A 43,425-nucleotide genomic window follows, 5' to 3' on the forward strand; every position below is an offset into this window, starting at 1 on the left:
CTCTTATCAAGAGATGAATTTCAAGGAGATACTGCATAAATTCCGTACCGAATCATTCACGGAGCGAGAGAAAGGTACAAAATTCGAGCGTCTGATGCGCTCATGGCTGCTGACAGACCCGCGCTACAACGAGCTTGAAAAGGTGTGGCTGTGGGAGGAATTCCCCGGACGCAAGGACTTCGGAGGCACGGACACGGGCATCGACCTCGTGGCCAAGACCGAAATGGGCGATTATTGGGCTATCCAATGCAAGTGCTACGCCGAGGACACCACCATCGACAAGCCTGCCGTCGATTCTTTCCTTGCCACGTCGAGCCGCACGTTCACCGATGAAGTGACGTTCCAGACCGCACGTTTTTCCAATCGCGTGTGGATTTCCACCACGGGGCATTGGGGAAGCAACGCCGAGGAAGCCATCCGCAACCAGGAGCCGCCCGTCACGCGCATCGGACTGACCGACCTCAATTCATCGCCCGTGGACTGGCAGAAGCTGATGGATGGACTGACGGGAAACTCCGCCCTCATGGAGGGCAAGAAGCCGCGCAACCACCAGCTTACTGCCATATCCAAGGCATACGCCCATTATATCACTGGCGGCAACGACCGGGGCAAGCTCATCATGGCCTGCGGCACGGGCAAGACCTACACCTCGCTGCTCATCGCCGAACAGTTGCTGGACGGTAAAGGACTGGTGCTGTTCATGGTTCCGTCCATCGCCCTGCTGGGGCAGTCGCTCAACGCATGGTCGGCAGACGCGAAGAAGTCCATAAAGGCCGTCTGCATCTGTTCGGATTCCAAAGCCTCACGGAAGATTCACAACAAGTACGATGACATGGACGACAGCGTGGTTGACCTTGCCGTGCCTGCGTCCACCAGTCCGCAGTCCATAGCTTCGCAGTTGAAGAAATACCGCAGTCACGACGGGTTGGTAGTCGTGTTTTCCACCTACCAGTCCATTGATGCCGTTTCAGCGGCACAACAGGAGATACTTTCCGAAACAGACGGCGAGTATGGCGTGTTCGACTTCATCATATGTGACGAAGCCCACCGCACCACGGGCGTGAAGTTGTCGGACAAGGACGAGAGCAATTTCACCAAGATACACTCCAACGATAATGTGCAAGGCCGTAAACGGCTTTACATGACCGCCACGCCACGGCTGTATGGGGAATCGGCCAAGATAAAGGCATCGGAAAAGGACTGCATCCTCTGTTCGATGGACGACAAGGCTTTGTACGGGGATGAGTTCTATCGCGTGAATTTCTCCTACGCCGTACAGAACGGACTGCTGACCGACTACAAGGTGCTTGTCCTTACCGTCGGCGAGGATGATGTACCGGAAAACATCAAGCGCGATGTCACCGACACGACCACGGAACTGAACTTTGACGACACGTCCAAGCTCATCGGCGTAATCAACGGACTGTCCAAGATGATACAGGGCGACGACCACCGTACATGGGATGCCGACCCGCACATGATGCGCCGTGCCGTGGCGTTCTGTTCATCCATTGACAGGAGCGCAAGCAGAGTGGGCATCGCTTCCAAATATGTAGCTTCCGTGCTGCCGAAAATATCGGAAAAGTACGACGAGAATCTGGATGCGGAAAGCCTTTCGCATACCGTTTCGATAGCCGCAAGACACATAGACGGTTCGATGAACTCACAGGAGCGCAACGGAATCCTGCAATGGCTGGCGGACGAGCCAGCCAATGACCGGGAGTGCCGTGTGGTGACTAACGTGCGCTGTCTGTCCGAGGGTGTGGACGTGCCGTCGCTCGATGCCGTGCTGTTCCTTTCCGCCCGTAACTCGCAGGTGGACGTGGTGCAGTCGGTAGGCCGCGTGATGCGCACTTTCCACAAGGGACTGCCCGACGAGAAGAAGTACGGGTACATCATCATCCCTATTGTCGTGCCGTCAGATGTTTCGGCGGAGGAAGCACTCGACAACAGCAAGACTTTTGATGTGGTCTGGGAAATCCTGAACGCGCTGCGCTCCCACGACGACCGTTTCAATGCAATGGTAAACAAGATTGCGCTCAACAGGCAGAAACCCAACAAGCAGTCCTATACGCCGTCCGTCACCATCGGCAGGCCGGGGTTGGGCTTTCAGGAGGGAGAGGAAGAAGCGCGGCAGATGGAGAACGCGGAAATCGCCCGACAGTTGGAACTTCGTTTCGGCGAATTGCAGGACGGCATGTATGCCAAGCTCGTGGAGAAGTGCGGCGACCGCCTCTATTGGGAGAACTGGGCCAAGGAAATCGGACTGATTGCGCACAAGTTCATTGAACGCATCTCCCGGCTCATCCAGTCCGGCGTACACAAAAAGGCGTTCAACGAATACCTCAAGGGATTGCAACGTGACCTAAACCCGTCCGTGGATGCAGCACAGGCCATTGAAATGCTGGCACAGCACATCATCACCCGTCCGGTGTTCGATGCGTTGTTTGCCGATTACCAGTTCGTGAACAACAACGCCGTGAGCCGTTCCATGCAGCGCATGATAGACCTCTTGCAAGAGCAGGCTTTCGAGAAAGATACCGAGGTGTTGGACAAGTTCTATCAGTCGGTGAGGACGAATGTGGGCGGCATAGACAATCTGGAGGGCAAGCAGACCATCATCAAGAACCTTTACGAAAAATTCTTCAAAGGCGCGTTTCCGCTCACCGTGGAGAAATTAGGCATCGTCTATACGCCCGTGGAGTGCGTGGACTTCATCATCCATTCTGTAAACGACATACTCAAGGCAGAGTTCAACACTTCACTGACCGAACAGAATGTGCATATCCTCGACCCGTTTGTGGGCACGGGTACATTCATCACGCGGCTGTTGCAGTCCGGCCTTATCCGACCGGAGGACATGGAGCGCAAGTACCTGAATGAAATCCATTGCAATGAAATCGTGCTGCTGGCCTATTATATCGCCGATGTGAACATTGAATCGGTATTCCATGACATTACCCGCCGGAAAACCTACTTGCCGTACAGCGGTATCTGCCTGACGGACACTTTCCAACTGGCGGAGAAGAAGCACAACGAGCTTTTCACGGAGTTCTTCCAAGACAATTCCAAACGGGTGAAGAAGCAGATGGCCACCCATGTAAGGGTGATTGTGGGGAATCCGCCATATTCCATCGGACAAAAATCGGCACATGATGATGCGCAAAATCTTCAATATCCTAATCTTGATAAAAGAATAGCAGATACGTATGTGAAATTTACCGAGGCATCATTGAAAAAATCATTGTATGACAGTTATATTAAGGCTTTCCGCTGGGCTTCTGACCGTATTCCACAGGATGAAGGAGGTGTCGTAGCATTTATTAGTAATGGGGCATGGCTTGATAGCAGTGCAGGTTCTGGTATTCGCCGTTGCTTTGAGGAAGAATTTACTTCCATTTATGTACTGAATCTACGTGGCAATCAGCGCACATCAGGAGAGTTGTCACGCAAGGAAGGTGGAAAAATTTTTGGTAGTGGTTCTCGCACTCCCATAGCAATCACTTTTCTTGTCAAGAATCCTGCAAAGAAAGGCCAAAAAGCAGTTATCCATTACCACGACATAGGTGATTACTTAACACGTGAACAAAAGCTCAGAATGGTAAAGGATTTTCGCTCCATTTCTTCGCTGAAGTTGGATTGGCAGATTATTACGCCTAATGAAAAGGCAGACTGGATTAACCAACGCGATGGCGTTTTCGATAGTTTGATACCTTTGGCTCCAGAAAAGAAAAGAACATGAATGCTCTTTCCCTCTTTTCAAATTACTCAACAGGTGTCATAACTAATCGAGAGTCATGGGTGTATAATTCAAATTTTCAGGCGTTAACAAATAATTGTTTAAGACTTATATCTTTTTATAATTCGGAAACAATCCGTTTTATAAGCGCATTAGGACAGAACAGTAGTCTTGTTGCATCGCATTTTGTAGATAAAGACGAAACTAAAATAAAGTGGGATGAAGCGTTGTTTAAGTATGCACAAAAGGGTAAGGAACTGCAATTTGAACCAAAAACAATAGTTGATGCAATATACCGCCCCTATTTTAAGCAACATCTTTACTTCAATAAAGAACTTAACTGGAGTAGATATTTGATGCCTTCATTTTTCCCAAATGGTTATGATAATATTGCAATATGTGTAAATGGAAGTGCTGGACAAAAAGAGTTTTCTGTCTCGATTACTTCTCACATTGTGGATAGAAGTTCTATTGGTGCTGGTCAATGTTTCCCTCTGTTTTGGTATGAGGAAAACAAGAATTCCCAAAGTTCACTTTTCGATGATGCAGAAACTAACCGTTATATCCGTCGTGACGGAATTACCGACTGGATATTGAAAGAAGTCCGCAATCGCTTCGGAGGTTCACGTGCTATCACCAAAGAACACATCTTCTACTATGTGTATGGACTGCTTCATTCCAAGCAATACCGCGAGCGGTTTGCCGATGACCTTAAAAAGTCATTGCCACGCATCCCCATTGTAGATAACGTGCAGGACTTCATGGCCTTCTATAAAGCCGGAAAAGAACTTGCCGACATACAGTTGAATTACGAACAGGGCATCAACGTGCAAACAACAGGACATGACAGTAATTATACTTTCTTCGCAGAAATGCCAATGTTGGCTCATCGTTTCTTTGGCGTAAAAGTTATTGGCGACATCGACATCTGGCAAAACGAATGGACGGATGAAACCTACCAATACTTCGCCGTGGAGAAAATGAAGTTCGCTAAAGTCCGCGACGAGAATGGCAAACTCGTACCCGACAAGAGCAAAATCATCTACAACGGTCACATCACCATTGAGAACATTCCGCTCAAAGCCTACGAGTACATAGTCAATGGTAAGTCCGCCATAGAGTGGGTCATGGAACGCTATGCCGTCACCATCGACAAGGCATCCCAAATCAAAAACGACCCCAACGACTGGTCAAGAGAACACGAACAACCCCGTTATATTCTCGACCTCCTGCTGTCGGTCATTATCCTCTCTTGTCAGACGGTGGATATAGTAAATTCATTACCTTTGTTGAAGAATGTATATTAAGAAACTTATTTTGAACTTACAATGGAAATAGTAAGAATAGAACCAACTGAAAAAGTAAAACCTTTTTTGAAAGGATTACGCTTACCATCGCAATTTAATGGTAAAATCAATAAAATCGAATTTATTCAATATTGTACTCAAAACGATGCTTGTGTTGGAGCAGAAACATGCAAGCGGTTTCAAGATGTTTATAATACTATTGCAGGAGCACGACTATCTGTCGCTTTAGCTCAAATCAAAGAATTTCCAGAATTTATACAGCAAAACGAATGGGGGTATAATTGGATGCGAAGTCGATATGCAACAGATGCAATTTTGTTATACGAGGCTTCTTTTGACCTGATTTTACAAATACCGTGGATATTCTTTCAAATTTATAAACTAAATGATAGCAGTCTTGATTTGAGAAAAAATTTAGCTTCCATATTAAAAGCTTGTCGTTTGCGGAATCGAGTTGATTCCCAAACTGGAAAAATTGTGGCTTTTGGTTTGGAAGATAATATCAACTCCGAGCTATATTCTCTTCTTAAAGAATTTAACAATAAAAATAATCACATTATTTCCCAATTAGCCAATTACATTAAACACAAACAGTGCATTTCTTTCAAAGAGCTAAAGTTGCAAAATAGTTTTGTCGTATTAGGGAGGAATTATAATTCTGAATCTTCTTTAGTAGAACATTCTTTGGATGAGATAATTGTAATCTTGAAAGGTCATCATATGAAATTGATAAAGTTATGTGAAGACGTACAAAGTTTTTTCCCTTTTTAGAATTAAGGCACTACGCATATTTTTCGAATATCTGATGTGGTGTTGCATAAAAATGCTATGCACACATTAGATGTTACAAAGCATATAATCTATTTGGCAAAGCCAAAATTGAACCAAGTACATTTAACGGAAAAATATTCTGTATTTTGTATAGAAGTCCTGATTTTATTTATTACCTTTGCATCAGTTGATTGACTTATTGGGAATGAGCAGAATGGTGAAGTTCGGTGGTTTCTAAACCATTACCTATTCTCTTTTTGACTGATGATAACTCGCTGATTTACAGTTACATTTTATTTAGTGCAACATTTGTGAACGAGGAGAAGAGAAACATATCCCTTACAAGGTACAGGGACGGGTTATGAAGCGGCGTGCCCATAATCCGGTGCAGTTCCTCGTCCGTGAGATATTTTTGCTCCGGTTTCGGATGCTCCGGTTCGTAGCCGAAGAAGGGGTAGGCGGTGATGATGCCGTCGGCGATGGCTTCGCCGACCACGGTTTTCAGCCGTACTGTGAGGTTAATCACGGTTCCCGGAGCCAGATGGCATTCGGTACGGAGATGCAGGTCATATTTTTCAATGAAGGAAAGATCCAATGCCGTGAACGGAATATCCGATACCTTGTATTGGGACCGGATGAACCTCTCCACATGGTTGTAAGCGTTCCTGTATCCTCCGAGAGTTTTGGCAGTGCGGTTTATCCCGACCCGTTTCTCAAAGTTGCCTATGAACTTCGTGAAATAGCCCAACAAGGTTTCCTGCCCGGAGGCCATGCCGAGCAACCGGTGCTTCACTTCCTCTGCGCTGACCCCGTCACGCACGGCAGACAGCTCCGCATAGATACCAAGTGCCCTTGCCCGTATCTCATCCAGACGGTTGTTTATTTCCTTTGCCGCCACGCTCTTGCCCGCAGCCCGGCCTGCCGCCCACATCTTTTGCGGCACCCTCAGCTTCATGCTGAAAGCCGCTTCCGAGTATTTCCCGATGTTCAGCCTCGCCATCACAGGGCAATACCCGTCGGCATCAGACTCGCTCTTTTTAAGGTAGAACGACACCTTTACATTCTTCTGATTCATAACCTTTTCCTTTCTTTGCAAAATTACCGGATAAAGGTCAAATGAAAGGCATGACGAATATGGCAGAATATGGAAACAAGTCCCATGCGCGAAAGAACCGTCCCGTATTTTTTCTGCTTTGCGAAAAAATGGCTATCTTCGCTAATGCAAAATATACAGGGACAGCGTTCTTTACGGTGATATGGCAGGAGGTTCTGAAGCCCGTTTTGCGTGGATTTTCCTCCCCGAAAAAGGCAACGGATAGGTAGCAATTCATTTTCCTAACCCATCAAAAAACGGCTGATGCACCCCAATGTTGGATATGGAATACAACCGCACATCACCTTTCATTTCCAACTGCTTGCATTATTCTTCCGAATTTCATCCGTATGTGGGCGAGTTTATTTATCTTTGCCCTATGAACGCCTCTCCGGAATACACCTCGCGGGACTACACCGTCTCGCTGCCCGCCGATGAATACATCGCCGTCTATCGCGATGCCCGGCGATTTGCGGCCTGCTGCCGCGCCTGCCCCAACTACGGCCGCAGCTGGGCCTGTCCGCCCTTCGAATTCAACGTCGAAGAGTACCTCTCGGGATACCGCACGGCACTGATCATCGCCACGAAGGTCACGCCGCTACAGAGCGGAATGCTCCTCTCGGAGACCGAACGGCTGCTGCGTCCCGAGCGGGTGCGCCACGAACGGATGCTGCTTGATCTGGAGCAACGCTTCGGCGGCCGTGCCTTTGCCTACGCCGGGCGGTGTCTCTACTGTCCGGAGGGGAGCTGCACGCGGCCGGAAGGCCGGCCGTGCCGCCATCCGGAGTGGGTGAGGCCCTCGCTCGAGGCGTGCGGGTTCGACCTCGGGCGCACGACAGAGGAGCTGATGGGCATTCCGCTGCGGTGGGGCGAAGGCGACCGGATGCCCGAATATCTGACGCTGGTGAGCGGATTCTTCCACAACGCCGGGCAGATCGATCTGACGAAATATCAGCAGGAGCGATGAGCGGAAGAGGAGTGGCAGGGTGGATGCTGATCGTCGCGGCACTCGCGGCCACGACCTGCACGACGCACAGGGAAAAGGCAGAGTGGCAGGTCGACAACTTTCTGGCGGTCGAACACCCCGACAGTGCACGGCGGCTTCTCCGGCAGATCGATCCCGAACGGCTCAGCCGCGACGACCGAGCCCGATGGACGCTGCTCTCGGGACTGGCGGAGGTTGCATCGGGCGATACACTGGCGGGGCAGCAGCATCTCATGCGGGGAATCGGCTATTTCGACCGTCACGGTTCGGCGTGCGAGCGTGCCGTGGCGTGGTACACCTACGCCCAGGCGCACGTCACGACAGGCAACCTGGAGGAGGGAATCCGGGGCTACACGCAGGCAGCGATTCTGGCCGAGAAGGCCCTGGCTGCCGGACAGTCCGACGATTCGCTGCGGCGGGGGACCGAGACGCTGCTCGTGGCCGTCTACCACACGCTGGGACTGCTCTATTTCGAACAGGGATACGATGCCGTAAGGCCCTTCGCGAAGGCGGTCGAGGCGGCCCGTGCCAACGGCAACACGGAGCAGGAGAGCTACAGCCGCTTCATGCTGGCCTCGTCGTACAGTGCCAACGGGGATTACGAACGGGCCGTAAAGACGCTCGAGCCGCTGGTCAAGGCGGCCGATACGATCCCGTTCCGGTACTTCGCCCAGCAGATCCGCCTGCAGAACCTCATCTTCCACACCTATCTCGGCGACTGGACGCCCGAGCAGTTGCTGGAGGCCCGCAAGGGGATCGATCTCGAGGTGATCCGCCGTGCGCCGCTTTCGTACGGCTCGGCCTCGTCGGAGGATACCGGGCGGTCGTTCTACGACGTGGCCTCGGCCATCATCTTCCAGCGCGACGGCCAGCTCGATTCGGCCCGCCGCTATATCGAAGAGTCGCTGGCCGACCGGGAGACGTTCCATCAGGGAGATGTCGGGCTGTTCGACCTGGCTGCCGAAATCTACCACAACCGGGGCGACGACTCCCGGGCCTACGACTACATGAGACGGTATGTCACGGTGAAGGATTCGCTCTTCGAGGTGCAGCGCGGGGCGCAGGTGGCCGAACTCGAACGACGGTTCCGTACGGCCAACGAGGTGGCGCTGCGCGAGGCATCGCTGCGCTACCGGGTGTGGATTACGGTGCTGGCGGCAGCGTTGGTCGTCGTGGCGGCCGGAACGATCGTCGTGGCCTACCGCCGCAAATTGCGCCGCCGCGACGAGCAGCTCAGCGAGTCGCTGGCCCTCGTCGACTCCTACCGCGAGTCGCACGACAGCCTCACCTCACGGCTCGACGCCTCCAATGCCCGCGAGGCGGCCGTCAAACGGCTGCTGGAGGGGCGTATGGCCGCCGTGCGCGACATCGCCGCCACGTATTACACCTATGGTGAAGGAGAGCGCCTGATGTCCAAAATGCGCGAACTGGCGCTGAGCCCCGCCATGTTGGCCGACGTGGTCGGAATGGCCGATCTGTACAGTGATCGGGCCGTCACGCATCTGCGCGAACAGTTCCCCGGCTGGACAGAGCGGAACTACGACTTCGCGGCGCTGGTCATTGCCGGATTCACTCCGCAGGAGATCTGCGTCATGCTCGACATGTCGCTCAACGGCGTCTACACCCTCAAGTCGAAACTCAAACGCCGCATTACCGACTCTTCGGCCACAGACCGCGACCGGCTGCTCGCGTTCTTCACCTGAATGCCAATCAATGAATCACCTCCATGCGAACCTGCGTATAGCTCTCGCCCACACGCAGCCGCAGGGTGTAATAGCCGGAGTCATACGACGGCCAGTCGAGCAGTTTGAAGACCAGGTTACGGCCCTGCTTCTCGCACGTCAGGTCGTTGTTACTATCGAGTTCGACCTCGAAGTTCTCGTCGGGCAGCGGTACCGAGACCTCCTCACCAAGACCCTTCGAGGAGTAATCCAACTGGTAGGGCGTCGAGTTCCATTCGGGCAACCAGTAATTGCGGGGTTTTTCGATGACGAATTTCACTACGGCGCCCAGCGTCCCGCGCTCGGCATCCTCGATGTTGTTCATGACGTAGAATTTGAGGTAATTCACGTTGCGGTCGGGATCGAGCGGCAGGGCCACGTTGTGCGACGGGAATACGCGCCCCGTAACGCCCCGCACGGCCACATAGCCGTAACCCTTCATCACTGCCACCTCCGGCGCGGGATTCTGCAGCGTCGAGACATCTACGGCCCCGAGGCCCGAGCGGGCACCCAGCATGAAGAGTTGGCAACTCGACGGGCTGATGAAGTTCCCGGCATCGTTGATATAGATGTCCGAATCGTCCAGGATCGTCTTTCCGTTCTGCTCGTTGTACATGTTCAGTATGGCAGTTCCCTCGGGATCTCCCGGGGTTTCATCCTTCGAACACGAGGCCGCCGTCATCACAAATGCCGACACGAGGATCGGTAAAAACACGCTTCTCATCATCTGTTTTTCGTTTTTACAGGTTTTGTAGCCGAAGAGCAAAGATACGAAAAATTCCCATTGCGCCAAACCGCATGTGCAAACGGAATCCGGATCCAGCCCGGAAAACGTCATCTTTTCAGTATCGTTTGCCGAACAGGTGTTTGCAAAGGCATCTGCGCGCCGGAAACAAGGAACTATGGAGGATAAGCAAGATTTTTCAGGAAACTATCGTTGTATATCAACAAGTTGCAATCCGACAAACAAGATTTCATCTGTATCGGAAAGGTGCTTTCATGCGTAATTTTGCATTACGAAGCAACCCTTCGAAATCGCAAAGCCATGAAGAATACCTTCCTGTACACACTCCTGATTCCGGTGGCGATCCTGCTGGCATTCGCCCCCGCCGAAGCCCAAACCATCACCCCTTCCGACGGCGTGATCCGCGGTCGCCTGGTCGATGCGTCGGATGCCCCGGTCGCCGGAGCGGCCGTCGTGCTGTTCAACCTCGACTCGGTCTATCTGGATGCCGTCGCCTCGGGGGCGGACGGACGGTTCGAGCTCCGCTCCGCCGTGCGTCCCTACCGGTTGCAGATTCAGCACCTCGCCTACAAAATGCGCGCGATCGAGTCCGACCGGGCGGATCTGGGCACGATCCGACTCGAAGAGGAGACCACGAAGGTCGATGCCGTAGTGGTCCAGGGCGAGCGCCCCGTCGTGAAGGTTGAGCAGGGACGGCTCTCGTACGACCTCGGACGGCTGATCGAAGGGCAGGCCGTCAACAACGCCTACGAGGCCCTGACGCGGTTGCCGGGTGTTACGGAGCAGGAGGGTGCGCTGACCCTGGCCGGAGCCTCGTCCGTCACGGTGATCCTGAACGGACGCCCCTCGACGATGACCGCCGAGCAGCTGGCCACGCTGCTGCGTTCGACGCCGGTCGACCGGGTGGAAAAGGCCGAGGTGATGTACAGCACCCCGCCGCAGTACCACGTCCGCGGGGCGGCGATCAACGTCGTGCTGCGCCGCAGCCACGAGACGGCCTTCTCGGGCGAAGTCCACGCCAACTACACGAACCGCTGGTACGATAGCTACGATGCCGGAGGGAATTTCGTCCTCACGTCGCCCCGATGGTCGGCCGACGTCACCTATTCGGCCGCCCGGAGCAAGGAGCTGTCGAGTTTCGACCTGCGTTCGCTGCACACCTTCGAGGAGCGGCAGTACGACATCCGGCAGGATGAATGGATGACTGACGAGGGGTGGAGCCATCAGCTCCGGGCTGCCGTCGAGTACGCTCCGAAGCAGCGGGGTCGCCTGAGCGCCGCCTACACCGCCTCCTTTGCCCCAAACATCAACGGCCTCTCCCATTCGACGGGAAGCTACGTCGAGTCGCTCTCGAAGAAGTTGAGCGACCGGTCGCTGCACAACCTGGCGCTGCGCTACACCTCGGCATTCGGGCTCGACCTGGGGCTCGACTACACCCATTACAACAACCCCGAACAGTCGCGGCTCGAAAACCGCTATACCGACCGGGAGGCGACGGCCTTCGATGTCGGTTCGGGACAGCGCATCGACCGGCTGAACGTGACGGCCGACGAGCGTCATACCTTCACGTCGGGCTGGGAACTGACGGCCGGCGGGGCCTTTGCCTTTGCCCGTTCGCACGACTGGCAGCATTACACCGTTCTGGAAGGTGCGCCCGCAACCTCGGACACCGACGCACGCCTCGACGAATATACCGGAAATCTCTATGCCGGATTCGGACGGCAGTCCGGACACGTGAGCTTCTCGGCCTCGCTCGCCGGGGAGTATTACCGGCTGGGCAACTACGAGAACTGGTCGTTGTATCCGCAGGCGTCGCTGAACTGGATGCCCTCCGAACGGCATATCCTCCAGCTGAACTTCTCGTCGGACAAGGCGTATCCCTCGTATTGGGAGATGCAGGGGGCCGTCTCCTACATCGACGGCTATTCGGAGATCCACGGCACGTCGGGACTCCGCCCCTCGCGCAGCTACGAGGCGCAGGCCGTCTACATCTACCGTCAGAAATACCTCTTCGTCCTCTTCTGGAACGAGCGCCCCGACTACTTCGTGCAGGCCGCCTGGCAGGCTTCCGACCGGCTGGCGCTGATCTACCAGTCGCTCAACTGGAACTTCAACCGGCAGTGGGGCGCCAACGTCGTCCTTCCGTTCCGAATCGGACGGTGGCTCGACTCGCGGCTGACGCTCACAGGGATGCGGATGCGGCAGCGGTGCGACCGGTTCCACGACATGTCGTTCGACCGCTCGAAGTGGGTCGGCATCGCCCGTCTCGTGAACACCTTCCACCTGAGCCGCAAACCCGCCATCGACCTCGAGGTGAACGGATTCTTCCAGTCCGCAGCCATCCAGGGAACCTTCAACATCGAACCGCTCGGATCGGCCGATATCGCCCTGAAGTGGAGCTTCGACCGGGGCCGCGCAACACTCTCGGTACGCTGCAACGACCTGTTCAACAGCGGCATGCCCAACACAAAGGTCCGCTATCGCGGGCAGTGGCTCGACATGGAGGCCTTTCGCCACATGCGCACCGTGACCGTCCACTTCTCCTACCGTTTCGGCGGTTACAAGGAGCGCAGGCATCGGGAGGTCGACACCTCGCGATTCGGACATTGACCGTCGGGCGAGAACCGCGAATAATAAAAGAGGTCACGATCTCGGATCGTGACCTCTTTTCCGTCGAAGACGGCAACTTCCCGGAATCAGGATCGGCGCCAGAGAGCCGACATCTGCTCGAGGGTCTTGCCCTTGGTTTCGGGAACCCAGCGCCATACGAAGAGGGCCGACAGCAGCGACATGAAGGCATAGATGCAGTAGGTGCCGCCGACACTCCAGCCGCACAGCGAGGGGAAGGTCGCCGAAACCAGGAAATTCGAGATCCACTGTGCCGCCACGGCCACGGCTACGGCCTGCGACCGGATCGTATTGGGGAAGATCTCCGAAATGAGCACCCAGCAGATCGGGCCCCACGACATCATGAACGAGGCCGTGTAGAGGATGATGAAGACAAGGGCCGCAATACCGATCGAATCGGTGAACGACAGCGCCGCGAGGGCCGCCATGCCGATCATCATGCCCGTCGAACCGATCATCAGCAGCGGCTTGCGCCCCACACGGTCAACCGTGAAGATCGCCACCACCGTGAAGAGAATGTTGACCACCCCCATGACAACGGTCTGCAGCATCGAGGCATCGCCCGAAAAGCCCATGTTGGCGAAGATCCGCGGTGCATAGTAGAGGACGACGTTGATGCCGATGGCCTGCTGGAAGAACGACAGCAGGATGCCGATGACGATGACCGTCACGCCGTAGGAGAAGAGGCGTTCGCGCCGTTCGTGGACCGTGGATTTGATCTCGGCAAGGACCGTACGGGCCTCGGCCGTGCCGTTGATGCGTTCGAGCACCGCGAAGGCCTTCGCGTCCTTGCCCTTGAGGGCCAGGAAGCGCGGCGTCTCCGGAACGAGCAGGATCAGCAGCAGGAATGCCCCCGCAGGATAGGCCTCCGAGAGGAACATCCGCCGCCAGCCAATCTCGACCATGGCTGTCTGGATCGCTTCAGCCGTCTCGCCGAGGTTGTTACGGATCAGGTAGTTGACGAAATAGACCACCAGCATGCCGAAGATGATGGCGAACTGGTTGCACGAGACGAGCGTTCCGCGGATCCGGGCCGGTGAGATCTCGGCGATGTACATCGGGCAGAGGGCCGAAGCCAGCCCGACACCCACACCTCCGATGATGCGGTAGATGTTGAACAAGACGAGCAGCGGCAGCGAAGCCTCGCCGTAGGGCAGGATCCCGCTCTCGGGCCACCACGACCCTACGGCCGAGAGGAAGAAGAGGATGGCCGCCACGATCAGCGAACGCTTGCGGCCCAGGCGCGAAGCCAGCACGCCCGAGATCGCGCCGCCGATGACGCAGCCGATCAGGGCGCTCGAGGCCGTGAAGCCGTGCAGCCACGAGGTATAGGTGAAATCGGTTGCCGTGCGGAAGAACTGGTCAAGCGCCTGCTCGGCACCCGAGATCACCGCCGTATCGTAACCGAAAAGCAATCCTCCGATGATCGCCACCAGGACGATCGAAAAGAGGTAGGTGCGGCTGCCGTTTGATGGGGTTGATGTCATATATGGGGTTTTAGGTTGTTTTCAGGAGAGCGGCCCGGGTGACGGCCGCGGTCTTTTCGCAAACCGTCCGCAGGGATTCCGCAAAGAATCGGGACGGCCGACAAGAGATTCGTCGAGGCCCGTTTCCGGAAACGGAACTCCCTCCGCCGACTGCCGACAGGCTGCCGACGAAGGGTGCATTCCGTTCATCAAACGGGAATCCGACGGGTCGGATCCACTCGCGGAATCAGATATAAAGGTTGATGAGCGTCTCGTAGAGCTCTTGATGGCCGCTGTGCTGCACGGGTTCGTGCGTGCGGGCATACTCAGCCACCTGCTCCAGCGTGAGACGGCCCTCCTCGAAGGCCTTGCCCTCGCCCGAATCATACGAAGCGTAACGCTCCTTGAGCATCTTCTCGTAGGGCGAGTGGTCGAGGATGTCGGCCGCAATCAGCAGCGCCCGCGCGACGAGCAGGCGCGGCTGAAAGCCAAGGAGGCGGAGCAACTCAAACGCGACGCCGCCAAACTCAAAAACAAGTAGCCCTTCCCTTTCTGCCGCAAAGAGATGCCGCCGGACGGACCGCGCAAGGTCAGAACAAGTTGCCACCGGCAAACCTTGCGCAAAGTTCCTCCGGCGGCTTCGGCTTGTTGCTCCCAAACGGGAATGGAGGAATAAAAGGTAAAAGCGACACTTGAGCGATACATCTCTTTCCATTCATGAGCCAAAAAATGTCTATCGGGGCGAGTTCTTCGAGATTGTCTCATAAAAGTTTGGGAAATTTTCGTTTTTCCCCGAATTAGCACGTATCTTTGAATTCGAAAAACAAACGGCCATGAAAACCAATCGGGAGGAGATTCTGCAACATGCCCTGCAACTCTTTATGTCGAAGAATTACGAGGGAGTCAGCCTGCAAATGATCGCCCACAGCGTCGGGCTGACCAAAACCGGGATCTTCAACTATTACCCCACGAAACTCGACCTTTTCATCGCCGTGGCCGACCGCTACCTCTTCCACGTCCAGGATCCGGAAAATAAATTCGAGCCGTCGGACGGGTCGCTGCGCGACTTCATCGACAAATACGTCGAGGGTGTGGATCGCACCATGGCCGAGATCGTGCGGCTGGGCAATATTCAGCGGGAGAAGATGCCCGGACAGCTGGCCAACGCCGGGTATTTTCACCTCTTCCAGCAGGTGCTCTTCTACTATCCCGACGGCAAGCACAAGCTCCACGAATGGATGGAAAAGGAGTTCCGGCTCTGGTGCAACGTCATCGCCCGAAGTGTCGAGCAGGGCGAACTGCGGGCCGATACAGATATTGAAGAGGCTGCCGCTCTGTTCCGGCAGGTTTTTATCGGACTCTCATACCAGATGTCATTCTCCGATGGTCTCGATGTCGGGATTCTCCGAAAACGTTTCCTCTATATATATGGACTGCTGAAGCGCTGAGCGGTCTTTCAGCAACTTTTTTCACGAATTGAAGCAAAAATATGACCACGTGGTCATATTTTTACTTTTTTATGCTATCTTTGTCTCCATGAAAAACTGACCAACCGGTAACTTTTATGGAAAACAAATCTTTCGAACGCATCCAGCGGAGCTTCAACTACACACCTGCGAGCATCTTTACGAACCAATGGTCAAACCTGGCCTTTGGTGTTGGAATGATTGTCATTCCGGCCCTCTTTCCCTTCGGCCTTCGTATCCGCCATCTGCGGATTCTCTCGCCGGCAGTCTTCTCGACCATTCTGATTGTGGGCGGCGTGCTGCTGCTCTTCTTCACCTGGCGGGGCATGCGAAATGCCCGGGCGCTGAAAGCCGCAGGAGGAAAGATCACCGTCGACGGTACGCGCGTCACCTATCCCGAAGTAGAGAAGGGAAAGGTCGAATACCGCTCATTCCTCACCTCGGACATTGAGTACGTAAAGGATGACGAGGAGGAGCACCAGTGCAAGGTCAAGACGCCGGACAACTACATCATCTTCGAGACTCGCTATTTCGACTCCGAGGAGGAGTTCGAGGCCTTTCGTGCACTGCTGGGATAAATCGGATAATCCAAAAACAGAATCTCATGAATGCAATCATCACCAAATGGATCTGTGCAGCGGGCATGGCATCGTTGACTCTGACCGGCTGCGGGTCGGGCGAGACCTATCCGATGGCCTCCGCCGAGGGGCTTGCCAAAATCCGGGAGCTCGTCGCAGAGCATGTAGACACTACGAAATACAAGATTTACACGGTGGAGTGGCGCGAGGACAACCGCGACCGCCAACTGGAGAACATCCTCACGCATATCGACGTCTATTACCTCGACGCCGACAACAACGATTACTACCTTGCGTTCCAACTCACCGACGGGAAGTTCACGACCGACGGTCCGGAGCGGGACGACCGCCAGATCAACTCCTATGCATGCTCGACTCCGCTCAGCCTCGATGCCATCGATTTTGACTACCTCCAGCAGATCGGCGACCGTGCGGATGCGCTGGTGATGTCCGATGAAAAGGGCAAACACCTGACACTGAAGTCGGCCGGGATATTCCGTTTCCAGATCTGGCCGGTGTCGCTGAGCAACGTCGACCGATGGAACCGCAGCGAGGAGTACCGCGAGGAGTCGCGACAACTCGAGGTGCAGTTCGAACTGAACTACGTCGACGAGAGCGAGTCGCCCGAATACCAGGGACGCTTCACCGTGACGAACTACTACACGGTCGCCTTCACGGCCAATGCCGCCGGAGAGGTCTCCATCGACAATTAACCGCACGGAAATGGGACTGATGGGAGGCGCGCCTCCAACCTCGGGGCCGGACGCCGAACGACTCTTTGCGGCCGGAGTCACCTGCATCTGCTGCGAAGCGTGGCCACAGGCCTACGACTGCTTCGTACGCTCGGCTCGGGAAGATGCCCCGACACGCTACAACCAGGCTCTGTGCTGTTTCCATGTGGGATGGTATGAGGAGAGCTACCGGCTGCTTGCAGAGGCCGAACGGTTGCTGGACGACAAGCCGGGCAAAGGCTCCGGCCTGGGCATCCCGTCCATGCCACGACTGCAGCTACCCGAGGCCTTCCGCCGCAGGGATACCGACGGTGAATTGCCACGCAGTCCGCTGCTGCCCGAAACGCCACGAGACGATGCTTTCACGCTGATCCTCCGCCTGCGGGCCGAAACGGCCTTCCGGCTGGGCCGCTGCGAGGAGGTGCGCACGATTGCCGCCCGCCTCGGGCACCGATACAAACACCTTGAAAACCTGCTCAAAACGATTGACCGATGACACCGCTCCGGGAACTCTACGACCTTTATTACTATCCGAACCCTGCAAAGGAGGAGCGCCGGCGGCAACTCCTTACCGAGATTCCGACCGACGCACGCGACGAGGACAACTACGGCCGCACATCGCTGCATATCGCGGCGGAATTTGCCGACTGCGAGGCCATCGCTTCGCTGCTCGACCGCGGGGCCGAGGTAAACGACCGCGACACGGAGGGGCACACGCCGCTCTTCCGCCTGGCCTCGCGCCGCAGCAGGGTGGCTACACAGGAAGAACAGATTGCCACGGCGGCTCGGCTGCTGCTGGATCGCGGCGCGAACCTTCCGCGTTCGGCCCGTGGCACAACGGCGCTGATCGAGGCCGTGCAAAACCGGCACCACGCGATGGCCGCCGTGCTGATCGACTCCGGGCAACGCCTCGACTCTGCGAACAGCTACGGCGACAATGCTCTGCACATCCTCTGCGGGCGCGCCGCCGATACTGCAAGGGAGATCGCCGGCAAGGAACGTTTTATCGCCAGCTTCGGCGAAAGGTGGGTCTCGGAGAAGCAGCAGCGGGAGGCCCGCGAGGAGCTGGAGGAGCTTCAGGCGGAACAGATGCGCTGTTATGCGACGGCGGCACTGCTGCTCCACAGCGGGCAGATCGACCCCGACGAGAAGAACTCGGCCGGGCGGCGAGCGTTCGACCTCGCCATGGAGGGCGGAGCCAAATGGGTGGGCGCCCTGCTCTCGGGCGAAGATCCGTTCGATGAACTCACGATGGAGACCGGCGGGATGGACCTCTTCCAGGCACTGCGCCAAAGAGATCGGAAAGCGTTGGAAGCCCTGCTGCAGGCGGGTGCCGATCCCGATGCGGAGTGCGACAACCGCGAGATGAGCGACTGGATGGGCAAGACGCCGCTGGTCTGCGCGCTGGAGTGGGGCGAGACCGAAATCGCGGCGATGCTGCTCCGGGCCGGTGCCGACCCCGACCGGCGAACGGCAAAGGGGATGTCTCCATTTGCCGTCTGGATCGAGCAGGGATGTCGCGTATCGGACGGCATGGAGCGATTCGCACCGCTCATGGAGCTTTTCGAGCAACAGGCGTGGCACCCCAATGCTCCACAGACGGGGAAAGACGAACGGGCCCTTATGCTGGCGTGTCAACACGATGACTACGAACTGGCCATCTGGACCTTGCGGCGCCTGCTGAAACAAAAGGTCGAGGTGAATGCCCGCGATGCGCTGGGGCGCACGGCCCTGATGCATCTGCTGGGTCCGCACAGCGCCGGGCCGTATCAACCGGAGATACTGGAGCGGTTGCTGGAGGCCGGCGCCGACCCTTGTGCTGCCGACAACGTGGGGCGCACCGTGCTGCACTATGCAGCCGAGGGCTACACGCATGCGGCGGCACGGCAGGCGGCCGAACTGCTCTTCGATTTCGAGCGGCCCGATGTCTCGGCCGTCGACAACGAGGGTCGTACGCCGATAGATATCGCCATGCGCAGCAACAACGAGTCGCTTGTGAAATTTTTGCTGAAACACGTTTGAAATCAACGCCATGGATACCTTTCAGACCTTTCTGAACGCCTGCCGCAACGGGCAAAAAAACATCGTGAAGATCCTCCTCGAGCGGGGCGGCATCGACCTCAACCGGCGCGATGCCGAGGGCAACACGGCGCTCCATTATGCCTGCCGCGAAGGATACCGGGATTTGGCAGTGCTGCTGCTGGAAAAGGGAGCCGATGCCTCGTCGGCAAACAACCGGGGCGAAACGCCGCTCCACGCCGCCGCCCGAAAGGGCAATCGCGAGATCCTGGCCCGGCTCCTCGATGCCGGGGCTGATCCGGATGCCGCCGACCGGGAGGGCTGCACGCCGCTGATGCGGCTCGTGGAAAACCGCCGCACGGATGCCGCTCTGTGGCTGATCGACCGCGGGGCCGACACCGAGGCTACGGACCAGACGGGACATCGTGCGCTGGATTATGCCACGGCACACGGCCTGACGGAGGTGGTCGCACGCCTCACGCAAACCGATGCGGCAGACGGCATGGCGCGCGATGCCGAAGGCAACACGCCGCTGCACCAAGCGGTCTACAACGATCAGGCCCAGGTCGTGCGTACACTGCTCGCGGCCTCGAAAGCGCAGCTCAATGCGCCGAACGATGCGGGCGAAACGCCATTGCTGGTGGCGTGCGGACGCGGAAATCTGCACATTGCAAGGATGCTCCTCGATGCCGGGGCCGACGCAAACCGGCCGTTAACCAATGGGACAACGCCGCTGCATTGGGCGGCACAGGCGGGCAACCGCTATCTTGTGGAGGCGCTGCTCGGGGCCGGCGCGGCAATCGACGCCCGCAACGGAGTGGGTGAAACCCCGCTGCTCATGGCGGCCCGCGCCGGGAACAACGAAGTCGTGCGCCTGCTTGTGGAGCATCGTGCCGACGTCAATGCGGCGGACAACCTCCAGCACACGGCACTTTACTATGCCGGCGAACGCGGCTTCACGGAGATCGTCGAGCTGCTGCTTGCGGCCGGCGCTGAAGGATAAAATGGATCGAAAACCTTAAAACATACCGAACATGGCAAACGAGAAGATGAAACCCCAAAGCCCGGAGGAGATTGCCCGGGCGGCACAAGAGGCAGCCCTGGAGCAGATGCGCGCGATGATGGGCTCGATTCCGGGGATGCCCGACATGCCCGACATGGGCGACATGCAGGCACAGATCATGGCGCAGATGCAGGCTGCCGTGCCCGATCTGGCGGAGATTCAGGCGCAGCAGGCCGCCATGGGAACGCTCGGCGGGGTGGATGCCGCCGCCGTGGCCGAAGCCGCCCGGCAGAACCTGGCGCAGGCCGCCGCAACCATGCAGGCGATGCAGGACGGAAGTCTCGAAAAGGAGTTGCGCGAGGCAAATGCCGCGGCGCTCGACTGGCTGGGCGAGGACGACGGCTGGGAGATCAAGCACGCTGCGACGTGCCGTCTGACTGCGAAGCAGCGCCGACTGATGGCTTTTGCCGCGCCACTGCTGGTCTATAACGACGAGGCGGTGGACGCCGTCGAGAGCGAGGTCCTTCCCGAAACCTACCGCGCGCAACTGCAGAGCTGGTGGAACATTACGGACCGCGAATCGACGCTCGAAATCGTCCGGTGGCTGCTCCACGAGGGTCACCATGCGGATGCCGACGCGGCGCTGGCGCTCATGCGCGGCGACCAGCCCGAAGCGGGCGATCCCGAAGAGAAGGCCGAGGATGTGCAGTCGATCGCGGAATTTATGGTCGAAAACGGGTATTGCACAACTGAAACGCTTCCGCGGACGGTCATTGCGTGGGATCTGGTGCGCATTGCCAACCTCGGACGCTGGGCCCTCCATGCCGGCTACCTCTCCAAAGAGGAGATGTGGCAGGTGATGCAGGTGGCGGCCGATGCCGCCCGCGAACACTTCTCGTCGTGGGAGGAGTACGGACGCAGCTTCGCCATGGGTCGCGGCGTCTGGCACGGCGATGAGGAGGATTGCCAGACGGCCTGGGAGATCGTCACCACGCTGCTTGAAGAGGAGACCTCGCCTTGGCGGCAGATTGCATGGAACGAATAGCAACCCGACGACACCGAAGCAATGGAACGGGGAATTGAATTCTATGTGATGCTGGCCGCCGTGGCGGTCGGCGCCCTGACGTGGCTCTACAGGAAAGGCAGCCGGGTCTGGCGAACGGTACGCAAGCTGCGTCGATCCTTCCGGGAGATCTGCCTGAACCCGAAATCGACGCTCGATAACGAACGGTGTCGTCAGCTGGCCGTCGGGGCGATGTACGCCTCGCAGCAGGGGGCGTGGCAGAATTCACTGGAAACGGGGATTTTCGACACGCTGCCCGAGATCGTGGGCTGCTGGTGGGGCATCGATTCCACCGCAGAAGCCCGCGCACAACTGGACTACCTCTGCGAAAAGGGGTTCCGCTACTACTGGCCCACGGTGCTCGAGGCCTTTCGGCTCGACGGTCGCGAACGGCAGGACAAACTCCTCCAACAGCGGATGACCTCGCAGGAGGATTACGACAAGGTCTCGTCGCAGCTCGAAAACCTGCGGGAGACCTTTGACGAACTCCTCTCGTACGGCGTGGTCGCCTCGAAGGAAGAACTCAACGGCTGCAACGTGACAGGTTGGGATGCCGGGCGTATCGTTTTTCTGGCGCGCGCCTGCTGCGAGATGGGCTACCTCTCCGAAGAGGAGGCATGGCGTTACATCGGACGCGCCGACGCGCTGGCGCACGAGACGTGTGGATCGTGGCGCGAACTGGCGATGAGCTATATTCTCGGGCGCTCGCTCTGGGGCGGCAAACGGGCCTACAATTCGGTGATGAAGAAGACGGCCGACGTGCTGCTGAACGATCCGAAAAGCCCGTGGGTACGCTACCCGTGGTAAGAACACGACGAAGCAGCGATGAAAGCCGCGCTGAAATACCCGGTCTTCTACCTTGCCCCCGCGGAGCATATGGTTTATGTCTTCTGGCGGGAGGAGAACGTGACGACTCGCCGGCTGCTCGCCGAGGCCGACGGCTGGGCTGGGCAGGAGGTGGTCGACGCCTCCGGGCGCTGCTACACGATCCGCCGCTGTCGGGAAACCGGCCCGGTCGGACTCTACGGTCGCATCGGCCCGGCTGACCGGCGCACCGTCCGCTACGATACCGACTTCGAAGAGGAGGTTCGCGATTGTCCGCTCCCGGAGCTGCAGGAGTGGATCGCCCGCGAATATTCCCGATCGGAGTGGTTCCGGGAGGCGTGCTGGCGCAACGCCGCCGACTTCCGACAGGCGGTCTACGGCTGCCGGAGTTTCGAAGAACTGGCCCGGATGTTCCGCTGCCGACCCGAAGAGGAGCCTTCTATCCAACGCGATCTGGTACGCTTTCTCGCCGTGGCACTCGTTGTCGGACTCGTTATCTGGCTGCTGGCCCGCTACACATAAAACCCAAAATCATGAAAATCAATCATCTCATCGTATTTCTCCTTCTGCTCGCCGCCACAGGCTGCGCAAGCACTCGCAAATCCGCGGAGATCGCCCCGACGTTCGTAGCCTCCGAATCGACCTGGCTGTATCGGGATGCCGAGGTGGTAAACCGCCGTCTGAAACCCCTCGAACGTCCGCAGGTGCGCTTCGATGTCGAGCGCGCCATCCTGCACGGGGATTCGGTCTGGGTAGTGGTTCGCGCGACCATTCCCCACCGCTCGATCCGCCGCGGAGAGTGTTTCAAGGCCATAAGTGTTCTTCAAGCCTCCGAGGGCATCATGGAGCTGGGCGAACTGTCGCTCGACTCGGGCCATTTCATGCCCGACGGAGAGGGGGATGTGGATGTAGTGACCCGTCCCGGCCGGATGCAGAACCTCTATCTCTCGTGGCGCTTTGCCTGGGACGAGCGTATGCGGATGAATACCTTCATCGTGGTCTTTGCAAGCCTGACCGACGGCCGACATCTGTTCGAGTATCTGCCCCTGATGCTGCCGCTCTTCTGGATTGATGATACGGAGGATGAGTTTTACTGGCCCCGGTCGACCGGGATTCCCGAGGAGACCCTGCTCGATCGGTCGCCCTTCGAAACTGCCGTCGAGTGATATGGAAAAAGTTATTCAGTGCGGATTCGGACTGCTGCTCGCACTGACACTTCCGATCTGGAGTGTACAAGGCAAACAGGCTCCGGCGGGCGACCTTCCCGACTTCAATGTTGTACCGGAAAACGCCGCCCGGACGGTCCTGCTCCACGCCGCCACCCCGGAATGCGACACCGTGCACTGCTGCCTCTCGATCGAGGTCGGACAACCGCGGGCCCGGGGCGACTACGAGATTGTGCTCTCCAGCAACCAATACGCCGACCAAACCCCGGCCATCGTCACGGAGGAGGGGACATCGCTGACATGGCTCCGCAGTTCCTCTTCCGAATCCTGGAGCAACGGCATGACCACACGTGTCTGCCGGCACTTCTATCGCTTCTCTCCCGCCAAAAAGGGTGAGTACCGGCTTCGTTGCCGGGACCTCTCGTTCGACGGGGTGGCCTACGACGGCGTGCTGACGATCCAGGTCGGAGCACCGGAGCTAAATGCCGTTCCTACCTTCCTTTTATGGGTGGCGGGAATCGGTTGTCTGCTCCTCGTTGAAGCATTCATTCGGATTGGATGCCGCAACGAAGCCCGGGGCGATACGGCCGACTTCATACGGCGACACCGCAGGCTGCCGCTCAACGCCGAGGGGGTCTGGACCCATTACCTGCTTCCGATCATGCTCCTCTATCTTCCGCTCTTCATGGTCATCATCACTCTCACGGGTATGGTGTCTATCTCGACCAGCGCGCTTCTCTGGATCGCGGCCGTTTGCGCCCCGGTGGCTTTCGTCCTCTTCCGCCTCCAATACCGCAGGCTTTTCTTCCACTGGAGAAAAACGGAGCTGCCGCCGGAGCGGATCGACGCTTTGCTTCGGGAGCTGGTCGAGCAGTACGACTGGACGATCGACCATATGGACCGGGATTTTTTCGTCGCACACACCCATCCCGCATGGTGGAATGCCACGTGGGGTGAACAGATCTTCGTCGCGCACGACCGCGGCGGCATCTGGATCAACAGCATCAATGACCTCGGCAAGCGCAGTTCGATCGTCTCGTTCGGATATACCCGTCGGAATATCCGCCGGGTGACGGAGGCAATCGCAGCACGGGAAAAAGATACCCATTCATTCACCGATGTAAGCCCGATACCATGACACCACTGAAAATCACCCCGCTGCCCGGATGCACTCCCGGGACGGCCGAAAAGATCGATGCACTCAACCGCAAACTCGGATCGTTCATCCACGCACCGCTCAATCTCAAGGAGGTACTGCGCATGGAGCCGTTCGCTGCCGACGCGGAGGTGGTGCGGGCCGTTGCGGTCTCGCTCGACAACTACGCCATCCTCCCGACCTCGACAGAGGAGTGCGAACGCCAACGCACGACGGGTCTGCCGAAGGACTACGATATCGTGGGGTTCTGGTACTGCGTGGCGCTTCTCGCCCTTTCGGCAGAGCCGGAGGCCGTGCGTTATCTGCTCGTGCTGGCGCGCATGCTGATGGTCGAGGATCCCGCGGAGCTGTTCCTGCTGCGGCGCATCGTCCGCCTGCTGGAGGGATTTCCATTTCCCCACCTGCAGGAACTCAGAAGTCGGATTGAAGGCTTCTACGACACCGTTACGCACCGGCTGGAGGCCTTCCGATGGCTGGAGGCCGCCGGAATCCCGTGGCCCGAGTCATACGAATGGGAGGTCATCACGCAATTCTCCTCCGACGGCGAGCCCTATGCCGATCCGGCAGCACCGAAGGAGGAGCGGCGCAGGCGCGTGGTGCTGACACTCCGGCTGAACAGTCCCCGCAGCCTCTACGGCAGTTGCCGCCAGCACAACAGCTACGAGATCTCGCTCCGCAACGACGACAACACGACGCGCGGCCTATGGAACGAGGGCCACGGCGATCTCTTCATCGAAGACCGCCCCGTGATGCAGCACCGGATGTTCACGCCGCTGCAGCTCCCGGAACTGTTCGACGCGCTCGAAGGGTTCGGCATCCGGCTGGTGCGCAAACCCGTGATGGTCTACACGAGTCAGGGGATCCGGAATGCCCACGTGAAGGTGTTTCAGATGCTCGAAGATCAGCTCGGACGCAAGTCTTCGGCGTTCGGACAGGCCGAAGAAGAGGCCCAGACGAAGGCAGAGGACGATACGGGCGGCATGTCGGCAGGAAAAGCAGGGAAAGGCCAATTCCCGGAGGTCGAGCGGGCCGTGGAGGAGGCGCTGGACCTGCTCAAATACGATGGGGATGTGAACGACTCGCTGGCCGAGATGCGGAAAAAGTGGGGCGAAGAGATTTCAGTGCTGCACGACGCCCGATTCGACGAGATCGGGGTTCAATATGCCTGCCGCTCGCATGAGGAGGGTATGACCGCTCTCGGACAGGAGCTGACCGGCCACGGATACCGGCTCTATGATCTCGACGGCGACGATATCTACCTCCTCACGTTGCAGCCGGAGGCTCACGCTACGGATTTCGAAAAGAGCTGCCGGAAGGCGGGTCAATATTGTCGGCAATTGAAGCAGTCGGGGCGCGCTCCGGGCACTCCGGCCCGAACGTTCGCCCCCGAACGCACGATGCCCTGCGAAGAGGTGCCGTGGCCCGATGACGCCGACTACATGCTCGACGCGCTGGCCGGCGACTTCTGCAGCGGGAGGTGGAAAAGCCGCGATGCGGAGGCGTGGCAGGGAAATTTCGTCGCCGACCTCCGCCGGCGGCCGCTGCAACCGGTCAAGGTGCGTTGGAACCGGTTTTGCTGCCTGACCTACTCCCCGGAGATGGATTTCTATGCGGCGTTCTACTACATTCCGCCCATGCAGTGCTGGATGCTTCTCGGGGGCAAGAATCCCCTGGAAGCGAACAGCTGGAAGCGGCTGTGCGACCTGCCGAAACAGGAGTCGCCCTTTCTTTTCCTCGATCAACGCCCCCGATGGTTCGGCCGCTACCTCTGCTTCGGCGACCGGCAGAGCGCCACGATCCTCACGATGAATCCGCAGGGAGTGGAGCGCGTCCAGCGTTTTCCCCTGCCCAAGGCGCAGCACCCTTGCAGGTTCGCCTGCGACGGACTTGGACGCATCCTCCTTGCACACGGCGAAGAGACCTATTGTTTCGAAAACGGCTCGCTCTCACCGCTGGGTTTCCGCATAGCGAGCGGCGACGGATTCAACGGCTCCATCCCTGTCCCCGGAACCGGCCGACTGGTAATGTGCGGCTTCTCGGACCGGGAACTGGTCGCCCGACTATTGGAACTCGACGTCGATACGCGCCGCTGCCAGACTACCCGGATGCAGAACGTAGATCCCTGGTCGAACCTCCTCCCGTTTGGAGACGACTGGGTGCTGATCAAAGGAGCTTGCGATTCGATGCGGCTGGATTTCGCCCGGCTCTGGAACCGCACGACCGGCGAAGTGCTGCGCATCCGTCCCGGGATGTTCGGCAGCGAAAAACTCGAACACATCGGAAGGCTGAGCGATGGCCGTGTGGTGTTGACCACACTTCGCTCCCATGTGGGACAAGTCGTGCACTTTCCCGCGGATTTCTGGAATTTCCTCCGCTCGGCCAGTCGTCCGCAAACGCTGGAGCCGATGCAACCCTACGAAACACTCTATCCAGATATTCCGCTGACACTGCCCGAAAGATCATAACAAAACATGTGCATGATTGGGTAAAAGAGGTGGATTAAAACATCATTCACAGCACGTGTGGGGAAAATGTGGACAAAATGCGGACACGCAGCGCAAAATAAAAATCCCAAACAGCTATGAATTAGCCATTTGGGATTTTTTACTGGTACCCGGAGCCGGGGTCGAACCGGCACGGCCACTGCTGGCCACAGGATTTTAAGTCCGGCGTGTCTACCGATTCCACCATCCGGGCCCTCTTTTCTTATGAAAGGCGACGGCAAAATTACGAAAAGATTCCCGATTCGCCAAATCCGGACGCGTATTAACGTGTCCGTGCATCTACATATTCGATCATCGCCGCATCCTCCGTCGGGCCAAACCATCGAATCTCCGGATCGCGCCGAAACCAGGTTAACTGCCGCTTGGCATAGCGTCGCGAGTTGCGCTTGATCAGTTCGACCGCCTCGTCGTAACTCGTCCGCCCCTCGAAACAGTCAAAAAATTCCCGATAACCCACCGTCTGCAGGGCATTCAGCGCCCGATAGGGGTAGAGCCTCCGCGCCTCGGACTCCAGGCCGTCGGCCAACATGCGATCAACTCGCCGGTTGATCCGATCGTAGAGCTCCTCTCGCGGCAGATCAATCCCGATCTTGATGATCTCGAAGGGGCGCGTCTGCCGACTGCCGGTCCGCAGCTCGGAGTAGGGGCGGCCGGTCTGCAGACACACCTCCAACGCCCGGACAACCCGGGCGGGATTCTTGCGATCGACCACCTCGTAATAGGGCGGGTCGAGTCGGCGGAGCTCCTCGGCCAACGCATCAATCCCCTCCGTTGCAAGGCGTCGCCCCAGTTCATCCCGCAGGGCGGGATCCGCCTGCGGCAGGTCATCCATCCCTTCGCACAACGCCTTCACGTAGAGTCCCGAACCGCCGACCGCCACCACCCAGTCGTGGTCACCAAAGAGCCGTTCGAGGCACGCAAGGGCCTGTTCGGCGTATTGTCCGCAGCTCAACTCCTCCGTGATATCATGCGAGGCAATGAAATGATGCTCAATGGTTTGCAGTTGTTCCGGATCGGGCTGGGCCGTACCGATCGGCATGCCGCGATAGAATTGCCGGGAGTCGGTCGAGAGAATCGGGGCGCCGTAATGCAACGCCAGACGGATGCTCAGATCCGTCTTGCCCGAGCCCGTCGGCCCGACGATCACCAGCAACCGTTTAGTACTCATCGTCGTAGGAGTCGTCTCCTTCGAAATCCTTGAATTCGTCCATGATCTCGTCGAAGGCCGAACCCTCCTCGGCATGGGTCTTCGAGGGGTCGTACTGATCCGGCGCCTCGGCCAGCGCAAAGATCTCGCGCGGATAGGTCGAATCGTCATCGGCTTCGTAGACACCCGTCAACTCCAGGTAATAGGCCCGGTCGCCGAACAGGTCGAAAAGGTAGATCAGACGGTCGCGATGGTGGTGGATCAACTGACCGAGTGTCACGCGATCCATCGTTTCGGGAGCATCCTCCGAACCGGCGCCCATATCCATCAACGTGAATTCGCGCTGACGCTCCCAACGCTCGTCGGCCGTAAAGAACGAGGCCATGCAGTCCTCGTATTCAAGCGACTGCAGGATGAAACGATGAAAATCCAGCAGCGTCGTATCATACATCACTTCGTAGTCGCGCACGAAATTGTCGTTCTCGTCGCTCAACATCCGGAATCGGAAAACCATCGACATGACAGAATCTTTTTAGTAATCGAAGACAAAGATAGCATTTTTATCCATTCAGCGACGCCAGCCAGGCCAATACGTCGCGGTCGTCGGGATAGTCGGTCAACGAAGGGGACTGTGCACGGCCGAAATCAACCCGGCGGCTGTGGTCGAGGCATTCGCTGACGACGCATTGCAACTGGTCGTCGTGTGCAGCCAGCCAGTCGCGCACCTCGTCGAGCGAATCGTAACGCGCGCAATGAATCCGGCTCAGGGCGTTGGGGAACGACGGCTCCTCGACCAGCAGCGAAGCTCCCAGATCGACGAACGGCGTCCGCTGCATCTCGAGCAGCGCCTTCTGTTGGATATAATTATTTTTGTATTTGGCATTTACAGGCGGCATTTGAAGCCTTGGCTCCACACCGTGAGGCAAGAACAGCAGCGAGACGCTGCGACAGCCCAGTCCGGAATAGGCCCAGATATCGTCGGCCAGACCGCGCCACTGAGCGTCGGTTTCGCGACCCGACAGAACGGCCACCGACTGGCGGCTGCCCCGCAACAGCGAGGGAATGCCGGCATAACGGGCCCGGAAGTAGCGGTTGGCATTGTCGCTGCCCGTGGCGATCACCGCCTCGACGGGCTGGCTACCGTCATAGAGCGAGACGGCCGCCTCGGGGTCGATTTCCCGAAGCACGGCAACGACATACTCCATCAGGGTACGGTCCTTGGTCGAGGGTTTGACCAGACAGCGGTGCCCCGCAATGATCACGCACAGCAGATCGAAGAAACCCACCAGCGGGATGTTTCCGGCCATGATGACCAGAACGTTCCGCACCTCATGCGGCCGACGGAGAGCCGGATAGGCGGCCAGCCACGCCTCGAGACGATCGCGGCGCAGCATCTCCTCGCCGATCGTGCGCGCGGCCCGCACGATCTCCTCCGGAAGAAACCATCCGTTGGCGGCGTGGGCCGCCTCGACGACCTGCCGGGTCGCGGCATCCGTACCGAAACGCTGCAGGCGCGAGCCCAATTCTGCAAAAAGTTCCATGACATCTTTCATCGCCGCAAAGATACGATTTCCGGCGAAGATTTTCCCGAAATTTCGCAGGATTTCAAAAGGCGGCGACTCCAACGCCCCTCCCGGAACACAGCGAATATGCCGCAAGGCCGACCTCCGCCGGCGGCATCACGCCCAGACTTCGGCTCCGGCGAGATATCGTCTCCGCTGGTCGTCCGTCGGGCGGAAAAGATCCGGACTGCTACGGAAAGAGGGGAGAGGGGAGAGGGCTCCCGCATCCAAACGGGGACATGCGGCCATCGTTACACCGGACTGCACCTCACGGGGAGAGGTCAAAGAAGCCGCAGATCCTTGGCCAGGCGGCACGCCTCGATGGAGTTTTTCACCTGCAGTTTGCCGAGGATCTCCTGCCGGTGCCGGCTGACCGTATGGATGCTGATGCTGAGCATCGAAGCGATCTCCTTGCTCGTCAGCCCACGGTCGATCAGTCGCAGAATCTGCGTCTCACGGGGCGAGAGAATCTTCGACGTACGCGGCACCTCCAGCTCCTCCGTATGGCCGTCGATCCAATCGACGACCAGGCACGCCGAAGGCATCTCGAAAAAAAGAGGCCCGTAAAGACACATGGCCAACCGCTGCGCAGCATGCGCCGGATCCGCGATATAGAACATCCGGTGCAGGACGGGCATGTAACCGTGCGTGGCCGTCTTCATCCGCAGCCGGCTCATCAGGCAATAGTCGCCGCGTCGCCGGCGAGGCTGGTTCTTGATAAAATGAAAGAAACAAAGCTCCTGCAGATGCTTGCGCGCCAGATCGTCGGGGTGGATCAGCCGGAAGATCTCCTCCTCCCAGATCGACGAAACCTCCCGCGGCTCCCCCGGGCTCGCCAAACCCAGCGTACGCGAAAATCCACCGTACCAGATACGGCTTGTATTGGCCCGCAGATCACTCAAAACCACGATGGCATGCTCCATCCGCGCGTAATGATCCGCCATCGCGCGGCTGGCCGCCAACAGCCGGTCCGCGGACGGCTCCTGCGAAAACTCCTGCCCCGAAAACTCCCGGACCAGTTGCGTGACGGTATTCATCTTTTCCCCGTGTCTCAAAATGGTTATTTATAAGCATTGTCCGACAGGGCACAGAGCCCTACCTTTGCAAAGATACAAAAAACGATGATGATTTGGGGATCGTCCGGCACTTTTGTCCTCCAAAAAGGCCGAAAACGACGTCGCCGCCCCCAACAAAAACAATCAACAGACAAACCTGTATCAAAACAGAAAAAAATGAAAAAATTACTCCTCACCTGCGGGCTCCTGCTCGCCGCGTCACTTCCCGGTATGGCTCAATCCCTCGAAAAAATGCAATGGTTCAACGAACCCGAAATCTGGAAAATCGAAAAAAATGCCCTCATCATGGAGGTAACCCCCCAGACCGACTACTGGCGAATCTCGCACTACGGATTCACCGTCGATGACGCCCCGTTCCTCTACACGCTCCGCGGCGGCGAATTCGAAGTCAAGGTCTGCATCTCGGGCGACTACCGCACGCGATTCGACCAGTCGGGACTCATGCTGCGTCTCGACCACGAAAACTACATCAAGGCCGGTATCGAATTCGTCGACGGAAAGTACAACCTCAGCTGCGTAGTCACGCACCACACCAGCGACTGGAGCATCATCTCGCTCGACAAACCCGTGGAACACGTCTGGATCAAGGCCGTACGCCGGCTGGATGCCGTCGAGATCTTCTACTCGTTCGACGACCAGGAGTATACGCTCATGCGCAACGCCTGGCTGCAGGACAACCATCCCGTCATGGTCGGAATCATGGGTGCATGCCCCGATGGAGACGGCTTCACGGCCCGTTTCGAGCAGTTCTCGATCAAGCACCTGCCCGATCAGCGGCGTCTGCAGTGGCTCGAGAAAAATCAGGCCCCGCAGAACAGCTGATTCCGCGCACGCGCTAAACCTCAAAAGGCGCACCGATCCCCTGAATGGCCGGTGCGCCCTTTCCGTTTCTGTAGCCGTCTTATGGGAAAAAATTTCAATTCGATCGGTAAGTATCTGCGGGGAGACGCATAGCTGCCGAAACGTGTTCAGGTCTTGTCTCTCAGTGCTCCTGTCGGTCAGCAGACAAAGATATTGACGTCTACATCCGGTTGGTGAGGTCCTTGACCAGCTCACCGTCGAAGAGGTGCAGCACGCGGTGGGCAAAGGTCGAGTCGTACTGCGAGTGGGTCACCATGATGACGGTCGTTCCCTCGCGGTTCAACTCCGAAAGGAGATCCATCACCTCGCGGCCGTTTTTCGAATCGAGGTTGCCGGTGGGCTCGTCGGCCAGAATCAGCTTCGGGTTGGACACCACGGCGCGGGCAATGGCCACACGCTGCTGCTGACCTCCGGAGAGCTGCTGCGGGAAGTGTTCCGCGCGGTGGGAGATGTTCATGCGGGCAAGGAGCTCGTTCACGCGGCGCTTGCGCTCCGAGGCCTTCACGCCCAGATAGATCAGCGGCAGCTCGACATTCTCGAAGACATTCAGCTCGTCGATCAGGTTGAATGACTGGAAGACGAATCCGATGTTTCCCTTGCGGAAGCGCGTGCGCTCCTTTTCGCGCAATGTGGCCACCTCGCGGTCGAGCAACTGGTAGTTTCCCGAGGTGGGATTGTCCAGCAGTCCCAGAATGTTGAGCAGCGTCGATTTGCCGCAGCCCGAGGGGCCCATGATGGCGACAAATTCGCCCTCGTTCACGTCGAACGATACGCCATTCAGGGCGATGGTTTCGATCTCTTCTGTTCGGAAAACCTTGCGGAGGTTTTCTACTTTCAACATAGCCATAACAGGTATCTTTTAGAATTTGACAATTTCGTTTTTCGGGTCGACTTATTCGGACTTGACCGAGTCGGCCGGGTTTTCGTTGGCCGTGCGCCACGAGCAGAAGGTCACCGTGGCGGCCGTGACGAGGAGCACTGCGGCGAGCGCCGCCAGAGGGATCCACACCGTGAAGGGGGCGCGGTAGGCGAACGAGGCCATCCAGCGGTGGACGATCCAGAGGCTCAGCGGCGCGGCAATGACGAAGCAGACGACCACCATCCACAGGTAGCGGCGGTTGAAGAGGCGGAGCACCTCCGGAGTCGTGGCGCCCAGGACCTTGCGCACGGCCACCTCGCGGCGGCGGTACTGTGTCTCGAAGAGGACGATGCCGAAGACCCCCATTAGGGCAATGACGACGGCCAGCACCGTAAAGAGCCCGACGACCGTGGCCAGCCGCCGCTCCTTCGTATACTCGAAGCCCAGCTCCTCCTCGAAGGTACGGATCTGGATCTCGCCCGGCGTCAGGTGCGGGTCCGCCTCGGCGATGCACTGCCGCAGGTAGTCAGCCACTTCGTTGACGTCGGCCTCGGGTCGGTAGCGCAGGTAGAGCAGCTGTGAGGCGCGCCCGCCCGATTGTTGCGACATCTCCTCGGGAATGACATAGAAGATGAAGGGGGTGACGCCGTACTGCATCGGACGGAAGTTGAAATCGGTGCAGACACCCACGAGCGGATCGGTACCGCAGAATCCGCCGATTTCGTCGCCCAGTTCGAAACCGTATTCGCGACGGGCCGCCTCGTTGCAGATCAGCATGCCGGTCTCCTTGTGCTCGTCCGATTCGAGGAAGTCGCGGCCGTCGGTAACGGGGATCCCCATCATCCGAAGGAAGTTCCACCGTACGATATAGGCCTGCATGCTGACCCGCTGCCCCTTGTAGGTGCGGCCCCAACTCATGCGGCTTACGTTCACCAGTTGACTCTCGGCCGCCGTGACGTCGACCACGCGCGGGTCGGTCAGCAGCCGGTCGCGCAGGGCGTCGTAGTTCAGTGCGGCCTTTCCGGAGAGTGGGGCAGCCATCAGATCGCGGCGGTCGAAGCCCATCTCCTGCCGCAGCATGAAGTCGTGCTGGCGGAGGATGAATCCCGTGGCGATGATGAGCCCCATCGAGATGGTAAACTGGAATCCGAGCAGCAGCGTGCGCAGCCGCCGCCCGCCGGCCGTACCGGAGAACGATCCCTTGACCACCATGGCTGGCGGGAACGAGGTGATGTACCACGCCGGATAGAGACTGGCCACGAGGGCCATGACCACCGCCACGGCGAGCAGGATGCCGATGACCGGGAGGTTCTGCATGACGTTGAGCGGTGCGGAGATGTAGCTGGCCAGCTCGGTGCCCTGGATGGCGAAGGAGAGGTACCAGGCCAGCAGCAGGGCAATGAGGACCAGTCCCACGGCCTCGAAGACGAAGCCGAAGCGCAGCGAGGTATTCGGTGCGCCGAAGACCTTGAAGGTGTTGACCGTGCGGATGCGCACGGGCACCAGCGCGAAGAAGAAGTTGACGAAGTTGATGAATGCCAGCGCAATGACCAACAGCGCGATGCCCAGCAGCGTATAGGTCGTCACGAGCGACCCTTGGGCGCACGGCACGCGGCTGTCGCTCTCGAAGTAGAGGTCGCGGATACACGACAGGCGGAAGGGTTCCGTTTCGAGCTGCCCCTCTTCGTTGGCCTCGCCGGGGTACATCTCCGCGAAGAGCCGCTTCCACTCCTCGATGACCGTCCGGAGATCGGTCCCGGGCTGGAACCGTACGTAGTAATTGTAGCTCCATTCCGAGGGGTCGTCGATGCTCCGGTCGCCCAGATCCACGGCCATCTGGCACCTGGCCATGAGCGAGTTTGCGGGAAAATCCTCGAAGACGGCCACCACCTCGCGGGCATTCTCGGCCGAGGGCTGGTCGGTGTCGCTCCAGATCATGTCGCCGACACCGACGCCGAGCCGTTCGGCCGTCGAGCGCGAGACAATGACGCTCTGCGCGCGTTTGAGGTCATGGACATCCCCTGCCACACTCCGGAACTCGAAGACGTCGAGCAGCGGCAGCGAAATGGAGCCTGCATAGATGTTGTTGAAGCGGTCGTACCCCATTTTCGTGGCATTCTCGCGCAGCACGACCGTGGGGCCGAAGCCGCCCCAGGTGCAGCCGCCGGCTTCGACGGCCGAGGTCGATGAGATGAACCGCTCGACCATGGGCCGGCAGAGCCACGACTGCCAGGCGCCGGGCGTGTACCAGTCGGTGGACTCGACCAGATAGATGCGTTCCGAATCGCGGAGCGTGCGGTTGTAGGTCATCTCCCAGCGCACCTGCACCAGGATGATGTAGCAGGCCGTGAAGGCGAGCGTCAGCCCCACGATATTGAGCAGCGACGAGACCTTGTATCGTCGCAGTGTGGTGAGGAAGTTTCGCAGTGCGATTTTCATGGATGTGTATTTCAGTTTTGATTATTCGGATTTCACGCAGTCGGCGGGGTTCTCGTTGGCCGTGCGCCACGAGCAGAAGGTGACCGTGGCGACCGTGACGAGGAGCACCACGGCGAAGGCCGCCGCGAAGACCCACCAGTGGATCGGCACATGATAGGCAAACGCGCCCAACCAGCGGTCCACGATCCAGTAGCCGACCGGTGCGGCCAGGATGAAGCAGACCGTAACCAGCGTAACGTAGCGGCGGTTGAAGAGGCGGAGCACCTCCTGTGAGGTGGCGCCCATGACCTTGCGGATGGCCACCTCGCGGCGGCGGTGCTGCGTCTCGAAGAGGACGATGCCGAAGACGCCCATCAGGGCGATGACGACGGCCAGCACCGTGAAGAGCCCGACGATGGTCGTAATGCGTCGCTCGCGGGCGTACTGGGCGTTGATCTCCTCGTCCATGAAGCGGATCTCGACCGGTTCGCAGTCGGGGTCGAGGCGTTCGACTGTTCTCCGGATATGGTCACAGACGGCGTCGGAATCGGCCCCGGCGGCCATGCGCACGAAGAAATACTCCATGTCGCCCGGGATGGTCACGAAGGCAAACGGTGCGACGGGATACTGCAACGGTCGGAAGTGGAAGTCGGGACAGATGCCGACCACATTGCCGTCGTCGAGCCGGTAGCCAAGCCCGGCCCCCTTGCGGGCGAGCAGGTCGTTGACGATGTAGTGCAGCGTCGTGTCGCGGTCGTATCCGGGCTTGAAGTCTTCGCCGGCAAGGACCGGAATACCCAGCACGTCGAGGAAGTTGCTGCGCACCGGACGCACGTGGATCATCACCTCCTCGTCGGCGACCTTCCGTCCCCAGATCGAGAAGTTTCCGGCGACGAGCGGCCCCTGCCCCGCGGTTACGCCGACGATCTGCGGATCCTGCTCGAGGGCCGAGGCGAACGCTGCGAACCGGTCGGCACTGGAGATCCGCTGCGAAGCGGTCCGGAAGGTCAACACCCGTTCGTGATTGAACCCCAGGTCGTAGCGACGGACGTAGCGCTGTTGCAGCAGCGAGCTGATCGAGAAGACGATCAGTCCGATCGCGATGACGAACTGCACGCCGAGCAGCGCCACGCGGAAGCGGCGTCCGGCCGCCGAACCGACGAACGATCCCTTGGCGGCCATCGCCGGATTGAACGAGGTGATGTACCACGCCGGGAAACTTCCGGCAACGAGCGCCGCGACGAGCGAAACGCCGAGCGAGATACCCAGCACGGGGAGGTTGTCGCCCAGGGCGAGCGAGCTGCTGACATACGAGGCGAATTCGGTGCCCTTCAGCGCGATGGCCACATACCAGGCGCAGAGTTGAGCGATGAGGACAAAGCCGAGAGCCTCGAACAGGAAACTGAAGCGCAACGAGGCGTTCGGGGCGCCGAAGACTTTGAGGATGTTGACAGCCCGCAGTCGCACGGGCAGCAGCGCAAAGAAGAAGTTGACAAAGTTGATCAGGGCAATGAGGATGACAAGCACCGCCACACTCAGCAGCGAATAGGTCAACGTCGTGGAGCCGCTGGAGAAGACGCCCATGCTGTCGGCAACCCGACGATCGAAATAGATCCCGTCGAGCGGCACAAGCAGACAGTCACACGGGTCCTCCATCTCCTCCTCGGTCAGCTCTTCGCCCCAGATGGGGGCCATGCGCTCCATGTAGTCACGGTAGTTCTTCCGGTGAATCTGCTCCCAGCGACGGGCCAGCACCTCGGGATCGGCCCCGGCGCGCAGACGGACGAAATAGCAGTCGTTCCAATAGGAGGGGGTCATGTCCCGGTCGCCGACATCGGTCACGGCGACGATATGTGCAAAGGAGCTGTTCACTGGAAAATCCTCGAAGAGGGCAACCACTTCTTGTTGTGTGTCGACGCGCTTCCCCTCCTGGTCGCCGAGCCAGAGGATGTCGCCGGCATGCACGCCGAGCCGCGCGGCCTGCGAGCGTGAGAGGGCGATGCTGTTGGGTTGTCCGAGTGCTGCGAGATCCCCCTCGACGGTACGCAGCCCCACGGTCTCGAGAAAACCCATCGAGACGGGGTTGAGCGACATCCGGAAACGGAGGAACTCGCCGTGGCGTTTCACCCACACGGGCTGTTCCCAGCGCCAGGGACGGATGCAGCCGCCGGCCTCGATTTCTGGCGATCGGGCGATGAGCTGTTCGCCGTCGGGACGCGTCGAGCAGATCGAATAGCCCGTCTCGTCGAACGGCGAGAGGGGAGCGACGAGGTAGATGCGTTCGGCCTCGGGGATGGCGCGGTTGAAGGTCATCTCCCAGCGCACCTGCACCAGAATGACGTAGAAGGCCGTGAAGGCCATCGTCAGCCCGACGATGTTAAGCAGCGACGAGGTCTTGTAGCGCCGCAGCGTGGTGAGAAAGTTATGGAAGGCAATCTTCATGGCTCTATTTGTTGAGAATCAGCACGTCGTTGGCGCCGTAGTTCTCGTATCCCGAGACAATGACGCGCTCGCCCGGCTCCAGTCCCTCGAGCACCTCGTAATACTGCGGGTTCTGGCGTCCGATGCGGATCTGGCGCCTGTAGGCGCGGTCGCCCTCGGGCGCGAGGACGTAGATCCAGACGCCGCCCGTCGACTGGTAGAACGAGCCGCGGGGGATGATCACCGCATCGGTCGGCTGCCCCAGTTCGAGATGGAGGTAGTAGGTCTGGCCGCTGCGGATGTTGCACGGATGGGCCCCCGCGAAGGTGAAGTCGGCGCGGAACTGCCCGTTGCGCACCTCGGGGTAGACCTTTCTCAGACGCATCGTGAAGGCGGTGTCCTGCCGCTCGAAGGTGGCGTCGAGCCCCGCCCGCACACGGTCGATGTAGCTCTCGTCGATCTGAGCCTCGACCTTGTAGTCCGACAGGTCGTTCACCTGGCCGATCTTCTGTCCCGACGAGACCGACTGTCCCAGCACGACGTCCAGCAGCCCCACCTCGCCGTCGATCGGCGACTTGACCTGCAGGTTGCCGATGCGCTGGCGGATGAGCTCCATGTTGCGCTTCATGTTGGCGAGGTTCTCCTCCATCTGCTCGATCTGCACCGTGCGGTAGAGCGAATCCTGCACCTGCCGCTCGATGTTCAGCTCGCGCTTCTTGGCGGCCAGTTCGTAATCCTCCTTCGACTGGAGCCAATCCTCGCGCGCTATGAGATTGCTGCGGTAGAGCTCCTCGTTCTGCTGCCAGGTGCGGTGCTTGCGCTCGACGTCGAGGTCCAGCTGCACCTTGTCGAGCCGCAGGTCGAGCTTCTGCTGCTCCATCGAAATGAGCGTGTTGCGCAGGATGTTCTGCTTCTCGGCCAGCTCGGCCTCGCTGTTCAGAATCTCGAGCGTCAGCGACGTGTTGCTCAGCTCCACGAGCACGTCGCCCTTGTGGACCGAGGCACCCTCCTCGACCACAAGCCGCTCGACGACGCCCGCCTCGAGGGGACTCAGTTGCACGGTCGTGATGGGCTGCACCTGCCCCGTGACGCGGATGTAGTCGTTGAACTCGCCGCGGGCGACTGTCCCGACGGAGATCGTGCGGGCGTCGATGCGCAGCGTCGAGGAGTTGCCGCGCACGAGCAGCCACACAATGAAGACGAGCAGCACGGCTCCTGCGAGATAGGGAATGCCCCGCCGGGTGAAGAGGGCGCGCAGCCCCTTTTTCTTTTCAATGCGAATATCCATGGTTGTGTTGTTTTGTCCGGGTTTAACGAATCAGCGGTTCGCCGTTGTAGTAGGCCACCAGCCGCACCTTGATGATATATTGCAGCCGGGCGCGCAGCCGCTCGGAGCGGGCCTGAAGCAGCTTGTCGGCAGCCGTCTGCAAGTCGATGGCCGAGACCATGCCGCGCTCGTACTTGCCCGAGACGGCCTCGTAGGCCAGCCGCGCGGCGTCGCTCTTCTTCGAGGCCTGGACGAACTCCTTGCCGTAGCCCAACATCTGCTGATAGGCCTGCGCCACTTCGCTCTGGAGCGTGCGGAGGGTCTCCGTGCGGGTCTGCTCGGCGATGCGCCAGTTGTTGCGGGCGCGGTTCATCGAGGTGCGGCGCGCAAGCCCCCCGAAGATCGGGATCGACAGCTGCGCCGAGACGTAGAAGCCGCGGTTGTCGCGGAACTGATTGGAGAACGAGGCATAGAGCGAACGGTCGTCGAGGGTCATGAAGAAGTTGGTCGAGTAGCCGCCCCCGACGTAGATCGACGGATAGAGATTGCCCTTGGCGATGGAGAACTGCAGCTTCGAATGGCGCACGTCGTGCTGCGCCGCCACGGCCTTGGGGTTGTACTCCAGCGCATTGCCGAGCACCTCGTCGAAGGGGGCGACACCGGCCGGGGTCTCGATCTCCACCGCCGTGTCGATGCGCAGCGGCCGGTCGGCCGGGTAGTTCATCGCCTCGGAGAGGGTGATTTCGGCCAGCGCGAGGTTGTTCTCCTGCTGCGTCAGGAGGTAGTCGTCCGAAGCCTGCTGCGACTCTACCTCCGCCACGTCGGCAGCACTCTTCAACCCCAGTTCGAAGAGTTTGCGGCTCTTCTCGAGTTCGGCCGTGCTGGTCTTGAGCTGCTCGCGTGCCAGCCGCACGCTCTCGGTGTAGTAGACCACGTCGAAATAGGCCTGCATGGTCTTCAGGGCGATCTCGTCGCGGGCCAGCTGCAACTCCTCGACCCCCTGCAGGCGCATGACGCGGGCGGCACGTACGGTGTTGATGCCGGTCAGCCCGGCAAACAGAGGCAGCTGCCCCGACAGGGAGTAGGAGTTGTCGAAGTTCGAGACATCGGTATAGGTGTTCGTCTCGGGGTCGACCGAACGGCCGAAGCTGGTCGAGGCGCCGACCGTGCCGCTCACCGAGGGGACCAACGCGGCGACGGATTCGATATAATCCTGACGGTAGTTGCGGTTGGTGTAGGCCTGGCGCTGCACGGCGGGGCTGTGCTCGACGGCATAGCGCATGCACGCCTCCAGCGACATCGGAGCGGGCTCTTCGGCGAGGGAATCTTCTCCTTCGGAATCCGGATTTGCCGCAGCCACAACCGTCGAATCGGTTGCCACGCCCGTCAGCCCGGGGGCCGCAATCAGTGCATCTATCTGGAAGAGTGTCCAAAAAATGGACATCCATGCAATCAAAACCGCTCTTTTCATACGGATTTCAGACTTTCTTGATTTTCACCCGAAATGTTGCCATCCGTGTGCCAAACTGATTAAACGATTGATATACAAAAGATAACAATTCAGATGCTGCGCGAAGATCGTAAAATATTTTTACACTCGCGTAAAAAATCTGGACGGCAGGCCCCGTTTTTCCCTTGAAAACACTACTTTTATCCCACCGAAACCCCGGAGCCGTTTCGCCGGAGATGCGGGAGCCGTCGAGCGATCCGCTTCCTGCCGGCTCCCGCAAAGATCCGCAACATGGCCAAAGAAAAGGAGGGTACGCTGCTTGTCGTCGACGACAACCGCAGCATTCTGGCAGCCGTCCAGCTGCTCATGGGTAACTACTTCGCCCGCGTGCTGACGCTCCCGACGCCCAACCAACTGATGACGACGCTGCGCCGCAAGCCGGTCGACGTCATCCTGCTCGACATGAACTTCTCGGCCGGCATCAACACCGGCAACGAGGGCTTCTACTGGCTGCAAGAGATTCACCGCAACTATCCGGACATCCAGGTGGTGCTCTTCACGGCCTATGCCGACATCGACCTTGCGGTGAGGGCCATGCGCGACGGAGCGGTCGACTTCGTCGTCAAGCCGTGGGACAACGAACGGCTGGTCGCCGCCCTGCAGGGGGCCTACAACCTCTCGCGTTCGCAGCGCGAGGTGAAGCAACTGAAGGAGATCAAGCGCGAGCTGACCAACGAAGAGCCGATGTTCTGGGGCTCGAGCCCGGCGATGGCACGTATCCGCGAACTGGTCGAAAAGGTGGCCGCAACGGACGCCAACATCCTTATCACGGGCGAGAACGGAACGGGCAAGGAGATGCTCGCCCGCGAGATCCACCGCCGCTCGGCCCGCCACAACGAGCTGATGGTCTCCGTCGACATGGGAGCCCTGCCCGAGACACTCTTCGAGAGCGAGCTCTTCGGCCACGTCAAGGGGGCCTTCACCGATGCCCGGACGGATCGCGCCGGCAAGTTCGAGGTGGCCAACCACGGCACGCTCTTCCTCGACGAGATCGGCAACCTGCCGCCGCACCTCCAGTCGAAACTGCTCACGGCGCTCCAGAGCGGCCGCATCGTCCGCGTGGGGAGCAACACTCCCGTCACGGTCGACATCCGTCTGATCTCGGCCACGAACCGCGACCTCTACAAGATGGTCGAGCAGGGTGCGTTCCGCGAAGACCTCCTGTACCGTATCAACACCATTCATATCGACCTGCCGCCCCTGCGCCAGCGCCGCATGGACATTCACCCACTGGCCGAGGGTTTTCTGCGCCGCTATGCCGCGAAATACGGCAAGGCGATCGAAGGTTTCGACGCGGAGGCTCTCCGTGAGATGGAGACCTATCCCTGGGCGGGCAACATCCGCGAATTGCAGCATACCGTGGAAAAGGCCGTCATCCTCTGCGACGGCCCCGTGATCACCCCCTCGACGCTGCTGCTGCGCCCGGCAGCTGCTCCGGCCCCCGCAGCCGACTCCGACGTCACGACCCTCGACGAGATGGAGCGTTCGATGATCGCCCGGGCCATGGAGCGCTGCGGCGGCAACATGACCGAGGTGGCCCGCCAGCTGGGCATCACGCGGCAGACACTTTATAACAAGATCAAACGCTACGGGCTATGAAACTCCCCACAGGCATTGCATACCGGCCCATGATCGCCCATGCTGTGGTGCTGGCCGTCGCGGCTCTTGCCAGCGGATGGCTGGTGGCCCGGCAACTCTATCCGCTGCTGCTGATCACCATCCCGCTCATGGTGCTGGAGTTCTACCGGATTTTGCACCAATACGGCGATTCCGTGCGGCGCATCACCTTCATGTTCAACGCCATTGACAGCGACGACCTCTCGTTCCGCTTCAACGAAGACCCCTCAAAGGTCGATAACACCATGCTCAACGCCGCGCTCAACCGCATCAAGGAGATCCTCACGCGGACCAAACTGCGGGCCGAAGAGCGCGAGCGCTACTACCAGCTCATCATGGAGAGTGCACAGACCGGCCTGATTACCGTCAACGACACGGGAAGCGTCTACCAGGCCAACAGCGAAGCGCTGCGCATCTTCGGCCTGCAGCTGCTGACCCACATCCGACAGCTGGAGGGGACTGTACCCGAAGCGGCACGGGCCCTGGCGGCCATCCGCCCCGGAGAGAAGCTCCGCGTCACGTGCTCGACCGAGACGGGCGAAATGGCCCTGACGCTGGGATGTTCGGAGATTACGCTCGAAGACCGTCACCGGCGGGTGATCTCCGTGAGCGATATCAACAGCGAGGTGAGCGAGATCCAGATCGAGTCGTGGAGCAAGCTCTCGCGCATCCTGACCCACGAGATCATGAATTCGCTGGCGCCGGTCACCTCGCTCAGCAACACGCTGCTTCATATCGACCGCCCGCTGGATCCCGATGTCCGACGCGGTCTGGAGACCATCTCGGCAACGAGCCGCCGCCTGGTCTCCTTTGTCGACAGCTACCGGCGCTTTACGCGGATCCCGGCACCGCAGCGCGAACCCTTCGAGGTGCGTGAACTCATCCGGCAGGCCGTGGCGCTGACGGCGGCCGCAGGCGATGCCCCGCAGATCCATGTCGACATCGAGCCGGCCGACACGATGATCTACGCCGACAAGGCCCAGCTGGGACAGGTGGCCGTCAATCTGCTCAAGAACGCCCGCGAGGCGACGGCCGGACGGCCTACCGGTGAGATCTGGATCCGCTCGCGCATCGACGCGGCCGAACACGTCATCATCGAGTTCAGCAACAACGGCGGAGCTATCCCGGCGGAGGTTGCCGAGAATATCTTCACCCCCTTCTACACGACCAAACCCGACGGTTCGGGTATCGGGCTGAGCCTCTCGCGGCGCATCATGCAGCTCCACGGCGGTTCGCTGCGCCTGACAAGCAATACCGACCACAGGGTGACCTTCACCCTGCAGATCGGATAGGAGAGAGCCGATAGATTCCTGTTTCCCGGCCTCAAACAAAAAGAGCAATTCCATGATGGAATTGCTCTTTTTTAACGGTAGCGTGAGGAGTTAACTTACCTTTTGTCGATCGTCTGCGTCGACTTGCATGACGATCATTTTCTGCTGTGGTCGGTAAAGCAGCCATTTTCGGAAGGCTTCGGATTCCATACTGCCCACACGGAATGACAAGGCGGCAATCATCTCCAGATTGTAGAGATCTACATAGCCGGACTCGAGATTACACTCAAGAAAAATAATATAGTTGCTTGATTTTTGGGTGTAAAAAAGGGTGTAAATCTCGTAACTACTTGATTTACACCCTTTCTGGCGGTGCGTAGGGGACTCGAACCCCTGACCCCGTGCGTGACAGGCACGTATTCTAACCAGCTGAACTAACGCACCCCTTTC

30 protein-coding genes, 2 tRNA genes and 3 pseudogenes are annotated in these 43,425 nt (G+C 58.9%); 20 read left to right on the forward strand and 15 right to left on the reverse strand.

The features are described from left to right. The first annotated feature begins 13 nt into the window (after positions 1-13). Both B5E60_RS11495 and B5E60_RS13810 read left to right on the forward strand, forming a co-directional pair. Positions 14-5,046, forward strand: a pseudogene (locus B5E60_RS11495) (DEAD/DEAH box helicase). 21 nt (positions 5,047-5,067) lie between these two features. Next, positions 5,068-5,817, forward strand: a complete 750-nt coding sequence (locus B5E60_RS13810; protein WP_143260746.1) for a hypothetical protein — start codon at positions 5,068-5,070, stop codon at positions 5,815-5,817. Positions 5,818-6,106: 289 nt separating this feature from the next. Here B5E60_RS13810 and B5E60_RS11500 read toward each other — a convergent pair. Beyond that, a pseudogene (locus B5E60_RS11500) lies at positions 6,107-6,892 on the reverse strand (site-specific integrase); the annotation flags it as partial. A gap of 397 nt (positions 6,893-7,289) precedes the next feature. Here B5E60_RS11500 and B5E60_RS11510 point away from each other — a divergent pair. Both B5E60_RS11510 and B5E60_RS11515 read left to right on the forward strand, forming a co-directional pair. Further along, on the forward strand, positions 7,290-7,877 hold the full coding sequence (locus tag B5E60_RS11510; RefSeq protein ID WP_087311764.1) for a DUF2284 domain-containing protein: 588 nt from the start codon (positions 7,290-7,292) through the stop codon (positions 7,875-7,877). Beyond that, positions 7,874-9,598: a tetratricopeptide repeat protein gene (locus B5E60_RS11515; protein ID WP_087311766.1), complete on the forward strand. Its 1,725-nt coding sequence runs from the start codon at positions 7,874-7,876 to the stop codon at positions 9,596-9,598. The genes B5E60_RS11510 and B5E60_RS11515 overlap by 4 nt, the downstream gene beginning before the upstream one ends. Positions 9,599-9,605: 7 nt before the next feature. On the opposite strand, the gene B5E60_RS11520 is transcribed toward B5E60_RS11515, so the two are convergent. Further along, entirely contained in the window at positions 9,606-10,340 is a 735-nt protein-coding gene (locus B5E60_RS11520) for a DUF5036 family protein (protein ID WP_204246471.1), read from the reverse strand. Positions 10,341-10,661: 321 nt separating this feature from the next. On the opposite strand from B5E60_RS11520, the gene B5E60_RS11525 reads away from it, so the two are divergent. Beyond that, the gene (locus B5E60_RS11525) at positions 10,662-12,971 is read left to right on the forward strand and encodes an outer membrane beta-barrel family protein (RefSeq protein WP_087311771.1); all 2,310 of its coding nucleotides are present in this window, start codon (positions 10,662-10,664) and stop codon (positions 12,969-12,971) included. Positions 12,972-13,057: 86 nt separating this feature from the next. On the opposite strand, the gene xylE is transcribed toward B5E60_RS11525, so the two are convergent. Together xylE and B5E60_RS11535 are read right to left on the reverse strand one after the other, a co-directional pair. Further along, the gene (xylE, locus tag B5E60_RS11530; protein ID WP_087311774.1) at positions 13,058-14,476 is read right to left on the reverse strand and encodes a D-xylose transporter XylE; all 1,419 of its coding nucleotides are present in this window, start codon (positions 14,474-14,476) and stop codon (positions 13,058-13,060) included. A 226-nt stretch (positions 14,477-14,702) separates the two neighbouring features. Then, positions 14,703-14,924: pseudogene (locus B5E60_RS11535) on the reverse strand (xylose isomerase); the annotation flags it as partial. Between the two features lie 364 nt (positions 14,925-15,288). On the opposite strand from B5E60_RS11535, the gene B5E60_RS11540 reads away from it, so the two are divergent. From B5E60_RS11540 to B5E60_RS11595, 12 genes are all read left to right on the forward strand, one after another. After that, a complete protein-coding gene (locus tag B5E60_RS11540; protein WP_087311776.1) occupies positions 15,289-15,903 on the forward strand; it encodes a TetR/AcrR family transcriptional regulator in 615 nt (204 codons plus the stop codon). A gap of 116 nt (positions 15,904-16,019) precedes the next feature. Further along, on the forward strand, positions 16,020-16,499 hold the full coding sequence (locus B5E60_RS11545) for a hypothetical protein (protein ID WP_087311778.1): 480 nt from the start codon (positions 16,020-16,022) through the stop codon (positions 16,497-16,499). A gap of 26 nt (positions 16,500-16,525) precedes the next feature. Further along, positions 16,526-17,212 carry a hypothetical protein gene (locus tag B5E60_RS11550; RefSeq protein ID WP_087311780.1) on the forward strand — a complete coding sequence of 229 codons (687 nt, stop codon included), beginning with the start codon at positions 16,526-16,528 and terminating at the stop codon, positions 17,210-17,212. A gap of 10 nt (positions 17,213-17,222) precedes the next feature. Next, positions 17,223-17,726 (forward strand): hypothetical protein, encoded by a 504-nt coding sequence (locus B5E60_RS11555; protein ID WP_087311782.1) that lies wholly within the window; start codon positions 17,223-17,225, stop codon positions 17,724-17,726. After that, positions 17,723-19,252 carry an ankyrin repeat domain-containing protein gene (locus B5E60_RS11560; protein WP_087311784.1) on the forward strand — a complete coding sequence of 510 codons (1,530 nt, stop codon included), beginning with the start codon at positions 17,723-17,725 and terminating at the stop codon, positions 19,250-19,252. The genes B5E60_RS11555 and B5E60_RS11560 overlap by 4 nt, the downstream gene beginning before the upstream one ends. Before the next feature lie 10 nt (positions 19,253-19,262). After that, positions 19,263-20,252, forward strand: a complete 990-nt coding sequence (locus B5E60_RS11565; RefSeq protein ID WP_087311786.1) for an ankyrin repeat domain-containing protein — start codon at positions 19,263-19,265, stop codon at positions 20,250-20,252. Between the two features lie 31 nt (positions 20,253-20,283). Further along, positions 20,284-21,297, forward strand: coding sequence for a DUF1266 domain-containing protein (locus B5E60_RS11570; RefSeq protein ID WP_087311788.1), 1,014 nt, complete (start codon positions 20,284-20,286; stop codon positions 21,295-21,297). Between the two features lie 21 nt (positions 21,298-21,318). After that, a complete protein-coding gene (locus B5E60_RS11575; protein WP_087311790.1) occupies positions 21,319-22,122 on the forward strand; it encodes a DUF1266 domain-containing protein in 804 nt (267 codons plus the stop codon). An 18-nt stretch (positions 22,123-22,140) separates the two neighbouring features. Further along, a complete protein-coding gene (locus B5E60_RS11580) occupies positions 22,141-22,662 on the forward strand; it encodes a hypothetical protein (RefSeq protein ID WP_087311792.1) in 522 nt (173 codons plus the stop codon). Between the two features lie 11 nt (positions 22,663-22,673). After that, the gene (locus B5E60_RS11585; protein WP_087311794.1) at positions 22,674-23,306 is read left to right on the forward strand and encodes a hypothetical protein; all 633 of its coding nucleotides are present in this window, start codon (positions 22,674-22,676) and stop codon (positions 23,304-23,306) included. 1 nt (position 23,307) lies between these two features. After that, entirely contained in the window at positions 23,308-24,444 is a 1,137-nt protein-coding gene (locus B5E60_RS11590; RefSeq protein WP_087311796.1) for a hypothetical protein, read from the forward strand. Further along, positions 24,441-26,927: a hypothetical protein gene (locus B5E60_RS11595; protein ID WP_087311798.1), complete on the forward strand. Its 2,487-nt coding sequence runs from the start codon at positions 24,441-24,443 to the stop codon at positions 26,925-26,927. Before B5E60_RS11590 ends, B5E60_RS11595 begins: the two co-directional genes overlap by 4 nt. A gap of 143 nt (positions 26,928-27,070) precedes the next feature. Here B5E60_RS11595 and B5E60_RS11600 read toward each other — a convergent pair. The 5 genes from B5E60_RS11600 to B5E60_RS11620 all read right to left on the reverse strand — a co-directional run bounded on the left by B5E60_RS11600 (position 27,071) and on the right by B5E60_RS11620 (position 30,712). After that, positions 27,071-27,159 (reverse strand) — tRNA-Leu (locus tag B5E60_RS11600). Positions 27,160-27,228: 69 nt separating this feature from the next. Beyond that, the gene (miaA, locus tag B5E60_RS11605; protein WP_087311800.1) at positions 27,229-28,134 is read right to left on the reverse strand and encodes a tRNA (adenosine(37)-N6)-dimethylallyltransferase MiaA; all 906 of its coding nucleotides are present in this window, start codon (positions 28,132-28,134) and stop codon (positions 27,229-27,231) included. Further along, positions 28,124-28,633: an IS1096 element passenger TnpR family protein gene (locus B5E60_RS11610; protein ID WP_087311802.1), complete on the reverse strand. Its 510-nt coding sequence runs from the start codon at positions 28,631-28,633 to the stop codon at positions 28,124-28,126. The genes miaA and B5E60_RS11610 overlap by 11 nt, the downstream gene beginning before the upstream one ends. Positions 28,634-28,673: 40 nt before the next feature. Beyond that, positions 28,674-29,654, reverse strand: a complete 981-nt coding sequence (locus B5E60_RS11615; protein ID WP_446698002.1) for an acyl-CoA reductase — start codon at positions 29,652-29,654, stop codon at positions 28,674-28,676. Positions 29,655-29,956: 302 nt separating this feature from the next. Next, positions 29,957-30,712 (reverse strand): helix-turn-helix transcriptional regulator, encoded by a 756-nt coding sequence (locus B5E60_RS11620; RefSeq protein ID WP_087311804.1) that lies wholly within the window; start codon positions 30,710-30,712, stop codon positions 29,957-29,959. 195 nt (positions 30,713-30,907) lie between these two features. Here B5E60_RS11620 and B5E60_RS11625 point away from each other — a divergent pair, with 195 nt between their 5' ends. Then, positions 30,908-31,573, forward strand: a complete 666-nt coding sequence (locus tag B5E60_RS11625) for a DUF1349 domain-containing protein (protein WP_087311806.1) — start codon at positions 30,908-30,910, stop codon at positions 31,571-31,573. A 199-nt stretch (positions 31,574-31,772) separates the two neighbouring features. Here B5E60_RS11625 and B5E60_RS11630 read toward each other — a convergent pair whose 3' ends face one another. The 5 genes from B5E60_RS11630 to B5E60_RS11650 are packed head-to-tail and all read right to left on the reverse strand — an operon-like array spanning position 31,773 to position 40,048. Next, positions 31,773-32,453, reverse strand: coding sequence for an ABC transporter ATP-binding protein (locus B5E60_RS11630; RefSeq protein WP_087311808.1), 681 nt, complete (start codon positions 32,451-32,453; stop codon positions 31,773-31,775). Between the two features lie 51 nt (positions 32,454-32,504). Further along, positions 32,505-34,910, reverse strand: coding sequence for an ABC transporter permease (locus tag B5E60_RS11635; RefSeq protein ID WP_087311810.1), 2,406 nt, complete (start codon positions 34,908-34,910; stop codon positions 32,505-32,507). 21 nt (positions 34,911-34,931) lie between these two features. Beyond that, entirely contained in the window at positions 34,932-37,331 is a 2,400-nt protein-coding gene (locus B5E60_RS11640) for an ABC transporter permease (RefSeq protein WP_087311812.1), read from the reverse strand. A 4-nt stretch (positions 37,332-37,335) separates the two neighbouring features. Next, positions 37,336-38,598, reverse strand: coding sequence for an efflux RND transporter periplasmic adaptor subunit (locus tag B5E60_RS11645; protein ID WP_087311814.1), 1,263 nt, complete (start codon positions 38,596-38,598; stop codon positions 37,336-37,338). Positions 38,599-38,620: 22 nt separating this feature from the next. Beyond that, positions 38,621-40,048: a TolC family protein gene (locus tag B5E60_RS11650; RefSeq protein ID WP_239403328.1), complete on the reverse strand. Its 1,428-nt coding sequence runs from the start codon at positions 40,046-40,048 to the stop codon at positions 38,621-38,623. A 270-nt stretch (positions 40,049-40,318) separates the two neighbouring features. Here B5E60_RS11650 and B5E60_RS11655 point away from each other — a divergent pair, with 270 nt between their 5' ends. Beyond that, positions 40,319-41,686: a sigma-54-dependent transcriptional regulator gene (locus B5E60_RS11655; protein ID WP_087311818.1), complete on the forward strand. Its 1,368-nt coding sequence runs from the start codon at positions 40,319-40,321 to the stop codon at positions 41,684-41,686. Continuing rightward, positions 41,683-42,996, forward strand: coding sequence for a sensor histidine kinase (locus B5E60_RS11660; RefSeq protein ID WP_087311820.1), 1,314 nt, complete (start codon positions 41,683-41,685; stop codon positions 42,994-42,996). Before B5E60_RS11655 ends, B5E60_RS11660 begins: the two co-directional genes overlap by 4 nt. 346 nt (positions 42,997-43,342) lie before the next feature. Here B5E60_RS11660 and B5E60_RS11665 read toward each other — a convergent pair. Further along, positions 43,343-43,419 (reverse strand) — tRNA-Asp (locus tag B5E60_RS11665). Between the last annotated feature and the right edge of the window lie 6 nt (positions 43,420-43,425).

The organism is Alistipes sp. An116, assembly GCF_002161005.1.
Lineage (GTDB): Bacteria > Bacteroidota > Bacteroidia > Bacteroidales > Rikenellaceae > Alistipes > Alistipes megaguti.

Excerpts from the sequence above, each read along its gene's own strand:
- B5E60_RS13810 (WP_143260746.1), top strand. The coding sequence starts at position 5,068 with ATGGAAATAGTAAGAATAGAACCAACTGAAAAAGTAAAACCTTTTTTG.
- B5E60_RS11510 (WP_087311764.1), top strand. The coding sequence starts at position 7,290 with ATGAACGCCTCTCCGGAATACACCTCGCGGGACTACACCGTCTCGCTG.
- B5E60_RS11515 (WP_087311766.1), top strand. The coding sequence starts at position 7,874 with ATGAGCGGAAGAGGAGTGGCAGGGTGGATGCTGATCGTCGCGGCACTC.
- B5E60_RS11520 (WP_204246471.1), bottom strand. The coding sequence starts at position 10,340 with ATGAGAAGCGTGTTTTTACCGATCCTCGTGTCGGCATTTGTGATGACG.
- B5E60_RS11525 (WP_087311771.1), top strand. The coding sequence starts at position 10,662 with ATGAAGAATACCTTCCTGTACACACTCCTGATTCCGGTGGCGATCCTG.
- xylE (WP_087311774.1), bottom strand. The coding sequence starts at position 14,476 with ATGACATCAACCCCATCAAACGGCAGCCGCACCTACCTCTTTTCGATC.
- B5E60_RS11540 (WP_087311776.1), top strand. The coding sequence starts at position 15,289 with ATGAAAACCAATCGGGAGGAGATTCTGCAACATGCCCTGCAACTCTTT.
- B5E60_RS11545 (WP_087311778.1), top strand. The coding sequence starts at position 16,020 with ATGGAAAACAAATCTTTCGAACGCATCCAGCGGAGCTTCAACTACACA.
- B5E60_RS11550 (WP_087311780.1), top strand. The coding sequence starts at position 16,526 with ATGAATGCAATCATCACCAAATGGATCTGTGCAGCGGGCATGGCATCG.
- B5E60_RS11555 (WP_087311782.1), top strand. The coding sequence starts at position 17,223 with ATGGGACTGATGGGAGGCGCGCCTCCAACCTCGGGGCCGGACGCCGAA.
- B5E60_RS11560 (WP_087311784.1), top strand. The coding sequence starts at position 17,723 with ATGACACCGCTCCGGGAACTCTACGACCTTTATTACTATCCGAACCCT.
- B5E60_RS11565 (WP_087311786.1), top strand. The coding sequence starts at position 19,263 with ATGGATACCTTTCAGACCTTTCTGAACGCCTGCCGCAACGGGCAAAAA.
- B5E60_RS11570 (WP_087311788.1), top strand. The coding sequence starts at position 20,284 with ATGGCAAACGAGAAGATGAAACCCCAAAGCCCGGAGGAGATTGCCCGG.
- B5E60_RS11575 (WP_087311790.1), top strand. The coding sequence starts at position 21,319 with ATGGAACGGGGAATTGAATTCTATGTGATGCTGGCCGCCGTGGCGGTC.
- B5E60_RS11580 (WP_087311792.1), top strand. The coding sequence starts at position 22,141 with ATGAAAGCCGCGCTGAAATACCCGGTCTTCTACCTTGCCCCCGCGGAG.
- B5E60_RS11585 (WP_087311794.1), top strand. The coding sequence starts at position 22,674 with ATGAAAATCAATCATCTCATCGTATTTCTCCTTCTGCTCGCCGCCACA.
- B5E60_RS11590 (WP_087311796.1), top strand. The coding sequence starts at position 23,308 with ATGGAAAAAGTTATTCAGTGCGGATTCGGACTGCTGCTCGCACTGACA.
- B5E60_RS11595 (WP_087311798.1), top strand. The coding sequence starts at position 24,441 with ATGACACCACTGAAAATCACCCCGCTGCCCGGATGCACTCCCGGGACG.
- miaA (WP_087311800.1), bottom strand. The coding sequence starts at position 28,134 with ATGAGTACTAAACGGTTGCTGGTGATCGTCGGGCCGACGGGCTCGGGC.
- B5E60_RS11610 (WP_087311802.1), bottom strand. The coding sequence starts at position 28,633 with ATGTCGATGGTTTTCCGATTCCGGATGTTGAGCGACGAGAACGACAAT.
- B5E60_RS11615 (WP_446698002.1), bottom strand. The coding sequence starts at position 29,654 with ATGGAACTTTTTGCAGAATTGGGCTCGCGCCTGCAGCGTTTCGGTACG.
- B5E60_RS11620 (WP_087311804.1), bottom strand. The coding sequence starts at position 30,712 with ATGAATACCGTCACGCAACTGGTCCGGGAGTTTTCGGGGCAGGAGTTT.
- B5E60_RS11625 (WP_087311806.1), top strand. The coding sequence starts at position 30,908 with ATGAAAAAATTACTCCTCACCTGCGGGCTCCTGCTCGCCGCGTCACTT.
- B5E60_RS11630 (WP_087311808.1), bottom strand. The coding sequence starts at position 32,453 with ATGTTGAAAGTAGAAAACCTCCGCAAGGTTTTCCGAACAGAAGAGATC.
- B5E60_RS11635 (WP_087311810.1), bottom strand. The coding sequence starts at position 34,910 with ATGAAAATCGCACTGCGAAACTTCCTCACCACACTGCGACGATACAAG.
- B5E60_RS11640 (WP_087311812.1), bottom strand. The coding sequence starts at position 37,331 with ATGAAGATTGCCTTCCATAACTTTCTCACCACGCTGCGGCGCTACAAG.
- B5E60_RS11645 (WP_087311814.1), bottom strand. The coding sequence starts at position 38,598 with ATGGATATTCGCATTGAAAAGAAAAAGGGGCTGCGCGCCCTCTTCACC.
- B5E60_RS11650 (WP_239403328.1), bottom strand. The coding sequence starts at position 40,048 with ATGAAAAGAGCGGTTTTGATTGCATGGATGTCCATTTTTTGGACACTC.
- B5E60_RS11655 (WP_087311818.1), top strand. The coding sequence starts at position 40,319 with ATGGCCAAAGAAAAGGAGGGTACGCTGCTTGTCGTCGACGACAACCGC.
- B5E60_RS11660 (WP_087311820.1), top strand. The coding sequence starts at position 41,683 with ATGAAACTCCCCACAGGCATTGCATACCGGCCCATGATCGCCCATGCT.